Source organism: Flavobacterium sp. NKUCC04_CG (assembly GCF_019345525.1).
Lineage (GTDB): Bacteria > Bacteroidota > Bacteroidia > Flavobacteriales > Flavobacteriaceae > Flavobacterium.
In genome coordinates this window covers 1-57,671 of the sequence record NZ_JAHKRA010000002.1, presented here as the reverse complement: position 1 = coordinate 57,671, position 57,671 = coordinate 1, and the positions used below count along the sequence as shown (strand labels likewise).

Annotated in this window: 48 protein-coding genes, 1 tRNA gene and 2 pseudogenes (1 of these 51 running past the window's edge); 30 read left to right on the top strand and 21 right to left on the bottom strand. The window is 32.8% G+C overall.

The window, feature by feature from the left end:
• Together ggt and KO524_RS01915 are read right to left on the bottom strand one after the other, a co-directional pair.
• Positions 1-303 carry the start of a gamma-glutamyltransferase gene (ggt, locus tag KO524_RS01920; RefSeq protein ID WP_219288906.1) on the bottom strand. It extends 1,380 nt beyond the left edge of the window, so 303 of the gene's 1,683 nt are visible here — the first part of the coding sequence; the start codon lies at positions 301-303; the stop codon falls past the left edge of the window.
• Complete coding sequence (locus tag KO524_RS01915) at positions 300-884, bottom strand: ACP phosphodiesterase (protein WP_219288903.1); 585 nt, start codon at positions 882-884, stop codon at positions 300-302. Before KO524_RS01915 ends, ggt begins: the two co-directional genes overlap by 4 nt.
• 103 nt (positions 885-987) lie before the next feature.
• Between KO524_RS01915 and glmM the strand changes: the two genes are divergently transcribed.
• Entirely contained in the window at positions 988-2,376 is a 1,389-nt protein-coding gene (glmM, locus tag KO524_RS01910; RefSeq protein ID WP_219288900.1) for a phosphoglucosamine mutase, read from the top strand.
• A gap of 48 nt (positions 2,377-2,424) precedes the next feature.
• Here the strand turns inward: glmM and KO524_RS01905 are convergent, their stop codons facing one another.
• The gene (locus KO524_RS01905) at positions 2,425-3,330 is read right to left on the bottom strand and encodes a lysophospholipid acyltransferase family protein (protein WP_219288881.1); all 906 of its coding nucleotides are present in this window, start codon (positions 3,328-3,330) and stop codon (positions 2,425-2,427) included.
• A 184-nt stretch (positions 3,331-3,514) separates the two neighbouring features.
• Here KO524_RS01905 and KO524_RS01900 point away from each other — a divergent pair, with 184 nt between their 5' ends.
• Positions 3,515-4,156 (top strand): rhomboid family intramembrane serine protease, encoded by a 642-nt coding sequence (locus KO524_RS01900; protein ID WP_219288878.1) that lies wholly within the window; start codon positions 3,515-3,517, stop codon positions 4,154-4,156.
• A gap of 132 nt (positions 4,157-4,288) precedes the next feature.
• Positions 4,289-4,987, top strand: coding sequence for an SIMPL domain-containing protein (locus KO524_RS01895; RefSeq protein WP_219288875.1), 699 nt, complete (start codon positions 4,289-4,291; stop codon positions 4,985-4,987).
• Between the two features lie 212 nt (positions 4,988-5,199).
• On the opposite strand, the gene KO524_RS01890 is transcribed toward KO524_RS01895, so the two are convergent.
• The 3 genes from KO524_RS01890 to KO524_RS01880 form a co-directional block, all read right to left on the bottom strand.
• Positions 5,200-5,544 (bottom strand): DUF2853 family protein, encoded by a 345-nt coding sequence (locus KO524_RS01890; protein ID WP_219288859.1) that lies wholly within the window; start codon positions 5,542-5,544, stop codon positions 5,200-5,202.
• A 67-nt stretch (positions 5,545-5,611) separates the two neighbouring features.
• Entirely contained in the window at positions 5,612-7,276 is a 1,665-nt protein-coding gene (menD, locus tag KO524_RS01885; RefSeq protein ID WP_219288856.1) for a 2-succinyl-5-enolpyruvyl-6-hydroxy-3-cyclohexene-1-carboxylic-acid synthase, read from the bottom strand.
• 73 nt (positions 7,277-7,349) lie between these two features.
• Positions 7,350-7,937: a glutathione peroxidase gene (locus KO524_RS01880; RefSeq protein ID WP_219288853.1), complete on the bottom strand. Its 588-nt coding sequence runs from the start codon at positions 7,935-7,937 to the stop codon at positions 7,350-7,352.
• A gap of 745 nt (positions 7,938-8,682) precedes the next feature.
• Here KO524_RS01880 and KO524_RS01875 point away from each other — a divergent pair.
• The 7 genes from KO524_RS01875 (at position 8,683) to KO524_RS01845 (ending at position 15,991) form a co-directional block, all read left to right on the top strand.
• Positions 8,683-9,777, top strand: a complete 1,095-nt coding sequence (locus tag KO524_RS01875; RefSeq protein WP_219288851.1) for an alpha/beta fold hydrolase — start codon at positions 8,683-8,685, stop codon at positions 9,775-9,777.
• A gap of 238 nt (positions 9,778-10,015) precedes the next feature.
• Entirely contained in the window at positions 10,016-10,432 is a 417-nt protein-coding gene (locus tag KO524_RS01870) for a DUF695 domain-containing protein (protein WP_255555099.1), read from the top strand.
• A 91-nt stretch (positions 10,433-10,523) separates the two neighbouring features.
• Positions 10,524-10,967 carry a hypothetical protein gene (locus tag KO524_RS01865; RefSeq protein ID WP_219288846.1) on the top strand — a complete coding sequence of 148 codons (444 nt, stop codon included), beginning with the start codon at positions 10,524-10,526 and terminating at the stop codon, positions 10,965-10,967.
• A gap of 292 nt (positions 10,968-11,259) precedes the next feature.
• The gene (locus KO524_RS01860; protein WP_219288843.1) at positions 11,260-11,814 is read left to right on the top strand and encodes a hypothetical protein; all 555 of its coding nucleotides are present in this window, start codon (positions 11,260-11,262) and stop codon (positions 11,812-11,814) included.
• Between the two features lie 131 nt (positions 11,815-11,945).
• Entirely contained in the window at positions 11,946-13,175 is a 1,230-nt protein-coding gene (locus KO524_RS01855) for a hypothetical protein (protein ID WP_219288838.1), read from the top strand.
• A 163-nt stretch (positions 13,176-13,338) separates the two neighbouring features.
• Positions 13,339-14,682 (top strand): WG repeat-containing protein, encoded by a 1,344-nt coding sequence (locus tag KO524_RS01850; RefSeq protein ID WP_219288836.1) that lies wholly within the window; start codon positions 13,339-13,341, stop codon positions 14,680-14,682.
• A 1-nt stretch (position 14,683) separates the two neighbouring features.
• Positions 14,684-15,991, top strand: coding sequence for a WG repeat-containing protein (locus KO524_RS01845; protein WP_219288832.1), 1,308 nt, complete (start codon positions 14,684-14,686; stop codon positions 15,989-15,991).
• Positions 15,992-17,456: 1,465 nt separating this feature from the next.
• Here KO524_RS01845 and KO524_RS01840 read toward each other — a convergent pair.
• On the bottom strand, positions 17,457-18,413 hold the full coding sequence (locus KO524_RS01840; RefSeq protein WP_219288828.1) for an alpha/beta fold hydrolase: 957 nt from the start codon (positions 18,411-18,413) through the stop codon (positions 17,457-17,459).
• Between the two features lie 57 nt (positions 18,414-18,470).
• On the opposite strand from KO524_RS01840, the gene KO524_RS01835 reads away from it, so the two are divergent.
• Positions 18,471-18,635, top strand: coding sequence for an alpha/beta fold hydrolase (locus tag KO524_RS01835; RefSeq protein ID WP_219288825.1), 165 nt, complete (start codon positions 18,471-18,473; stop codon positions 18,633-18,635).
• 62 nt (positions 18,636-18,697) lie between these two features.
• Entirely contained in the window at positions 18,698-19,207 is a 510-nt protein-coding gene (locus KO524_RS01830) for a YdeI family protein (RefSeq protein ID WP_370629711.1), read from the top strand.
• Positions 19,208-19,907: 700 nt separating this feature from the next.
• On the opposite strand, the gene KO524_RS01825 is transcribed toward KO524_RS01830, so the two are convergent.
• From KO524_RS01825 to KO524_RS01815, 3 genes are all read right to left on the bottom strand, one after another.
• Positions 19,908-20,633, bottom strand: a complete 726-nt coding sequence (locus KO524_RS01825) for a hypothetical protein (RefSeq protein ID WP_219288807.1) — start codon at positions 20,631-20,633, stop codon at positions 19,908-19,910.
• A complete protein-coding gene (locus KO524_RS01820; RefSeq protein WP_219288805.1) occupies positions 20,623-21,738 on the bottom strand; it encodes an ATP/GTP-binding protein in 1,116 nt (371 codons plus the stop codon). The genes KO524_RS01825 and KO524_RS01820 overlap by 11 nt, the downstream gene beginning before the upstream one ends.
• Positions 21,739-22,246: 508 nt before the next feature.
• Positions 22,247-25,000 (bottom strand): type IV pilus biogenesis/stability protein PilW, encoded by a 2,754-nt coding sequence (locus KO524_RS01815; protein WP_219288801.1) that lies wholly within the window; start codon positions 24,998-25,000, stop codon positions 22,247-22,249.
• Positions 25,001-25,711: 711 nt separating this feature from the next.
• Here KO524_RS01815 and KO524_RS01810 point away from each other — a divergent pair.
• The 3 genes from KO524_RS01810 (at position 25,712) to KO524_RS01800 (ending at position 26,822) form a co-directional block, all read left to right on the top strand.
• Positions 25,712-25,978, top strand: coding sequence for a transposase (locus KO524_RS01810; protein WP_219288799.1), 267 nt, complete (start codon positions 25,712-25,714; stop codon positions 25,976-25,978).
• A 95-nt stretch (positions 25,979-26,073) separates the two neighbouring features.
• Positions 26,074-26,235 carry a hypothetical protein gene (locus tag KO524_RS01805; RefSeq protein ID WP_219288779.1) on the top strand — a complete coding sequence of 54 codons (162 nt, stop codon included), beginning with the start codon at positions 26,074-26,076 and terminating at the stop codon, positions 26,233-26,235.
• A gap of 86 nt (positions 26,236-26,321) precedes the next feature.
• Positions 26,322-26,822: an integrase core domain-containing protein gene (locus KO524_RS01800; protein ID WP_219288776.1), complete on the top strand. Its 501-nt coding sequence runs from the start codon at positions 26,322-26,324 to the stop codon at positions 26,820-26,822.
• Here KO524_RS01800 and KO524_RS01795 read toward each other — a convergent pair.
• The 4 genes from KO524_RS01795 to KO524_RS01780 form a co-directional block, all read right to left on the bottom strand.
• Positions 26,725-28,431, bottom strand: coding sequence for a hypothetical protein (locus tag KO524_RS01795; RefSeq protein WP_219288774.1), 1,707 nt, complete (start codon positions 28,429-28,431; stop codon positions 26,725-26,727). The two genes, KO524_RS01800 and KO524_RS01795, sit on opposite strands and share 98 nt — an antisense overlap.
• Before the next feature lie 21 nt (positions 28,432-28,452).
• The gene (locus KO524_RS01790) at positions 28,453-29,367 is read right to left on the bottom strand and encodes a restriction endonuclease (RefSeq protein ID WP_219288770.1); all 915 of its coding nucleotides are present in this window, start codon (positions 29,365-29,367) and stop codon (positions 28,453-28,455) included.
• A gap of 241 nt (positions 29,368-29,608) precedes the next feature.
• Positions 29,609-30,670 carry a hypothetical protein gene (locus KO524_RS01785; protein WP_219288767.1) on the bottom strand — a complete coding sequence of 354 codons (1,062 nt, stop codon included), beginning with the start codon at positions 30,668-30,670 and terminating at the stop codon, positions 29,609-29,611.
• Positions 30,671-31,606: 936 nt separating this feature from the next.
• A complete protein-coding gene (locus KO524_RS01780) occupies positions 31,607-31,837 on the bottom strand; it encodes a hypothetical protein (RefSeq protein WP_370629710.1) in 231 nt (76 codons plus the stop codon).
• A 144-nt stretch (positions 31,838-31,981) separates the two neighbouring features.
• Here KO524_RS01780 and KO524_RS01775 point away from each other — a divergent pair.
• Positions 31,982-33,155 (top strand): annotated as a pseudogene (locus tag KO524_RS01775) (IS3 family transposase).
• A 1-nt stretch (position 33,156) separates the two neighbouring features.
• Here the strand turns inward: KO524_RS01775 and KO524_RS01770 are convergent.
• From KO524_RS01770 to KO524_RS01760, 3 genes are all read right to left on the bottom strand, one after another.
• Positions 33,157-33,696 (bottom strand): Arm DNA-binding domain-containing protein, encoded by a 540-nt coding sequence (locus KO524_RS01770; RefSeq protein WP_219288763.1) that lies wholly within the window; start codon positions 33,694-33,696, stop codon positions 33,157-33,159.
• Between the two features lie 272 nt (positions 33,697-33,968).
• Positions 33,969-34,042 (bottom strand) — tRNA-Ala (locus KO524_RS01765).
• Positions 34,043-34,223: 181 nt separating this feature from the next.
• Positions 34,224-34,763: an NADPH-dependent FMN reductase gene (locus KO524_RS01760; protein ID WP_219288761.1), complete on the bottom strand. Its 540-nt coding sequence runs from the start codon at positions 34,761-34,763 to the stop codon at positions 34,224-34,226.
• Between the two features lie 719 nt (positions 34,764-35,482).
• Here KO524_RS01760 and KO524_RS01755 point away from each other — a divergent pair.
• Both KO524_RS01755 and KO524_RS01750 read left to right on the top strand, forming a co-directional pair.
• On the top strand, positions 35,483-35,899 hold the full coding sequence (locus tag KO524_RS01755; RefSeq protein ID WP_219288758.1) for a hypothetical protein: 417 nt from the start codon (positions 35,483-35,485) through the stop codon (positions 35,897-35,899).
• A gap of 80 nt (positions 35,900-35,979) precedes the next feature.
• The gene (locus tag KO524_RS01750; protein WP_219288741.1) at positions 35,980-37,761 is read left to right on the top strand and encodes an ABC transporter ATP-binding protein; all 1,782 of its coding nucleotides are present in this window, start codon (positions 35,980-35,982) and stop codon (positions 37,759-37,761) included.
• A 36-nt stretch (positions 37,762-37,797) separates the two neighbouring features.
• Here KO524_RS01750 and KO524_RS01745 read toward each other — a convergent pair whose 3' ends face one another.
• Positions 37,798-39,603: a mechanosensitive ion channel family protein gene (locus KO524_RS01745; RefSeq protein ID WP_219288738.1), complete on the bottom strand. Its 1,806-nt coding sequence runs from the start codon at positions 39,601-39,603 to the stop codon at positions 37,798-37,800.
• Positions 39,604-40,223: 620 nt separating this feature from the next.
• A complete protein-coding gene (locus KO524_RS01740) occupies positions 40,224-41,390 on the bottom strand; it encodes a proline dehydrogenase family protein (protein ID WP_219288735.1) in 1,167 nt (388 codons plus the stop codon).
• A gap of 92 nt (positions 41,391-41,482) precedes the next feature.
• On the opposite strand from KO524_RS01740, the gene aroB reads away from it, so the two are divergent.
• From aroB to KO524_RS01690, 10 genes and pseudogenes are all read left to right on the top strand, one after another.
• The gene (gene aroB / locus KO524_RS01735; RefSeq protein WP_219288733.1) at positions 41,483-42,550 is read left to right on the top strand and encodes a 3-dehydroquinate synthase; all 1,068 of its coding nucleotides are present in this window, start codon (positions 41,483-41,485) and stop codon (positions 42,548-42,550) included.
• Between the two features lie 301 nt (positions 42,551-42,851).
• Positions 42,852-44,273: an arginine decarboxylase gene (locus KO524_RS01730; protein ID WP_219288730.1), complete on the top strand. Its 1,422-nt coding sequence runs from the start codon at positions 42,852-42,854 to the stop codon at positions 44,271-44,273.
• 27 nt (positions 44,274-44,300) lie between these two features.
• Positions 44,301-45,272, top strand: coding sequence for a deoxyhypusine synthase family protein (locus KO524_RS01725; protein WP_219288727.1), 972 nt, complete (start codon positions 44,301-44,303; stop codon positions 45,270-45,272).
• Between the two features lie 93 nt (positions 45,273-45,365).
• Positions 45,366-45,665 (top strand): annotated as a pseudogene (locus KO524_RS01720) (DNA primase); the annotation flags it as partial.
• A 262-nt stretch (positions 45,666-45,927) separates the two neighbouring features.
• Entirely contained in the window at positions 45,928-47,022 is a 1,095-nt protein-coding gene (gene ychF / locus KO524_RS01715) for a redox-regulated ATPase YchF (RefSeq protein ID WP_219288720.1), read from the top strand.
• Positions 47,023-47,195: 173 nt separating this feature from the next.
• Complete coding sequence (locus KO524_RS01710; protein ID WP_370629709.1) at positions 47,196-47,903, top strand: TIGR02117 family protein; 708 nt, start codon at positions 47,196-47,198, stop codon at positions 47,901-47,903.
• Positions 47,904-48,026: 123 nt separating this feature from the next.
• Positions 48,027-48,932, top strand: a complete 906-nt coding sequence (locus tag KO524_RS01705; protein ID WP_219288687.1) for a YihY/virulence factor BrkB family protein — start codon at positions 48,027-48,029, stop codon at positions 48,930-48,932.
• Between the two features lie 93 nt (positions 48,933-49,025).
• Positions 49,026-50,888, top strand: a complete 1,863-nt coding sequence (locus tag KO524_RS01700) for a DNA topoisomerase IV subunit B (protein ID WP_219288683.1) — start codon at positions 49,026-49,028, stop codon at positions 50,886-50,888.
• A 163-nt stretch (positions 50,889-51,051) separates the two neighbouring features.
• Entirely contained in the window at positions 51,052-53,694 is a 2,643-nt protein-coding gene (locus KO524_RS01695) for a DNA gyrase/topoisomerase IV subunit A (protein WP_219288680.1), read from the top strand.
• The gene (locus KO524_RS01690) at positions 53,695-54,627 is read left to right on the top strand and encodes a phospholipase A (RefSeq protein ID WP_255555097.1); all 933 of its coding nucleotides are present in this window, start codon (positions 53,695-53,697) and stop codon (positions 54,625-54,627) included. It begins immediately after the preceding gene.
• Between the two features lie 31 nt (positions 54,628-54,658).
• Here the strand turns inward: KO524_RS01690 and KO524_RS01685 are convergent, their stop codons facing one another.
• The gene (locus KO524_RS01685) at positions 54,659-54,844 is read right to left on the bottom strand and encodes a hypothetical protein (RefSeq protein ID WP_255555096.1); all 186 of its coding nucleotides are present in this window, start codon (positions 54,842-54,844) and stop codon (positions 54,659-54,661) included.
• 3 nt (positions 54,845-54,847) lie between these two features.
• Positions 54,848-56,212, bottom strand: a complete 1,365-nt coding sequence (hemN, locus tag KO524_RS01680) for an oxygen-independent coproporphyrinogen III oxidase (RefSeq protein WP_219289618.1) — start codon at positions 56,210-56,212, stop codon at positions 54,848-54,850.
• Between the two features lie 338 nt (positions 56,213-56,550).
• Between hemN and KO524_RS01675 the strand changes: the two genes are divergently transcribed.
• Together KO524_RS01675 and KO524_RS01670 are read left to right on the top strand one after the other, a co-directional pair.
• Positions 56,551-56,943, top strand: coding sequence for a rhodanese-like domain-containing protein (locus KO524_RS01675; RefSeq protein WP_219288677.1), 393 nt, complete (start codon positions 56,551-56,553; stop codon positions 56,941-56,943).
• Between the two features lie 76 nt (positions 56,944-57,019).
• The gene (locus KO524_RS01670; RefSeq protein ID WP_219288674.1) at positions 57,020-57,295 is read left to right on the top strand and encodes a DUF4834 family protein; all 276 of its coding nucleotides are present in this window, start codon (positions 57,020-57,022) and stop codon (positions 57,293-57,295) included.
• Positions 57,296-57,671 lie beyond the last annotated feature (376 nt).

Genomic DNA, 57,671 nt, shown 5'->3' with positions numbered 1-57,671 from the left:
TGATGGTGCTTTTTCTCTATAGTCCAAAGATCCTTTTTTTCCATCTGCCAAACGATAAACCATAAAACCACCACCGCCGATATTACCGGCACTTGGATAACATACTGCCAAGGCCAATTCGGTGGCAACCATAGCATCAAAGGCATTTCCTCCTTCTTTTATAATTTGCAAGCCGATGGCGGAAGCCTCAGATTTTGCAGAGACTACCATAGCGGATTTTGCTATAGTACCCAATACTGGCTTGGTAGTTTGAGCGTAATTCCCGTAGGTATATAAAAAGAATACTAAAAGGACCTTTTTCATAGTGTAGCTATTTTTTGGGTAATAAAAAGTCTGATTTCTTCAAAGAATAAGGTGAATTCTTCTTCAAAGTCAATATAGGCTGTTTTTAAATCGCTTGCCGCAAACTGCATTTTGGATTGGTTCTCGGTTCGTCGATCCATCTGTGTTAAAATATATTGGATACCTTCAATCGTACTGTATTTAACAAGCCAATTTTCGGCAGCCATAATGGGTATCATATTTTGAATGCGCAACGGCAGTATTTCAAAATGGTTTTCTAATAATTTATAAAAAGACTGCGCATAGGTTTCTAAAGGTATATCACAATACAAATTCCAGTTTTTTGCTAGAAAATGATCGTAAAAAATATCGACTATAACACCCGAGTAATGATTGTAGTTAGGAACCAATCGGTGCTTACTCTTCCTAAAAATAGGATGGAAATCGGTATACGAATCAATAGCTCTATGCAATAGGATACCCTTTTGAATTTCCAAAGGGAAACTCAAATATTGTTTACCTCGAATGCTATCGGCAATAAAATTACCAATTTTCAAAGAATCCGAGTTTCCAGAGAGGTAAATGTGTGCTAAAAAATTCATAGTACAAAATAAGGAATTTTATGTTGTGTATTTTTATTTTTTTAAAAAAATTGTGAAATTTCTATTTACTATATTTGTTCTAATTAATGAAAAGACAAATAATATGACGCTTATAAAATCTATTTCTGGAATCAGAGGTACTATAGGAGGTAATGTAGGTGATAATTTAACCCCATTAGATGCTGTAAAATACGCCGCTGCTTATGGGGCATTTTTAAAACTAAACAGCATTAATGATAAACTAAAAGTAGTTGTTGGACGCGATGCTCGTATTTCGGGACCGATGATTCACAACTTAGTAACCAATACGTTAATCGGACTGGGTATTGATGTGATTGACTTAGGGCTTTCAACAACACCTACTGTAGAGGTAGCAGTGCCTTTGGAAAAAGCAGACGGGGGAATTATATTAACTGCTTCACACAATCCAAAACAATGGAATGCTTTAAAGTTACTAAATAGCAAAGGGGAATTCTTAAGCGGTGCTGATGGTGCTGCTATTTTAGATATTGCAGAAGCGGAGTCATTTATATTCTCAGAAGTTGATCATTTAGGTCAGATTACTTTTATAGAAAACTATATGGATCGACATATTGACCAAGTTTTAAATTTAAAACTTGTAGATGCCGATTCAGTTAAAAAAGCTGGATTTAAAGTAGTGGTTGATGGAGTGAATTCATCAGGAGGTATCGTTATTCCAAACTTATTAAAAAAAATGGGAGTGGAAGTGGTAGAGTTGTATTGCGAACCTACGGGACACTTTCCGCATAATCCAGAGCCTCTCAAAGAACACTTAACAGATATTTCCGAATTGGTAGTGCGTGAAAAAGCTGATTTTGGAATTGTTGTTGATCCGGATGTGGATCGTTTAGCTTTTATTTCAGAAGATGGAGAAATGTTTGGGGAGGAATATACTTTAGTGGCTTGTGCAGACTATGTATTAAGTCAAACGCCGGGTAATACGGTTTCCAATTTATCATCGTCTAGAGCCTTAAAAGATATTACCAATAAATACCACGGTGGTTATCAAGCCGCAGCAGTAGGTGAGGTCAATGTGGTGGAATTGATGAAAGAAAACAATGCAGTCATCGGCGGAGAAGGCAATGGCGGGATTATTTATCCAGAATTGCATTACGGTAGAGATTCTTTGGTGGGAGTAGCTTTGTTTTTAACCTATTTGTCTAAACAAGATTTGACGGTGTCCGAGCTTCGTGCAACCTATCCTCAATATTTTATGAGTAAAAATAAAATTGAGCTTACTCCTGAAATAGATGTTGATCAGATACTTTTGGCTATGGCCGACATTCACCAACAAGAGGAGATATCGACTATTGATGGGGTTAAGATTGATTTTGAAAAAGAGTGGGTTCATTTGCGAAAATCAAATACAGAGCCTATTATTCGAATCTACACCGAAGCGCCTACACAGGCAGAGGCAGATGCCTTGGCTGAAAAAACCATATTGGAAATTAAATCTATTGCGAAACTATAATAAAACAAAAAAATGGAGCTACGGCTCCATTTTTTTGTTTTATAGCTATTATAATTCCTCCGTTTTCAGTAGTTTCTTAGGATTTTTATCGCGGTGCTTCCATCGTTTATGTGTCCAAAAATAGTATTCCGGAGCCTCGTATATCTGTTTTTCCACTTCGCGTATAAAACGTTCGGTAATTTCGTAATTGGGTACCGACTTCACTTCATCGGCCAGTGAAACGAAAGTAGCTTCATATTGACCTCTTGCTTTGCGTTCTACTTTGAGGTACAAGGCATGCATATCGAGTTTTTTAGCCAGGGCTTCGCCACCGGTATGTACCGGAACTTCCATGTTCATAAAATCGGTCCAGAAATTGGCATCCTCCACCATTGGCGATTGGTCGCTTACAAAGGCATAAACTCCTTTAATTCCTTTAGATTCATTGCTTAAAACCGTTTTTATAGTATGGCTGGTGTCAATTAATTCGGCATTAAATCGCGAACGTATATCGTGAATGAGTTTGTCAAAATACGGATTTTGAATTTTTTTGTAAATACCAAACCCTTTATAATCTATATATTTCCCCAAAATGATAATCCATTCCCAACTAGCATAATGTGCACAAAATAAAATAATACTCTTATTGGTTTTTTCCAGTTCATGAATCAATTCTATATTGGTAAACACATAGCGCTTGCTCATTTCCTCTTCTGAAATTGTAAGGGTTTTTACCATTTCTAAAAACATATCACACATATAGTGATAAAATTTTCGTTCTATATTTTTTCGTTCCAAATCGCTTAAATGCGGTAGTGTTAATCGCAAATTGTCTTGTACGGTTTTTCGTCTGTATCGAATCAAATGGAACACGAGCACAAATAGACAATCTGATACAAAGTAAAAGATGGGAAAAGGGAGTATGGACAGCAGCCATAGTAGGGGATAAGCTACTATATATATAATAAAATTCATAGGTTGAAATTACTTGTTTTTTGAATGTATCGCCTGTTTTAAAATCTGTTTATATTATTGTAAAGACGGTCACTTGACGATATGATCAGGTATTATTTTACAAAGATACTTTATTATACGTTTTTTTACACAATATATTCCTTTCTAAAAAAGTATGACTATTTTTACCCTCTAAATAAATATTATGATTCCCATTTTACTCGTAGTGATTTTGGTCACTGTACTTGTTAGTTTTAAAGGTTTTAATGACCCTAGTTTTTTTTCCAAATACGAGTTTCATATTGGGCGTATTCAAAACGGTGAAAAATACAGAATGATCAGTTCGGGTTTTTTACATGCAGACATTGGACATTTGTTTTTTAATATGTTTACCTTGTATATGTTTGCCCCTATAGTAATCTCTTATTATTCGAGTTTTTACTTTATACTTATTTATGCAGGCAGTTTGCTCGTTGGTAATGTATTGACTTTATCATTTTATAAAAATAATCCATATTATAGAGCTATCGGTGCATCGGGCGCTGTAATGGGCGTATTGTATGCGTCTATTTTGCTAAATCCCGGTATGAATCTATACCTGTTTTTTATACCCATTCCCATACCAGCTTATATTTTCGGTATTGGGTATTTGTCGTATTCGATTTACGGGATGAAGAAAAACAACGACAATATTGGACATGCCGCCCATTTTGGTGGTGCAATTGGTGGTTTTGTATTGACGTTGATCAAATCTCCCGAAATAATTTCAAACGAACCAATACTTGTAGGACTGTTACTTATACCGATTATAGTGCTATTTGTACTCATAAAAACCAACAAGTTGTAATTTGTGGCATCGTTTTTGGAATTATGCTTATAAACGGTTTATAATTATCAATCGCAATGGTTTGTGATTTGGTATTTAGAAGGACGATAAAGAAAAAAGATATTTAAAAACTTAATTTAAAAACACCCCCCAATGAAAAAACTATCTGTATTATTTGCAACCTTACTAATGGCTATTACTATGAATGCACAAAACCCTTCAGGGATACAAAGTCCACAAATCGCGGTTAGCGGTTCTGGAAAAGTATCGATAAAACCCGATCAAGCTAATATCACAATTGGTACTGAAAATCGCGGTAGTGATGCAGTGATTGTAAAAAAAGAAAATGATGCAGTCATTGCGAACATCATCAAGTATATTAAAAAAATGAAAATCTCGGAAAATGATTACCAAACGCAACGCGTAAATCTTTACAAAAACAGAGATTATGAAACTAAATTAGATTATTTTCAAGCAAACCAAACCATTACTATTCAATTAAAAGATTTATCTAAATATGAAGAATTGATGTTGGGATTGATTCAAGCAGGAGCTAATCAGATTCAAGGAGTAGAGTTTAAGTCATCTAAAGCGGCAGATTATCAAACAGAAGCTAGAACGAAAGCAGTGGCTGATGCTAAGAAAAAAGCAACGGATTACGCTAATGCTTTAGGACAAAAAGTGGGTAAAGCGGTATTCGTATCAGACGAATCGGTTGCATACTCGCCTAGACCAATGATGATGTATGCTGCCAAGGCTGGTGCCTCTGAGGATATGGCTTTAGATCAAACTTTAGCAATTGGAGAAATTGAAGTTAGTTCAAATGTTTCTATCAATTTTAGTTTGGAATAATTTACTTAATCATACTTTAAAAAATCAGCCGTCTTTTAGATGGCTTTTTTTTTAGGAAATTAATTTAGAGGTAGGGTTTTTTGTTTTTAAGTTGATACTTATGCAAGATAGTTGCGTTAAAACGATGATAGAATGGATACTGCTATATATCAAACAAAAAAGCCCGAGGAGAAATCCTCGGGCTTTTGACTTTTAAAGAAACTTCTTTAAAATTATTTTTTGTAAACGCTTTCTTTTTTGAAATGAACCGTCAAAAGATAATAGACAACAGCTCTATATTTGTTTCTGTTAGAATCCCCGTATTGATGCATTACTTTCGCAATGGCCTCATCTAATTTAGGAGAATCTTCTAGGCCTAATTTTTTGATTAAAAAATTTTGTCTTACCGTCAAGAGTTCCTCTTTAGACGTTCCAGCTACCGTTGAGGAATCCTTGTTGTAAATGGAAGGACCACATCCGATAGTTACTTTTTCTAATAACTCCATATTTGGAGTAACGCCGCATTTATCTTTTAAGTCTGCCGCGTATTTCTCAATTAATTCAGCTCTTTTACTCATTTTATTTTATAATTGGTTATATTCAAATATAATAAAATTTTAGAAGTATACACTTACTTATAGGTTATTATTTAACTAAGTTATTAAAATAATCTTTTAAAATTGCATTATTGATTTGAGTTGGAGTATTGATTTCCAATAGGGCGGGTTTCTCTACTTTACTCCAAAAATCGGTTAAAACGCTTTTTAATCCAGCTTCATCTTCAGCTTGATAGTAATCGAAGCCATGCATTTTTGCCAAATGAGAGAGGTCGTAGTGATGATTGGTTTCAAAATAGGTATGAAAAATGTCGTTTTCCACATGACCAGGGAGTATGCGGAAAATACCTCCACCGCGATTATTGATTACAATAATTTTATAATTTTTGGGAATATAGTTATTCCAAAGCGCATTGCTGTCGTATAAAAAACCGATATCTCCTGTTATCAAAATATTGGGTTTTAAACTGCCTACCGCAGCTCCAATTGATGTTGAAGTGCTTCCGTCTATACCGCTGGTTCCGCGATTGCAAAAGACTTCTATACTCGGTGCAATGGGAAATAATTGTGCATATCGAATGGCGGCGCTATTACTGATTTGTAATTGTGAATTTGGAGGCAATTGGGGAATCAATATTTCAAACGCTTTCATATCTGAAAAAGCAATGTTTTTCAAAAAGTGACTGTGTTGAATTTGCCGTTCTTTTAGAAGGGTATTAACCCACAATTGATATCCGATTTCGGGTTTGTAGTGATTTAATTGTTGTTGAAGTTGGGTAAAAAAGAGTTCTGGCGTCGCTTCGATAGAATCGCTAAGACAATCATAGGTGTCGTAAAAACGCAACAAATCAACGTGCCAATGGGTTTTTGGACTGTATTTTCTTAAAAAGGATTTAATTCTTTTAGACACCACCATACCACCTAAGGTAACGAGTAATTCGGGTTGAAATTCAAGAAAGTCTTCGTGAGTAAAGGGCGTGATTAACGTATCTATATTATATACAAAATTGGGGTGATGTACATTCGAAGTAGTTTCGGTTAGTACAACCACAGTGGGGTCATTAGCAAAGAAATCTAAGGTGTTTTGTGAAAGGGATTTCGGAGCATTAACGCCAATGAGAATTAATTTTTTTGAAGCGGCTTTCCATTGAAGCGCATACCGATCTATTGCCGTTTCGGTCGGTTCTACTGTTTTGTAATCAATCAGTAAGGGGTTAATACTCAATGAAGTCACCGTATTGTAAAGCGGTTCTTCAAAAGGAGCATTAATGTGAACCGGTCCCCGTTTTGTTATGGCGTGATGAATGGCATTTTGAATCGCTTCGTCGTTCTGCGTGGATGCCTTTTCGTTTAAATTGGCATTGTAAATTATGTGATTGGCATAAACGTTTTGTTGGCGAATCGTTTGACCGTCTCCAATGTCTATTTTATCAGTTGGCCGATCTGCAGATATAACCACTAAGGGTATTTGACTGTAAAAAGCTTCAGCTACTGCCGGATAATAATTAAGTAGAGCCGAACCCGAAGTACAAACTACTGCGGTAGGATAATTGATTTGTTGCGCAATTCCCATAGCAAAAAAAGCGGCACAGCGCTCATCTGCGATACTATAACACTTGAAAAAAGGATCACTGGCAAAACCTATTGTCAAAGGGGCATTTCGAGATCCCGGAGAAATAACAATATGTTGAATGTTTTTAGATTTACAGATTTCGATAATGCTTTGTGCAAGTTCTATTTCGGGGTATATCATAGCTGAAAGTAAAACTCAAAGATACAAACAAAGCAATAGAAATCTATAAATCCAAAAAGATATATTAGGGCTTTTAACCCTTAATCCATTTTTTTACATCAGGATCATTTGGAAGAATTCTTGGTCCAACTACTTGAACAAGTTTTCCGTTTTCATCAATCAAATATTTTTGGAAATTCCATTCAACTTGACTGTCTTGTAGACCGTTTAATTCTTTTTTCGTCAAGAATTGATAAATCGCAGCCATATCATCTCCTTTTACCGAAATTTTCTCCATCATAGGAAAGGTAACGCCGTAGTTTTTAGTACAGAAAGCTGAAATCTCTTTATTGGAACCAGGTTCTTGAGAACCAAAATTATTGGCTGGAAATCCTACTATAATAAAGTTTTTATCTTTAAATTCTTGATAGATACTCTGCAATTGTTCGTATTGAGGTGTTAAACCACATTCCGAAGCGGTATTGACTATCATAAGCTTTTTTCCCTTTAAGGACGCAAAATCAAATTCATTGCCTTCAATGTCTTTAACTTTAAACTGATAGATCGTATTTTCTTGATTTTTTTCTGTCATGGTTGTGTTCTTGTCTGTGTTTTTGTTTTGCGCGATGTTGTTACAACTAAAAAGAAATAACAATCCGCATGCTAGGGCCAATCTTTTCATCTGAATTTTTTTATAAAGTTAATTAAAATATACCACAACATCTTTTGGTTGACGTTAATTATGTTTTATATAACGCATTAAAAACTAAAATAATATATAGTTTAATCATCAAATAATGGATTTAACATTTTTGGCTATTATTAATGCTATAATGCTCTTTTAAAATCATTTATACGCCCTTCTTTTTGATTGAAGTAATCAGCATATTAAAGCGTAATTATAGGAATTATAAGCATTCCTATAATTGATTTATCAATAAAAAACGTTTTTGAATTTATTTATATTTTAAAAAAAAGGATAAATAAAACTGTGTTTTATAAGATAATGTAGATTATGAATTTTAAATTTTTGCAAAAATACTGTATTATGAGTGTTTTGGTTGCAGCTGGTCCTCGGTGGATTGTAGAAGCGTGTATTTCTATTTTAGATAATCCAAATTATTTAAAAGCATCAAACCGTAATAATAATACTTATAAGCCTGTTTCGAATGATTACGAACTCGATTTAGCTATTTTATTAGCTTTTATTTACAGAAAGCATGTTCGATTTACATTGAAAATAAACAAGAATATTTGCGATGTTAAACTGATAATATCCTCTTTTTTTATGTATTTTCGTGTCGATTTAATAGAAAATTCGAATTAGTCAACTTTGTTCTGTTGCTATTGATATATATTGCCAATGATGCCTGAATCGAGCTAATTTGCTAGCTTGAGGGTTTGTAAAATAAAAAACTTATATTTTAATGAATCGATTACTAATAGTATCAATTATATACTCTTTTTTAATTTCCCATAGCTGTATAGCACAAAAAAGAGATCAAATCCTAAAGAATCAAATCGATACGGAGTTTTTTATACCTATTGAAAGAACTAATCTTTACGCCAGAATTGTTGGTAATCCTGAAAAACCAATTATTATTACACTTCACGGAGGTCCAGGAGCGTTCAATGTTGACCATGAATTTTTTAGAGATGTGTTTGAAAATGATTATTTGATGGTTTATTTTGATCAACGGGGTTGTGGTAAATCTGATGATTTTCGTGATAAAACGATGTTTACTACCGATCAATTTGTGAAAGATTTGGACAAAGTGGTGGAATATATCAAAGACAAGTATCCGAACAAGAAAATCAATCTTTTAGGTTCTTCTTGGGGCGGTATGTATGGTTTTTTGTACTTATTAAAACATCAAGAAAAAATCAATTCTTTTATTTGTAATTCGGGTACCGCAAACATTCAACATAATACTCTGGCGTTAATCAAACACGAAAAACAATTAGCGAATAGCCTCCTTAAAAAAACCGTTGATCCCTCTAAAATTGAAAGATACAATCATATTCTTAAAAAATTAGATACGATAGAGAAAAGTGGTTTTAACAAAACTTTCTTCGTTGATATGAATACTATAAGATATGAGTTTCCAAAAGATCTGGGATTTGATGTTTATTGGGCTCAACCTGAAAAGAAAGCAAAAATAGAAGCACTGTTGAAGGATCCAGATTTCTATATTAGAAATAAATATACACCCGAACTGTTAGAGAAAGTAATGGAGAGATTTGAATATATCAACGAAGTTTTTCATGGGCAAGGATCTTACAACAATCTCAATATCTTAAGTGAAATTTCTAAAATTAAAACACCAACCTTAATTATACAAGGTGAATTCGACTATGCTATTGGAGTGGAATCTGGAAAAATGATATATAAAGCCTTAACAAATGTTCCTAAAAAAGATAAAGAATTAATTTACATCAAAAATGCGTCTCATAATCTCCCAAGTGAAGAACCGGAGAAGTTGTATGATTCGTTTAAAAGTTTTTTCAAGAAAAATAATTAAAATATAGCGACTGTCACGAATTGAGTTTACTTCCAGTTTGAGTTACCTAAAGGGGTTTTAAGTGGAGTAAGTGGAATCAATTGAAGTATTTCGCATTTTAAAAAATTTAATAACAACGAATTAGTTTTTATTATTTGATGTTATACTGCTTTTTATAAGTAAGTTTTAAGCAGTTAGTAAACATAAATTACAACTAGATTATATAGATATGAATTGGAAGGAAACAAGCTTAGATAAGATGCAAATTTATCCAGTTAATAGCATTACCGTTTTTATGATGGACACGCAAAACGGTAAAACGGAGACTCATTGGGTAGATAAAGCATACAAAAATTATAAATTTAAAAAGGAATGTAAATTCAACTGCTATATAACGGTTGACTTCACAGATGATTTTAATGCTCAACAAGACCAGCTTGATATCACGGATATCGAAAAGTATTTGACAACTAATTTGAGAGAAGTCTGTGTTTGTCATCTGGTAGCCAGAATTACGACCGATGTAGGAATTAATTTAGAATTTTATGTGGACGAGGTTGAGGAAGCAATAAAGAGGTTAAATGAACTTGAGGAAGATACTGACAGGTTGATTAATTTTGATTGCGAAATTACCGAGGACGAAGAATGGGAAAACGTCTTTGAAATTTTAAACTAAATCATAGCATTTTATATGCAAATTCCGAAACTGCGAATGTTGCTTGAGCGTAACGTAAAAGTATTCAGTTAAAATATAGATAACTATAGCCATGGAGAAATACTTGCAACCCATTGTCGATTTTTTGGATAGTCATCATTGGAGTGATGATGAGGCTGAGTTTGCCCTTATTCAATATGATATTGTGGATTTAATGGAGCAAAATCAAATAGGGGTGGAGTCCGTTCAACCTATACTGGAATTGATGGAAAAGCAGCCTTTAGTAGAGTTCGGAAGTCCCGGAGCGTTAACACATTTTATTGAGAAATTTTATCAAGAAAACAGTCGATTCTATGAAGACGTGTTGTTGCAATCCGTTTTAAAACAACCTACAGTACATACGGTTTGGTTGCTTAATCGGATAATAAATGGTGAGAAAACTGAAAATTCCCTGGAATTAATCCAAGTGCTAAAATCTATTAGCGTCAACACTGCAATACATCAAGAGATATGTTTGGTTGCGGCAAATTTTTTAGCCTACCAAAGCAATACTTAACACATCAAAAGAAGAGAAGTGATATAAACCTTTTTTAATTTTAGATATGACATGGCGAAATGCAAGAGGATTTCAACAATCATATTATGGAAGGAGTGCATAAAAATGGATTAATATGTTTTCTTTATTTAAAAATCACTTGGCTTAATAAGCGATTTAGTAAAAAATGGTTAATAATTCAGTTGGGTTAGGATGCTAAATCTGACTGCTGTTGTTTAAATGAATTTCCGAAATAGAATCTGCTTTTGTGGAGGGCTTTAAAATACGCGTGCTTAGTTTCACGATAAGAGATATGAAGACTAGATTTTTACTTTTGCTGTTATTGTTTTTTAGTTGTCAACCTAAAAAAGAGCGCATTGATAAGATTGTTCACCCAAAAATTGAAGTAGAATACAGTCGGTTTTTTGTCGGTGATATCAATAATGATCAAGAAAAGGATACGGCCTTTGTAATTTTAAAACGTGAAATAGAAACCGGTGAACTAGTATCTGAAGGGAATAATTACACTATAAATATTGAATTCTCAAACGGTATTCCCAAAATAAGCATCGATCACAGTTTAGGGGTTTTTGTTGCAAAAACGGAAGATTTGAATGGAGATGAGGCTAATGAGATAATTCTTTTTTCTCGGACTAATGAGGGCTATTGGAACGATATTTCCGTATGGTCTTTTATGGGAGGAAAGTGGAATCAAATCGGACATACAAAAGCATTTGTTTCAGAGAATAAAGACTTTGAAAATAGAATAATTAACGAGCATGGTGAATATTTTTTGATTGGAGAAGATCCGTGGGAACTGGATGCTCTTGGAAAATTTAAAAGAATAAGAGTTAAAATAGTAAAGTAAAAAATGCACGGAGATTTTGAAATTGAATGGTTTGATCGTGATAGATTTAAAAGTAAGTCAGTGCGAATAGTCCAACCATAAATGCTTTATGATTGATAAGTTTTTTATAAATCATCAAAATAAAAATTAAAATGAGTGAAAAAAAACAATTCTCTAGGCATCTTCTAAAATCAGTTTTAATTGCTTTTTGCTTAACGGCAGTTTATCTGATGATTGCACCTGCTTTAATTAAGGGAATGTATGCCGAACTTTTTCATTTTTTCGTTGCCATTGGTCTTTTCTGCATCAGTATCGTTTTCTATTTTGTTTATACATTTTTCAAATCGATACACAAACTGCGATGGCTTTTTGGCGGTTTAGCTCTTTTTGCTGCAGTGATAGCCGTTGCGAATGCCAATTTGGATATAATGCTATTAAATGGGATCAACAACAGTAAGTTACCTGAGAAATATCTAGCATATCAAGACCTTAACCAACCGCTATTAGCTTTTAAAAACAAGGAAATGCTACTGTTAATTGATGGTAATACCGATTTGCAACACTACTTAACGAAAAAAAATCAATTAATAGTAGTTCAAGACACCTATGAGCCAAGAGCTGCGGAATCGGTCAAATACAAAGAATATTCCAAATTTGACAGTTTGGGAAACTTTATCACCAAATACAAAACAGCAATTACTGATGAAATTTTGTTTGAGGGCTATCTGATTAATAGAGATAAAAACTATTATAGAACTTGGCCTTTAGATGGGGATACTACAAAAATTAAATTTGAAGTATATAATATAGATTTTAGTTTTAGTGAAAATAAACAAGCTGATTTTTTAGCAAAAATCGAACAAAGCGCTACCATGTTCTTTTCAAAAGAATGTTGGATAACCGATTCACCGTCCAAGCTGTTTCTAAAGACGATCTTTATGGAAAACGATAAATGGATGGCGTTTTATAGTGATAGAACGATTCAAAGAACGATTCAAAGTCGGGGTAAGGTCTATAATGATTTGTTTAGATATTACTCTAGAGAGGATTATAAATTAGTACCCTATTACAATAAGAACATCCAATACCAATACTTTCAAAAGATAAGCTTGAATCGAAGTAATAGTGGTTCAGAAAACTGGGATGGCATTTTGTTCGCCAACATTATTGTTAATAAAGACACTTTGAAAATCAAGGAAACTATGACATTGGGAAGAGAATGGGAAGCGAGGCATTCCAAATATTGGGGGAAAAATCAGGAAGGTTACGCGGCAAATAGGGAGGGAACATTTTCGCCTTACTTTTTTTATAGCAATCCCAAAATACCCTATCAGCTATTTTCAAACCATTTGGGTAGGTTGTATATTATCAAAAGTAAATAAAAACTTAAACTATGTAGAAACATCATTTAAGTCGCTGTTATTAGCTGTAAATTAGTGGAGTAGCTTTTGCGCTAGAAACAGTTTTTGGAATCAAATATTTTGGCAATTGATTTCCTTAGTTTTTTATCATTGGTTTGAGTATATCTATAAAATTAAATTAATTATGAGAATGGCCTTTTTATTAATTTATCTATTTATCGTTGCAACTTCTTTTAGTCAAAATTTGAAAGCTACTTTGGTATTTGAAAGATTAGATCAGAATAATGAACGCAAGCAAGGACTTATAGATAGTGTTGGGAATATAATCTTACCAGCTGAATATGGTTCTATTAAAGTTACCAACGACGGTAAATATATTGTTGCGAGTAAACAAAAAGGCTATCGTTCTGATTCTTATAAAGGATTTGTAACAGATAGAATATTTCCCGATTATAAATACGGGGTTTTAGATAAGAATTTGAAAACTGTTTTACCTTTTATCTATGACCATATCGATACATACAAAAAGCCTTATTACTATGTGAGTCATGAAGAAAAGGGTGTGGCTGTTTTTAATAAAAAATTTAAGGAAATTTTCCCGTTCAAATATGAAATTGTGCAATGCATTACAGAACCATATAAAGGCTTTTTTTACATTACAAAAGATGGCTTTACCGGTGTGGTTAAAAAAAATGGAAGGCAAATTATAGAAGAAAAACCCTTATGGATAGAGCCAATTTCTAAGAAACTATTTGCTGTTAAAGTCAAAGGAAAAAATCATGAAAGTTATGCTGCTGCACCTTATTATTTGATGGATAAAGATTTGAATAAAGTAGGTGATTTCTCTTTTAATTTTTTCCGTTTTCTTACTCCAAAAGTAATTTTGTTTAGTAGCGGAACAAGAAAATTAGGATTGATGGGGACCGAAGGAACTATTTTACTTCCTGCGGAATACGATCAAATATTTTATGATGAGAGAAGCAAGGTTTATATCGTAAAAACAGCTAAATTCGGAATGTTAAATGAGAATTTAAATATCATATTACCAACAGAATATGATGAAATTAAGCCTAGTAAGGACAATAAACTTTTTTTGATTGGCAAAGATAAGAAATACGGTTTTGTTAATGCTAGAGGCAAAATGGTAATTGATATAAAGTATGAAGCAGCTGATGTTTTTTCAGAAGGATTAGCACCAGTATTGAAAGATGGTAAATGGGGTTTTATTAACGAAAAAGACGAAGTAATGATTCCTTTTCAGTTTGTAGGAAAGATGAAAAGCTTTGAAAATGGTTACGCCACTTTTTATCAAGACAAGGTTTCAACTAACCAAAAAACACCTTTAATAAACTCTAAATCGGTTTTTATCAACAAAAAAGGCAGGATGATTGGTAAATTGCAAGAAGGTGATATAAGATATTTTTTAAAAGATAAAGCCATCAGATATAATAGGTATGGTCAAAAGCCATTTGAGCATCTAATAGATTTAAAAACGGGAGAAATTATTTTTGATTTAAAACCATTATAAAATGAAGATTAGAATACTGTTTTTGTTAGTTTATCTATTTACGATTAATATAGCTTTCAGCCAGGATTTTGGCGGTGTTTTAGAATTTTATCAGAAAGGAAGCTGTGGACTTGTAGATAGTTTGGGAACGATTATAGTACCTGCCGAATATAAGTCGATTCAGATTTCTGAAAACAAAAAATTCATTGTTCTTCAAAAAGAATTTAATGAGATGGAAGGAAAGATTTATAGCTATCAAAGTTGTAGTGATTGCGGTAAAATGAACCAAGGAGATCCTTACATTTATTATAAATCTGGTATTTTAAATGCAAAACTCGACACTGTTTTTCCATTTGAGAAAAATAATATTGAGGCCTATAAAAACTATTTTTTTATTGGAGAACGAAGAGATTTTAGCGTTTTAGACGAGAACTTCAACAGAATTAATTCTGTAAATTATGAAGAAGCTGTATATATTTCACAACCCTATTCTGGTTTGTGGTATCGTACAACAACAGGTTTTTATGGCGTGATTGACAATAAGGGTAATCAGATTATGAAAGAAATGCCACTTTGGATTCAACCACTTGCCGATAATTTGTTTGTTACTCAAATTAAAGCACAATATTTTTTTGTAGATAAAAAACTAAAAAAGGTGCACGATTTCTCATTTAGTTCTTTTGAGTTCCTAAGTCCAAAAATAATCTTATTCGATGTTGGAGAACAGTATAATAAAAGTCAAGGTTTAATGGATACAAAAGGAAATATTTTACTTCCTGCAGTATACTACCAAATAGTATATGATGAACAAAACAAAGTTTATATCGTAAAAACAAAAGATTATAAAACTGGAATATTAGACAATGATTTAAAGGAAATTGTTCCATTTGAATACAATCAAATTGTAGCAGGAAAAGGAACGGAACTCTTTCTTGTTTATAAAGATAAGAAATTTGGTTTTATGAATGGAAAAGGCAAAATGATTATTCCTATGATTTATGATGGTGCTGATATTTTTTCAGAAGGATTGGCACCCGTTCTTAAAAACGGTAAATGGGGGTTTATCGATGAAAAAGGCGAAACGGTTATTGACTTTAAATTTGATGGGAGGATGAAATCTTTTGAAAACGGATACGCCACATTCTACCAAGGCAATCAATCGGTCTTTATCAATAAGAAGGGGGAAAAGGTTGGCGAACTGGGCGACCATGACTATGATATTAAGTACTACTCAAAAGACAAAGGAATTAGAGTTAAATTCCAACGATACTATGGAGGTAGGTTGTTGATAGATCTAAAAACAGGAGAAGTTATTTTTTATCTTGGATAACTAAAATATGATTGCAGAGTAAAACAACATGAAACAGCTTATTTGTGCATGTCTTCTAATTTAAAAGGAGCAAAAACACTCAAATCAAAAGCAAGTGTTATTATTTTAAACTTACCAACGGTAGGTTTAATCCCCCGCTGGTGCACGAATATTAAAAATATCCGGATACGCTACCGCGCGAGTCCTCTCGCGTGGTCTGCATTATATACAAGAACTCTCAATCATGTTGAGAGTTTTGTGTTTATAAAGACAGTTTATCGATAAAAGTTGGCCTTCTGATTGTGTCAAAATAAAATTGGGTTTATTAGTATATTACTTGCGGTTTAGGAGAGGGAATATGTGTATATTGAATTTTGCCACACGAAAGGATTGACTCTGTCGAATTTCAGTTGGTGATGTGATTAAATTTTTAATTACCACACGAAAGGATTCGTGCGGTAGCGGGGAATATCGTACAACAAAATCTATTGCTGTGTCGGATTTACTATTTCGTAGAAATCTAGGTATAGATAATCAGATAATATGGAAACCTTGTTCTGAATTTGTTAGCCTCAAATGAAATCAGTTGAAAACAAGTATTTATGTAAAAAGAAAGTATTTTATCGAGGTACTTTCTTTTTCATATAAATAATTTTGGTATTGCATTGGGTTTTTAATAAATTTATCTAAGAAGAGTACCACATTCGTTTACCTGGCCCAGTGGAAGTTAATATACTTGTTAATGCCCGCTTGATTACACCAGCGTATTATCTCATTGTAATAGATGACGGAGTACTTAAGATTGATAAACGCCCGCTGATATAAAGATTTTAACTTTTTGAGCATAGTTAATATCTATGCTATTTGAAGTGCTTCTTTATTTACTTTTCGCTCTTGTGGATTAGCAGGAGAGTTGGTAATCTAATTCGTGGCAAAATTTTTAAAGAAGTGATTTTGCCATGAATAATATGAGTTCTTTTGAAAGATTTGTTCAGTGTATAAAAAATAAAAAACAGCGAAACGGATGCTGGTATATTTCAAAAAGAAACGAAAAACTTACACTTCATCTATTAGCTCTGAATTGTTGCAAACTTCCATTGCCCTAAATAGCATACCTAAATAAGTTTGGCCGAAATGCAAAAGCCATCAACTCTTTATCCATGATAAGATAGTAAATTGTCCCGATGAAGTTTGTAAGTAGATACAGTTCCACAATTTGTATGGCCTACAGATCGGGATAGCCAATATTGAAAGGCTTTTGAAAAGTGGTCTGATTTAACATACTTCTAAGTATGCGGATTTTTATTTTACTTCCTTAAAATTACCGAGATTTACAAATACAGAATTATCCTATAAACTTTTCTTTTAGTCATGAAGAGAAGAAAAGCAAATCTTCATCAGGTATGGTGACAAGTTTTCCTAGTTGTTTTCTAATAAAACCAGTAACATATATTCTTATAACAAATAGCAGTTATATTTTGCTCAATCATTTTGCTAAAAATGACTCAAGCTCTGCTACAATTCGTTTCGATTGAGTATGATGTAGATAATGAGAGCCTGGCAATAAAATTAGTTTTCCCTTATCCACGCTGTTGGCTTGCTCTTGGTGCAGTTCCGTCCAGCCTTTGACAGCTGAGTTTTGGTCGGCAAATAATAATACCGGCAAATCCTGCGGGAAAGCTAGTTTTTGAGCTTCTTTAAAACTATTACTCAATGATGTTGCTTCTCTGCTCAAAGTATTGTTTCCAGTTACTTTCATCGTAATTAGGTGTTTTTGTTCAAAAAGGTGTACTTCTGATTCGTCTTTAGGTTTTTCGTCTCCAAAAAACTTTAAAAATGCACGCATTACACCTGTTTTGGCTAAAAAATCTAAAGGTGCCGAATTATAACCCGGCCAAGGTTGTTTTGGCACACTGGTATCAATACCTACAAAAGCGGTTGCTTTACCTGGATATTTGTTGATGTATGCTAAGCTGTAAAGCCCAGCAATGGAATGCCCCATTACTATAAAACGTTTTAGATTTAATTGCTTCACCACTTCGTGGATTTCTTCCGCCATATTATTCAAACTGCGTTCGCGATTTGTTTCACTGCTCAATCCATAACCAAAAGGTTCAATCGTGATCACTGTATATTTTTTGTCTAATTCCTTGATTAATGGTTCAAAATCCAATCTTGGACTTGCCGTTCCAAATCCGGTAAGTAATACAATCGTGTCTGCACCGTGTCCATCTATTGTCGTGTTTATTGTACCATCAAAAACTTTTATTTTTTGACCATAATCTTCAATTTTATCGGCTTCGCTACTTAAATTGATTTGATGAATCACGAATGTTGCGAAGATTAGGATAGCGATTATCACTACAATTCCGATGATTGTTTTCAAGAATATTTTTGATATTCTCTTTCTGAACGAAGGACGGCTTTTTTTCATTTTTTTCATTTGGTAGGTATACTATAAAACAGGTTAATTTCATTAAATCATTAAATCCTTAATCTTATGATATATGGTGTGCAAGATACGATTCCAATCAATGAAAATCTGAAAAATATTGTTCCTAATTTGGATATTGTAAGATTGGATTGTGGTCACTGGATACAACAAGAAAGACCAGAAGAAACTACGCTAGCAATTTTAAGATGGTTAGCACAACAGAATGATTAAGGGAGTAGAAACATATTGTCCTAAAAGTCGAGAAGATTGGAGACAATGGTTGGAAGAAAACCATGGGTCCAAATCATCAGTTTGGCTTGTTTATTATTCAAAAAAGTCAAACGTTCCTTCAATTAGTTGGCGAGAAGCAGTGGATGAAGCGCTTTGCTTTGGTTGGATTGATAGTACAACAAAAAAAGTTAATGATTCTTCGTTTATACAATATTTTAGTAAACGTAAGCCTAAAAGTATTTGGTCTAAAATCAACAAAGAGGTCGTTCGATTCCTCATTAGATAATGAAAGAATGACAAAAGCAGGTTTTAAAAGTATTGAGATTGTTAAGCAAAACGGTTCTTGGACAATTTTGGACGAGGTAGAAGAGCTGATAATACCAGCTGATCTAGAAATAGCTTTTAATAAACACAAAGACTCAAAAGACTATTTTTTAAGCTTGAGTAAGTCGAAAAGAAAAATGATATTAAGTTGGATTGTTCTTGCCAAACGACAAGAAACGAAACAAAAACGTATTGACGAAGTTGTTGAAAGTATGCTAAAAAAGCAACTTCCCAAACAGTTGACCTAATGTATAATTATGTATATAAATAAAAAGGGACACAATCTTTAGACTGTGTCCTTATGTAGTAGCCGACGTAGAATATATATCGAAATATTTCATGAAGGATTTGGATAGATTTCAATAATTTATATATGAACAATTTTTTAATTTTTTGTCTCTGAGATATGTGCCTCGAATTGAGCACTAATATTTTAAGCACTTTTAAATATTTTGAAGATATAATTAAAATATAGAAGCCTGCAAAACTAATCTTATTGCAAGCTTTTGCTATATTTTGAAACCTTTATAAGGTAATAGTTAATTTTATGTTGCGGATAAAGAGGGATTTACACCTACCTCCGTATGCTTTAAAAATAGGTTCTTTCAACGTTTTTAATTGTTGTGCGCACCTAATTGACCGAGTCTTAAATCTATGATTTAATCGTTTTAATTCTACGTAACAAAGTTAAAAAATATTTTATTATAAATCATATACTATAAACGAATGCTGATTATCAATTCAAGTGTTTAATGTTTACTAGATCACTAGAAAATATAAAATAATTGAGTTTTTGGCGAATGTCTTAAAATTAATACTATCAAAACAAATAGTATTAAATTATTTGCTCAACTATAGAAATAGTTAATGAATTAGATTATTACGACCAAATAAGTAGAAACTTTATACACTTCCTATAGTTCTCCATTTTGTTGGTATTATATGGCATTATGAGATTTTTACAAGTGTATTTTTGTTACCATAATAATCATGAATGAAAACTGGATATGAACTTAATATAGAAACTGTATTAGATGGCTCAATATAGCTTTTAAATTGATTTGAAAATATGTCTAATTGGTTGAATAATTTTTCAGGGAGTGAATAATCATTTAAACATATGTAATTCATTTTTTTTAAATGTGTAGAAATTAATGTTTTCCAAATTTCTTCATCATAATTTGTGAAATCTATTAAGTACTTAAGAGCTTCAACAGAAACAATATTTTTATAACCTACCTTTTCCTTGCATTTAATACAAGAGCTTTTAAAATCATCGAAATTTGCAATATGTTTTAAGGATTCAACCATAGGATAACTAATGTACAGTTTTCCTTTATGGGTTTCTTCATTAAAATAATCTAGCAATTCTACTAATTTACTATCATCTGCAATTATAGAATGACCATCATAATCAAAAAACAGATAAATTTCCGCAAAATCATCTCTAGTAAAATTTTTTAATATTTCTTTATTTTCAGAATTTCTTTCTTTTAACAGGTTGAATGTGTCTAAATCTTCATCTGCTTTAATTTGTTTAAAGATTTGATATATCTCACCTCCATAGATGCTGTGAACACATAAATTTTCGTGAACATAAAATTTTTTTAAATTTTCTATAATTTGAACTTCTGCAGTAGCTCCTTCAAATACAAATAAAATATTATTCGACATAAAAAGAACCTGCTTTATACATTTTTTCGATATTGTGAGCTTCTCGTAATTCTTTTGATGTACTTTTTGATAGAGATAGAATATTATGTTTACTCATTAAAAAATAACAATCTGGTCTTAATAAATCATTTGTTATAACAGCTGTATTATGAGTTGTAAGAATAAATTGGACCCCAGTTTCTTTTAATTTATTTATAATTAAAGCAGAAAGAGAATGGTGATAAAATGCATCAAATTCATCGATAAACACAAAAGACACTTTTGAAGTTTCTATTATATTTTGATACCAAAAATAAAATAGTGCTAATGCATTTGTACCAGTTGAAGCAACATCTCTGAAAGGTATTTTTTTTCCATTAAAATCGAAAGCAATTGTCTTTTTATCAATGTCTTCTACTATTGAAAGTTTACATTCAATACCCGCGCTATTTAAGAAATGTTCAAAATCCTCGACATTTTTCTTCTTTACGATATCCTCGAAAATAGGTTTACTACCGACATCTAAACCAATGTAAGTTCTATCTAAAAGCGATCTGAAGTAAAGCATTTTTTCAACAAAAGAAAACATACTCAAAAATGCGTCATTTATAGGATTTGATTCTAAATCCGAATTGTTTTTTACAAACTTTAAGATGGATAACTCGCTATTATCTATATCATTTTTAAGTGTTTCTGTACCCTTCAAAGTAAATTTTGCAGCTTTGTCTACAGATCTATCGAAAGAGATTACTTCAATATCATTAATCGTTAATTTTTCAAATAGAATTGTTTTATAATCAGATTTTTTATATTCATAAGTGACAATTTTATCATTGATATAAAACTCATAGTAGAAAGTTGCAAATTCAAGTGTGCAATTTGCATTTAAATAATTTATATATGAAGCTTCATTACGTTGCTTATCAGTGAGATGCTCAATAATGTCAAAAATAGCTAATGCTAAATTAGATTTTCCTACACCATTATGACCATAAACTAAAGCATTATTAACGATTCCGTTCTTAATAGAATCTTTATTGAATTCGTATCCGTTTACTTCTGTTAAATCAAGTTCAAAATCTTTCTCAAAACTTTTGAAATTTGATACTCTAAATTTTCTAAGCATTATTTCTAAGAATATAATTATATGTAAAAGTAGCAAAAAAAACGTTCCGTAAAAAAATTACGGCAAATAAACACTAATTTAACTTGATTTTTTCTTGTTGTAGTATTATGCGAGTAATAGGAATTATTATCTGTTCTCAGTTTTAAAGTGTTGTAGCTTCGAATTTACTGATTTTAAGTAAAATTGAAAGACAATGAAAAAATGTAATTTTTATGAATAGTTTATAGGATAGGTTCAGTAGATGAAAGTTGATAAGAGGAAAGTGTTGATTAAAGAGTTATTCATTGGTATAAAAAATATTTTAGCATAAATTATTGATTTTAACGAACTCTGTAAGAAAATAATTAAGGCAGAATAGTATGTTTCGAAGGTGTTTATATATTATACTTAATAAACGTTTGTTTGTAATATTCAAGATGAAACAACAATGGATTAGATTTAGGTTAAAAAACTAATCCTTAAGTTGTTTTTTGTAGAAGTGAACTTAATATAAGAACATATGAGTCGATTATATAAGATATTTGTCAATTTCTACAATTTCTTTAACGTTGGTAGGTTTTCCATTTTCGGATATTCGATCATATTTTACTCCTAATTTAGAACCGATTTCCATATACCCCCATCTACTCCATCCAGTCTCAAAATTGCTAACATGCAAATAGAATTGCTGTTCTTTGTCATCTTTTGCGAAAATGAAATTTGAGAACCCTTCAAATTTGTCAGGTATATTATAAACTTCAACGATAACATATCCGTCTTCAATCAACTCATCAATGTGATCTATATCATATGTAGTTTCTGTTTTGATTGAGTACCAATCGGCACTGTGTAAAGGATTATTATCTAATTCATAATTGTAAGCTTTCCGCAATAAATCTTTTGATTCTTTCGATTCAATGCTTTCATCTCTCAACCTCGAAACAATACTAAAGTAATGACGAGAAATAAATGTAATATACTTTGATGCCAATTTAGTTGAGTATGCATTATTCGTTAGAATAAATTCAAATTCCTTTACTATTTTATTAGACTCAATACATGCTATTATTGGGTAATCACTCTCGTTGAATATTTGATTAAATACATTTAATGATTCGGTAATTAATTTTTCGCGCTCTGGAATATTGTTTTTTAATAATTCGGATTGGCGTTTGAAAGTTGATGCTCGATAACTTCCATATAGTGCTGCCCAATTTTCATCCTTCTCCCAATTTTCAGTTATTTTGAGAATTACATCGTACTTACATAAATATAATAAACATAGTAATCTCAGTTTTGTTAATGAAAAACTAAAATTCTTAGAAGAAAAATGTGGATTATTAAGCTCGTTTGCAACCAAAATATCAAAAACCACTAAGGCATTGTCGTAATCAACGTTATAGAAATGATATTTTCCTATTGCTAAATTTGTTCGATAGGAAATAGGATTTAATTCAATTGATTTTTCCAAACTTTTTAATTGACCAGTTTTATCTTTCAATTCAGCTAAAACTCTTGAGAAATTATAGTAGATTTGATAATCCTTAGGATTGTACATTAAAATATCTGAAAACTTTCTTTTCAAATTAACTAACTCCGAGTGTTTTCTATTTATAAATGGGTTAGATAAGAATCTATTTAAATCAACAATCAACGAGTGTACAGTTCTATCTGTATTTGGTTCAACAAAGTTTTCATCGAATTGAGTTAGACCTAATTGTTCATTTCTTGTCTTTTGAACTAATATTTTTTCTTTCATAGCCTTTAGACTATCTGAAATCTTTGAGCGTACTTCTATGTTTTTAGGATTTAACAAAAGCATGTCTCGAATTGAATCACTTAATTTGAAATTGTCATTTCCTTCTTGATTTGTGTTTCGAATTATCAAACTAGTTTTCGATAATTCATTAATTGACTCAGCGATTTCTTCATTTGATAATTCAAGGAAATCAATTAGTTCTGTTTTAATTGATTCTCCGAGAACATAAATTGCTTCAAGAATAGCTATTGAATTTTCAGAAATTGATTCAATTAAGTTTTTATATGAAAATGAGGCAATATCTTTTTGTGATTGTTGCATTGATTGTGAAATATCGACTCCCTTTATATACAAATCTATTGTTAGTCGAATCGCTAACGGATTATAATTTGCTCGATCAGCGATATTTTCTAAAATATTTTGATCTATGTATTGAACACCTCTTTTCTTTAAATAATTTCGACTTAAATTGATTGCATATCTTTTACCTAAGGGGTCAAGAGGGACTGTTGTCGCTGAATCAATAGAAATTCTTGATGTCACTATTACTCGCCATAGTAGTGGTAATGAATGATTAAATGTGATAAACTCTTTTTGCGAATGCATTAATAGAGTTTCTAAGTTATCAATACAAATTAAGATTTTTTCATTTTCTAAATTCTCACATGCAGTTTCAAAATTTTCAAATGAAGTATTATATAATAAATTTATATCAGAAAGTATAGAGTCTTTTATTTGATCGATTCCGTTTATAGCTTCAATGATTTGGATTCCATCTGCCGTTAGTATTTCATTTTTTAATGTGCAAAAAATAATAGAACTTACTTTAGTACTAAAACTGGGAGTTAAGCTCAAATCTTTAAGAAACTGTAATATTAAAGCTGTTTTACCAATTCCGCCTGGTGCAACGACGGCAACTAAATTAATTCTAGAATTTGAAAGTGTTTTATTTAAGTCTGCAAAATCTTTATCTCTTCCTAATAGACCGGTAATTTCATGATCAAACGAATTTGGAAGCGTATTCGGAATGGCCCACTTAACATTGCTAATCCATTCGTCAGGTGGTAGGCTTAAACTTTCTTCAATGGCAGAATTTAATGCTTGTCTTACACTACCAAGTCCTAATTTCTCGATTAGTGGGTCGCTTGCTATAGTTGCGGATTTAAACCAGAATGTATCGGGAAAGGGTCTGTTAGGGTGACTTATTGCATTTCTAATGTCAAAAATACCAAGATAAGTACATAATTCTTTAAGTTCCCTCATATAACCATTTAGAATTGTACCCTCTGTTGTATCTATTGCCAAATTGAAAATTTCATCTAAATAACTTGATTCGACTATGAAAGAAACTTGCCCTCTAATAATTTCATTTCCTTTTGTTTTTTCCCTATCGAAAATTATAGTTTTACTTTTTTCGCTTAAATTATCCAAAATCTCATTTTCTATTACATAATTCCCTAGGGATGTTTCCAATTCATAAACAATCATTGCACTTTTGATCCTGTTTTTTTGCATGTTATCCATTTGTTTTTTGTTTAGGTTTTTTTTTTAAAATATTTATTAATTATTACTCAGGGGTATTTATTTGTTAATGTGGTACGTAAAGAAATTTTAATTTATAAATGGATTTAACTTCTCAGTGTTGTTGTTTTTGATATATTTTAAAGGTGTTTATATACCTCTTAATGAATTTTTTAATTTATGTTTGTTTATAATTATTTTTTCGTCAAAAACTATCAAAAAGATGAATTTCATATTTTTCAAATGATTGTCCAATATATCTGTTAATTCAGTTTAGTACCCATCTAAAGTTAGCAACTTTTGGTACATCTGATTTTGTTGGAATGAAATTTATATTTTGTATTAAAATTATTATTACTAATTCAATTTTCCACTGATTTAGTTTTTTTAAACTTAGAAGTGTGAGAAAATATTTTTGACTCTGTTATTGCAAAATAGTTTATTTGTGTTTGAAATTAATATTATTTTTTACGAATATATTTATTTATTATAACGAAATGGAATCGTATATATACGTTTTTCGTAATTTTGTATCCAAACATAAGAAATTAATCTTTTACCTTAATGAGAAATTCCGTAATTCAATTGATATTTTAAGTTAATATTTTTTTATGTGTGACAAAATAACGAGTTTGTTATTTGCTCCTGTAGGCTTCCCTAAAAATAGGATAGTTTTCAATTCAAATTTATTAGCTTAAGATTAAACTGTCAAAAATGAAAACAAGCAATTTTAGTGAAAGTCAAATTATTAAAGCACTTAAAGAAAACGAACAAGGTAGATCCGTAAGCGAACTCTCCAGAGAGTTAGGTATTGATACTAGTACTTTTTACTATTGGCGTAAGAAGTATGGTGGAATGGAACAACAAGAGCTAAAGCGTTTAAAAGAGCTCGAACAAGAGAATAATAAGCTAAAACAGATGTATGCAGATGTTAGTTTGGACAATAAAATGCTTAAAGATTTACTAACAAAAAAGTTTTAAGCCCTGCAGACAAAATTGATAGGGCAAAATATCTTCTTCAGCATCACTGTGTTTCCATAGTCCGTGTTTGCACATTAGTTGGACTTTGTAGGTCTATGTGGTATTATCAAAGTAAGAAAGACGATACAGAGGTAATTGCAAAATTAAGTCAATTAGCAGAACAATATCCAACTCGTGGTTTTGATGAATATTATTTTAAGATCCGTCGAGAGGGACTTATCTGGAATAGAAAACGAGTATTGCGCGTTTATCGTTAAATGAAATTAAGTCTAAGACGAAAGCACAAGAAACGATTGGTTACACGTGTTAAACAGCCTTTAGAGAGCCCTTTAATACTCAATGAATGCTGAAGATGGATTTTATGAGTGACGCTTTAACTGATGGAAGAAAAGTACGTGTATTTAATGTTATAGCTGATTGTAATCGTGAAGCAGTCGCTATTAACGTAAGACATAGCTATCCCGCATGTGCTGTAATAGAAACGTTAGAAAATTTAAAAGAAGAAATAGGAGTGCCAAAGTTTATAAGATGTGATAATGGCCCAGAGTTTATATCAAAAACTTTTATGGAATGGTGTGGGAAAAATTCTATAGAGATCAAGTATACACAGCCTGGTAAGCCAATGCAAAATGGATACATAGAACGATTTAACCGATTTTTTAGGGAAGATATATTGGGTGCTTTTTACTTTAATGACATCTATCAACTACAAAAATTGGCGGACAAATGGAGAGACGATTGCAATTTTAATCATCCTCACCAGTCACTAGGGGATCAATCTCCGAAAGAATTTCGAGGTGTCCTTTTTTTCCTAGTTGCCTTTTATAATTTTCAATTGTTTTGATAATTTTAGAAAGGTTATATCCTGCTCTTACATACATTAAATAACAATTATTAGCTTCACATAGTTCTTTTTTTAATTTATCTCTTTGAACAGTCTTTTCATATCCTGCGAGACCTCCAAAAAAATCTATTGGCCTGTAATGTTGAACTCCTTGATACTCAATTGCAATATTGAGGGAAGGGATATAAATATCGAGATGCTGTCTTCCAAGCCAACTTGGCGAAGCATGATGTAGAACTTTGATGTCTATGAAATAGTTTGAAATATTATAAAAAAGTTCTGTTTCGCTAATCCATCCTTCACCAACTTTTGGTAGGCCTAGTGCACTTCTGTAACTGTCTTCTGATTTTTTTAAAATTAATCGCAATTGATTGTAGATAGCTTTTTCAACAACATGTGGTATTTTTCGTACACAATTTGATTTTATTTGTTGTTCATCAATTTTTTTGTAATGAAAGTATTCTGATATTGATAAAAAATAATCTTTATAATCTTCTAATATGTAAGTATTTGATTTGTAATCTCTTATGTTATTGGTTTGTTTTATGAAAATTTGAAAAAAATTATTTCCATTTTCAATTTCATATTTTTCATATTCCAATTTTGCAAATTTAGCAATTTCATTAATATTTTTTTGTCCAAATTCAGTCAAATGTGTAAAGCCAGCTAATTGCACTATAAGTTGCCCATCTATAAGTTTTTTCTGTAGCTTCTCTTCGAACTTCATAACAGTTTCAATACTTATATAATTATTTTGTTTTAGCATGCCCCATGCTTCATCGTATTTCCCAATATCTTCGAGTTTCTGAATGATTACCGGATTAATATACGAATTAGTTATTGGATAATGTTTTGCTAGGATTGATAAATAATTATGTAAAATTTCTATATTATCACTGTAGTTTTCGAGTAAATCATATAGTAATAAGAAGACATAATTATTATTCCCTTCTAAATCTAGATATTTTTGTTCAAAAAAGTTTTTCTTATACTCATAATAAAATTTTTGTTGTATTGAATTCCCAATTTTAAGTTCACTATAAGAATAAATATAGAACATTTCCCATTTTGGTACGGAAATTTCGTGTTTACAAAGTCCTAATTCATTTTTATCTAGAATATCCTTTTTTATTTTACTGTCATTCCAAAAGCGAATTTTACCTTTTACTTCAATTCTTGAAGTGTCAATTATATTTTCTAACTTTTTTGGTAAGTATAAGTCTCCACCTACATATTCTAATATTCCTAGACATTCTATTTGTGTGTCTCTGAGACTTAGTTTTCCTTGTACATTTTTTAAATTTCCTAATTTTTTAATATTAGTGTATCTTAAAGAAAGATCCCCACCGACATATTCCAAATTATTTAATGAGGTAAGTTTAGAAAGTACTGTATGAGAACTAATCCAAAAATCTTTTTGAATACTTACAAGATTACCAAGGTCTTCAATATTAGAATCACTAATACCTAAAAATCCATTTATTTGTTCTATATCACCTAATGATTTGATCTGTTCGCCACGTATAATAATATCACAATTAATTTTATTAGACTTTACGATATTTTTAAGTTGTTCTATTGAAATTATATTTGTAGGATTATATGTCATAATGAGTATTGTAGGCAGTTTTTATGTTTTAAATTTATAAAATATTTCTCCTGTTTGAGAAGCGTGTTGTCTTTTTAATAAAATCATTTCATTAAGTTGAATTCTGCCGTCAAAGATTAGCATTAAATCTTCCCCGTCCATAAGTATCATCTGTTTTGTAATTGGATTATTCGTTTCTATTCCGTCTTTTGAAAAACCATCCATAGAAATGAATAAACCAAGTGTATTCTTTAGTTTGTTAGTTATTTTACCACCAAATGCATAAAGTTCACTTGCTGGAATTGGATCTTTTTGCCATTTCGCTTCAAGTAAAAAATCTGTCCCATCAAAAGTAAATGCTCCATCAATTTGTTCTCCATCAATTTTAAATGATGACTTTGCTGAAAGTTCAAAAAGAATGAAAAGTTCATTTAGTAGCTTTTCTAATTGAAACCCTCTTTGTTGTTTGTTTGTGTTTATGGCAATTTCGAAAAACTTTGTTTTAAGTTCTTCTAGCTTTTGGCTAAAGTGAATCGTCGTCTTTACTTTTTCTAAATTTGCATTTCTTCTTTCTTCCGCTTTTTTAAGTTCTTCGATTGCGTCAAAATATCCTTTTGTTTGATTTCGTAGCTTAGCTACACATTCTTTTGCTCTTTTGGTTAAGTTGCCGTCTTTATCAAAATATGATAAATGCGAAAAATCTGAAAAATTACCAACTTCCTGTATTAAACGTAGTAAATCGTTTTGAAATAAATCTTGTCTAGTAACCATTCTGTCAATTAGTATAGATACGCTTTCTTGTTTTAGTGGCTCTTGCCAATCTATTGTTGCAACAATAGCAGAATGTTCAATTGTTAGTTCAATAAATTGTCTAAGATCTTTTTTTCTCCAATAAATATTTGTCAAAGCATCTTTTAAAGCTATAATTGCTTGAGTTGAAATTTTCTGTATTGCCATTATTGATTTTTGTTCTTGAGTTCAGGTTTGTAAAATTGCCCACAACGGGTCGCGTATTGGTGATAGTGGCGAATTAGAAAGCCAAAACTTTCAATCTTGCACAAACCTAAGCAACGGCCTTTTATTATTTTCTAAATTTATGAAAAAAGGAAATAAAAAAGGCTGTTGTGGCAAAAAACACACAAACTTTCTATATTTCCCTTAACCCGCCATTTCGCAAAACCGATGTTAGCGGTAGTTGTTATATATTTCTAAATAATTCGTCAATTAATTTATTTGATATATTATTAATAAAGTCTTTAGGTTTATTATTTTTTTTCCTTAACTCGTCAATTTCATTTCTGTTAGTTCTAATGAAATAGTTTCTTGTTTTAGTATCATTCTTGATTTTAATAAAGTATGATAATACGAAGCTATTTGTATCTATATGGATATTAGATATTTCAATTAAAAACTCATAACTATAGTTTTCAATTTCTTTAATTATTTCATAGATATTTTTATCTGAAATTTCTATATTAATAACAAAAAATGCCTCTTTTTTATTATTCGGCATATTTATAAATAAGCTGTCAAAATTTTCAGTTTCAATTTGTTCTAATAGTTCATTTCTGCCATTTTTGACTAAAACATCCTTTAGTATTTCATTTTCTTTTGATAAATCAACCTCAATATTGTCAATAACCTCATTTTTTGTTTTTGATTTGTATTCTTGTTCAGAAAACGTGAAAAATTGAGGGATAATTCTAATTACAACTAATGTACTAAAAGCCAAACAACTTACAGTAGTCATAAAAACTTGATGTTCATTAAGTTTGAATGCATAATTGAAATGTAAAGGATAGAAAAATATTATATATAACGTTGCGTAAATTATAATGTTTTGAATATATCCCAGATTTTCTATGTACCTAAAGTATTTTAAAATTCCATTTTTATAAGGATTATATTTTGTTGAGTGTATAGTTTCTATGTAACCTTTGTGTGAATAAAAGTCCAAGAAATATTTTGAAAATATAAGAGCAAAAATTATATGAAAACTAAAAAGAGTAGTGGAGCTTATTGACAAATAAAGTACAATTAGTGAAAATAAGATATTATACGCTAAGCTTAAAAATATGAATTTACTTTGATGAACATAATATTTGATAAACATACTACGACTATATTGAAAAGAAGCAAATCCACTTTGCAAAATAAAGGTACTTGTAGCAATTATTAAACCTAGTATTGTTCCTGATAAGGCAAGTTGACTTTCAAAATATTTATTATAGTCAGAAAGTTCTTTAAATATGTCAATCATTTACTTAGATTTCTTTGGGTGTGCGATTTACAATTACCGCTAGCATTGTTATTTCACGAAACAAAACACAGCATAGTTTCGTAAAACCACAACTATATGCGTATTTCGTATAATGCATTATCATAATAATTAAACTTTTGTAAATTAAATATTTAGCAAACTAATTTTTTGAGGATAGCGAAAACTTTCCAAACTAAAATGATCTTTTTAAAATATGGATAGCGATACGATTGAATTATATTATTTTTTTTCAAACATACTAAAACTTTCTTTAGTTTTAGTACGGAAATCCGTAAACTCCTCACTATTTTGAGTCTTTCTAAGATTTAAACAAAAAACTAACGACTTCGGAGTAGTTTTCATACCATCTGTATGAGCAGGTCATTTTGAAAGCTCGATTCTAATTTCTAGAGTCACAAAACATAAGTTGTTTTTACCATAATGGTAACTTTTATTAGTATACTTCAAAATATACCATGATCGCATATTTAACAAGGCTGAAAGTCCTTGAGTATACCGCTAGTATACTCAAACCCTTTGTAACGCCAGTAAAAAGGCAAGCGACTAGGGCTCTGCCCAAGTCCCGCTTGCTTTTTTCAAAACCATCTATCATCCTTAAAAATGGTAGGAGGTAAGCTGTTTTTTAAATATTTGTTGATGTTTTTAAATGTATACTTACAGTCATACAACTTTGAAACTTTAACGTTTTGCATACGGTAGCTTTTATTTCTAAACATAGAAATATAAATTTTTAAAAATGTAAAAGCATTTTTATTCTTTTAAAAATTTAGAGAAGGAAACATTTAGGTAAATCTATTCTGGAATGCTTATTGAAACTGCATACAAAATAAATTTTGTATGCTATTCCAGACTGCACCGAAGGGTGTACAATTCAAAAATACTTTGGGAAGGACTTGACTTAAAGTATTACCGGATTCAAAGCAACCTCTTTCTTTTTCGTTTAAAGATTTGGTTGTTATTCTCGTCGTATCGGTCTTGTTTTGATGATAAAAGTCCATTTAAAATCCCTAAACTTTCAAAACTAAAAAGCTCCACAATATCCTCGAATTGAGGAATATTCTCTAGAAAGGCATTATCTAGAATTTTAAAATATTTTTCAGACTCAGAATCTTTTAAATTTTCTCCAATGGGATTCAATAATTCCAAGGATTTTTTATCATCTACTTTATCATTTTTTATTGTTAGAGAATACAGGATTGTGTCTTTTAATTCTCTTTGATATTCAAACATTTGATCAAACTGGACATGCTAACTTAGCCATCATAGTAAGTTAAGAAATAATCTTAATCTATGAAACAATTCCGCAAAATTTATGACAGAGCTTTTAAAAAAAAGCCGTTCAATTGAGTTATGAGAGAACAAATGTATCAGAACTGGCCAGAGAGTTGGGAGTAACAGCACCACAGTTGTATAAATGGCGCAAAGAGTACGAGAAATTTGGAGAAGGAAGTTTTCCTGGGAAAGGAAATTTAAAACTCACTCCCGAGCAAGAAAAAATCTACGAACTAGAGAAAAGACTCAAGGATGCCGAGTTAGAACGTGATATATTAAAAAAAGCAATCGGCATTTTTTCCAAGAGCGGTCGATGTTTTATAGTTTCATTAAAAACAATGAACAACTATTCCCGATTGAAAAAATGTGCAAAGTTCTTTTGGTTAGCAGTGGAAGTTATTACCGATGGATAAAACAAAGAATTAGCGCTAGGTTGCGACGAAAAATTGCCATAAAAGAACAGATAAAATCAATTTATTTTGAATCCAAGCAACGTTATGGAAGTCCTAGAATAACATTTGAACTTCAGAGTTTAGGTTATAAAATTTGTATAATTACAGTAGCAAAATATATGAAAGAGCTAGGCTTTCGAAGTAAATTAAGCAAGAAATTCAAAGTAACGACCAACTCGAAACATAATTATTTAGTCGTCGAAAATATATTAAATAGGGAGTTTTTCATAAAAACACCTTCAAAAGTATGGGTTTCGGATATTACTTATATCCAAACCAATGAAGGATTTATATACCTGACAACTATTATGGATTTGTACGACAGAAAAATTATAGGCTGGAGTTTGAGCGACGGAATGAGTACGGATAAAACTACGCTTGGAGCTTGGAAAATGGCGGTTAAAAACCGAAATATTGAAGAAGGTTTGATTTTTCATTCTGATAGAGGTGTCCAATATGCGAGCAAAAAGTTTGTAAATGTTCTTGATTCTTATAAAAAAATAACCCGCAGTATGAGTCGCAAAGGAAATTGCTGGGACAATGCAGTAGCGGAAAGCTTTTTTAAATCCCTGAAAACTGAATTGATTTATGGAAACAAACTGATTTCTAAAGAACAAATGAAACTGGAAATCTTTGAATACATTGAAATTTGGTACAACAGAAAAAGGAGACATTCCGCTTTGAATTATGCAACTATTGAAGAATTTAATAATCAAATTAATTACAAAAATGTAGCTTAACTTAATGTGCAGTTTTTATTTGCATATCCAGCTCGTAGCTTACTATGAATTCGTAATTTAGTTCTCTTAACTCAAAATCATCTCTTTTGTATTTTCGCTGAATAAACTCAGCAACGTGCGACCTCGCTGTTACGTAGCGTTTATGGGTCGCAGGAGCAAATTCTCTTGGCACGAGTTTTAGCATTTCATCATTATGCTTTTGAAATTCGACTAAAACCCTAGGTTTTTCTTCAGAATTGCCTTTAATAAAGTTCATCAATGGTTCTATTGATAAGGTTTTGTCTGTATTCAACAGTACAAGTTTGTATTGATGAATTTTAGATACTATAGAATCTAAATGAAGATTTAAAATTTTCGCGTCTTCTTTATTCCCAATTGCTCTTTCTGATTTTTGGTTCCATCGAGTTAAATCCCATTTGTAACTTATAGAGGTTTCTTTACAAATACCGTCTATTGTAATTCTTAGATACACGTACCTTGAATTAGAATCTTTCTTGCTTCCTTTTAAGAAGAAATTAAGCGATAAATTTTTCTCTAACATAATTCAATTTTTAATGATTAATAAATATTGAATTAAAATGCTTTAAAATCTGATTTGAATCCTCGTTCGTCCCTTTATGGCGTTGAGTTTGTGCTCTAATTCGTGGCAAAGTTTTTCAAGAAGTGATTTTGCCACGAATTTGCCATGAATATAATGAGTTCTTTTAAAAAATCTGTTTAGTCTATAAAAAACAAAAACCTATAATTCATAAAGAATCATAGGTTTTGATTGGTTTTGCAGACTTTTTGAAAAGTTCTGTATTTCTTAAATAGTGGAGGAGATGGGGCTCGAACCCACGACCTCTTGGCTGCCAGCCAAACGCTCTAGCCAACTGAGCTACACCCCCATTAATCGAATGGCAAATGTAAACAAAAAAATGTAAAATCAAATCGTTTTAACAACATAATTGCGTTTTTAACCACAAGTTGTTTACCGCTGCACAAGTGGAAAAGCTAGGGGTTTAGTATCTAGTGATATACCGTTTAATTAAACAACGTTTTCGCCATGGATAGCAGCAAGCGATGCCTTTACTTGGCTTGACTTTCAACCAATAAATCGACCATCATTTTCATTTTGCTTTTGTAAAAATCAGCTAAATCATTGTCTTGATACAAATCCATGTTACTTATAGGAATTTGATATGGCAAAGACCAACCTCGTAAGGCTTTTACAACATTGTCCATAGCTTGTATGCCTTGCATAGCTTGATTTCCTGCCGACCAACATGCCAGTCCAATAACTTTGTTGGTTAAATAGGCAGGTTTATTAGTGGCGGTAATTTCCAACCAATCTAGGGCGTTTTTCATCACACCGGCCATACCACCGTGATACAATGGACTTAACCATATTTGAATATCAGAATCCACAAAGGTATCGGCAAATTTTTGCACGCTTTCCGGAATGGTTTTATCGCGGGGATGATATATCGGAATTTGATAGTCAGATAAGTGAATTTGTTGCACTTCAATGCCTAAAGCAGCAAATTGATCAGCAAAAAATTGGGTTAACCTTCTAGAGGTTCTAAAGGACTCTTCATCTAGAGAACCGTTAAATAGTATTGCTTTCATAGGAGCTTGTAATTGCTATAAAATCTAAAGTTCAAAAATAAGCTTTAATAATTAGTTTAAGCCAAATTATTTAGATTCATTGCCGTGTTTTTGTGTTTTTAAAAGGAAAAAGAGGACTTAAATCCTGAGGAATTTAAGTCCTTATAAGAAATCGATTTATAGAGGTTCGTATAGAAACTGATGTCAGACGGTTTATCTCTATTCGCCACTACGGTCTGTAATTTCTTTAAATGGCATAACGTTCATTGCGGAATTGTTTCGGGGACGTTTCCTTTATTTCAAAGTTATACGACAAAATTAAATAAACGCCCTTAATAAAACAAGTTTAAAGTTGTTTTATTAAGGGCGTTTTATTTTTGATTTAAAATAAAATCATATCGTTTTCTGTTTAGTACTAAAGTTGTTGAAATAAGAATTTTAGAGGTAATAAATCTGATTATGTTAAAAAAAAGCTATTAAAATACAATTATATTATTTATTTAATGATTTATAGGACTAAAATATAAATTTTGTAGAGTATTTTTAGATATATATTCTTTTTTTTAAAGGTAATGCTGTTTTTTTTGTAAAAAAAGTAGGATAGGAATACAATAAATAATAACTTTATGTGTTAATAATTTAACAGCTTATAAGAACGTTTAATGTTTAAAGAAGTTAGGGATAAGAGGGAATAAAAATAGGGGAAGCTGGTTAAATCAAGCTTTAAAAGTAATAAGAATATGAAAAGAATGTTATTTTTATGGATAGTTATAGTTTTCATAGGATGCTCGAGAGAAGACCATGAAAAGGAATCGGATATTGTGGGAAGTTGGAACCTGACACGTGAAATTGTTGTAAATTCAAATAAAATGGATGCTGCTGTCGAGCTAAAGGAAGTTTTATATACTAACGATGAAATCGTTTATGAATTTAAAGAAGACAATCAATTGTTGATCAAGCGTCAAGGAAAACAAGATTTATTAATGCGTTATAGTTGTTACAGTGATTTGGATTTGGATTCCGGTAGTTCATTACAGGGCATTCAAGAATTTTTAGACATCAACAAAATAACTTTTAAACTGAGTTATTCCGAGGGAAAGTTAATTTTGGATGCCTCGTCACAAAACGGATCTATCTTGTATTTTGAGCGCAGTTGATTTTTTGCATTCATCACTGCGGTTACGCTTTCTTACTTATTCACAAACAAGTTTTTTAATAAACGTAAAATTTTAAGTGTATGACCTTATTGGAGCTATTAAAAAAAATTCGACCGTTTGTTAAGCCGTATCGGAAATTGGTTGTAGCTACTTTGGTCTTGACTGCTATTGGTTCCTTTGCAGTTCAGATAAATGCCCTTATTTTAAGATATACGGTGAATACCATTAGCGAGTTAATGGTGACTAACCAACCGCTTCAAAGCGGGTTTCATTTATTAACTACCATCAGCATTATTTTATTGGCAAAAGAGGTTATTTACACACTAATTCAATTTGGACAAAAGTTTTATGGTGAAAAACTTCGAATTTATATATCTCGTGATTTTTCGCAGGCGATTGTTGATCGTATTTTAAGTTATCGAATGGCTTTTTATACCTCTACAGACAACGAAAGCGGAAAATTACAGACTAGAATTGATATGGGAATTAGTAGTTTGACCCGTTTGGTCCAGAATTTTTTTATAGATATTATGCCTTTGTTTGCCAATGCGATTGTAGCATTGATTTTTATCTTTTTAGCCAATGTTTATGTAGGATTGGTAAGTTTGGCTATAGTGCCTATTTATTTCTATGTAAGCCAATTGCAAGCGAATAAATTAAGCGGATTTCGTAGAAAAATGAGAACTTTTAGAGAAACCAAGAACAACGGCATCATTTCATTAATTGATTCTATTACGGTAATAAAGTCTTTTGTACGAGAGCCTCTTGAAGCTAAAAAACATTTGGAGATTCAGTTTGATATGACGGAGAATCAACTGCAAACGCGGCGTACCAGTTTTTTATTTGAAGGTATAAAGAGCTTTTTGGAACAGTTTGGGTTGGTTTTAATCATTATCCTAACAGCATATTTTGTGCTAAATGGGCAAATGACTATAGGTGCAATTATGTTTCACGTATTGTTGTTTAATAATGTTACTGCTCCTATGAGACAATTGCATAGAATTTATGACGAGATCAATGACGCCATGATTTATTCGGAAAGTTTTTTTGATATTTTAGAATCGGAGCACGAGATTGAGGTGTCGGGAACTTATATTCCTGAAAAAATTATCGGTCGATTAGAAATGCGCGGGGTATGGTTTTCATATCCCAACGGTACTGAGGCTTTAAGGGATGTATCGATGATTATAGAGCCCAATGACACTACTGCTTTAGTAGGATTAAGTGGTGCGGGTAAAAGTACAATCATTAATTTATTGGATAAGTTTTATGCTCCAACTCGTGGCCAAATATTTCTAGATGGCATTGATTTGGCAGACTATAATACAACAGAACTACGTAAGAATATAGGTTTGGTTTTACAGAAAAACCACATTTTTAAAGGAACTATAGGTGAGAATATACAGTATGGAAATCCATTGGCATCGCAAGCAGAAATTGAAAAGGCTGCAAAACAAGCCTATATTCATGATCAAATTGTAGAGTTGCCGATGGGTTATGATTCTGAAGCGCGTTTGCTTTCAGGTGGGCAACAGCAGCGTATTGCTATTGCGCGCTTATTCTTAAAGGATCCCGCTATTATATTTTTAGATGAACCTACGGCAAGTTTAGATGCGATTGCCACAGAGCAGATCAAGCAGAGCTTGGACGCGATAAAAAAAGATCGAACTGTAATTATAGTTTCACACAGTATCTCACAAATTATCGATTCATCACATATAGTGGTAATGGAAAAAGGAAGGGTGGTGGAAAGGGGAACTCATGATTCCTTATACGATGAGAAAGGTACTTATTACGATATATTTACAGCAATGGCCAACAGTTTGAATATTGAGAAAATTACACAATCGATGAACAGCTAGTGGAAATTAACCTACTAGCTGTTTGAAATGGTGGATTTATTTTTGCTGATATTCCTGTGGTACTATCGGAGTATTTCCATCTCGTTGGGCCACGAAATGTGGTGATAGTAGCTCAATGCCTTTTTCGTTAAATACTTCTTGTATGTTCTTGTGAAGTGTAGATAGTATTCCCGCCTTTTTGGTAACCTCCTTAACGTAAACGTTGATTTCATACGTGATGTAAAAATCGTCATGTGAAGTCTGAAATACAAAGGGTTGGGGCTCCGCTAGTACTAAAGGAGTTCTTAAAGCGGCTTCAATCAGGGTCTGTTGTGCTTCTGACCAGCTGAGTTCATAACCAATACCGACCTTAGTAGAAATAATCAATCCTTCTTCTTGAGCTTGAGCATAAACAGAGTAGTTCGTAGTGTTTCCAGATAAAACAGTAGAATTTGGAATGGTTATTTCTTCATTCTTTGTGGTTTTTAAACGGGTTACTAACATGTTTTTTTCAATCACTACACCGGTCATGTCACCAATTTTTATTTGATCTCCGATTTTAAATGGACGCATATAGGTAATGACTAAACCGGCGACCATATTGGAAATCGCAGAAGAGGAGCCCAATGAGAATAGTATCCCCATAAATACGGAAACGCCTTTAAAAATGGGAGAATCAGATCCCGGTAAATGAGGAAACATCAAGATAAACATAAAGGCATAGAGTAGAATTTTAACTAAACTAAAAGTAGGCATTGCCCAATCCTTATGAAAACCTGAAAGTTCCAATTTGCCCAATTCGATTTCGCTAAAAATATATTTGACTAATCGGATAAAATATTTCATCACAAAATAGATTACCAATATGCTAAATAGGTTGGGTAAATAATTAAAAATAGCGCTAAAAATAGATTTAAAAGGCAACCAGATATATCCAAAAAGTTGCTCACCCCAGGTTTGTGTAAAGGGAAAAATACTAAATACTAACGGAATTGCTAAGTAGAATAAAAGTAAGATAAAAAAGGTCTTTATTCCCTTTAGTACCACTAATGCAACATTTAACTTTTGTGCAGAAGTAAGGAAAACATAGTTTTTATAAGTGAGATTCTCTAACCAGTGTTTTTTTTGTGCAATCAAAAGATTGCGTACTCGCGTGTATAATTTATTAATTCCAACAAGCAATAAGGAAAAGACTACTACTACTAAAAATACCAGACCTATTCTTACGAGTAATTTCTCGATGCTATTTTCTGCTTTTTGTTTAAGTATAGTATCTTTAAGTATTTTGACATAGATTTCGGCTAATTCTTGCTTGGTTTGATCAAACCATAGGGCATCCAAATCAGATACACTCATGATAACAAGGTCGCCGTAAGTGATATCTATAGAGTTTTCCCAGGGTTGGGCGATTATTTTTTCCGGTTCAAAAAAATCGTCTTCGTAAAGGTCGGTGATTTTTTGAGAAATGTTTTTGGCGCGTTCTTTTGGAATTAAAGCTCCTACCTTGGTATAAACTGAAAATAAGGTGTCTCTCAATAAAATAACTGGAGTGCCTTTTTCAGTTTGCTTTAGACGCTCAATTTTAGCTCGAGATTGTGCTTTGGAAGCAGTTTCTGCAATTTCTATTTTCTCTAATTCTTGCAGTAGTTTGTCTCTTTTGAGTTTTTCGGATTCTTTTACATGACTAATCTGGTCGAGTAGCTCCATCTTTCGCAAGGAGTCCACATATTGATTTTGCTGTGTTTTCTGCAACAATTGTTGTAGTTGTTCGACTTTTTTTAATTGTTCATTTTGCTCCAATGAATCCGCTTCTTGACTGTGGCTTATAAAAGAGATAGCAGAAAGTAGCAGCAGTAGCAGCATTTTAAAATTCGTTTGGCAAAGGTGCTTTTGTTGGTTATGCATAATCATTGACTAGTGGTAAGGTGTTTACAGGTTTAGTAGTGTTGTTTTTTTAAGTAAAACAATATTAGACTACAATTTATAATTTTTAAGTGATTATAGGTACTTTATTTTTAATATTTAAGTAATGAATGTAAATATTGAAATTTTAACATTTTTTGATATGTTAATTTTGTAATGAAACGCCAAAACAGCAGTCTATATTATATAGGCTTTTTCAGACTTTAGTGTCCAGCATTTTAATAGGTACTTGCAAATTAGAGTGTAGTGAATAATTATTAGTTAGTTTATAATATTCATCTTTTTAAGGGTGTTTTACTTTGGGCAAGTACCTGTTTTTTAAGTGTGGAATAAGCTTATTTATGTAATTGGGTTAAATAAATAGGCTTTCAAATTGGAAAATATACACGCAAAAGTAATGTTTTGCGATAAAGCATAAATTGATACAAATGATTTTAGAAGTGGTTTTTTGTTCAATTTATAACTATTTTTTCTTAGAGTTATTAATACGTAGAGGCAACCTTTTGGGTTGCCTCTTTTTTTATTATATCATGTATTTATCTAGTTTGACAAATAGTTATTTAACCTTTTCTTCTTTTAATTTCAGTTTCAATTAAAGAAAGTTCTCTATTGGTTTGTCCGGCAACAGAAGTGTTTTCTTCTGCACGACGAATTAAATAGGGCATAACCTCATTTACAGGGCCAAAAGGCAAATATTTAGCTACATTATAGTCGTGATCAGCTAAATTGTAACTGATGTTATCACTCATGCCATACAATTGACCAAACCACATTCTACTGTCGTTATGATGAATGTTGTGCTTGCTCATTAATTCCATTAGCATATAGGAGCTACTTTCATTATGTGTACCAGCAAATAAAGCCATGGAATCTAGGTTTTCCATCATATAGGTTACGGCCGCATCAAAGTTGTCGTCGGTCGCATTTTTGTCTATACAAATAGGAGAGGTGTATCCGTTTTCTGCAGCACGACTTCTCTCGATTTCCATATAAGCGCCTCGAACCACTTTTAGGCCTACGTGAAAACCTTCTGTTTTGGCTGTTTGGTGTAGTTTCTTAGTGAAGTCCAAACGATCCCAACGATACATTTGTACCGTATTAAAAATAATCGCTTTTTCCTTGTTGTATTTTCGCATCATTTCCAACACTATATCGTCAGCAGCATCCTGCATCCAGCTGTGTTCTGCATCGATTAATAGAAAAACATCCTTGTCAAAGGCAGCTTTACATGCGATTTCAAAGCGTTCTAAAATGCGATCCCATTCTTGTTGCTCGCTTTGGGTAAATGGAAGTTTTTCACCTTTCTTTTCAAATAGAAAAAAACGACCAAAACCGGTAGGTTTGAATACGGCAAACGGAATGGCTTGACGCTCTTTTGCAAAGGCAATCGTTTTTAATGTCATATTCAGGGCTGCGTCAAACTGATCTTCCGTTTCTTTTCCTTCAACAGAATAGTCTAATACGGACGAAACGCCTTTGGTATACATTCGATCCACTACTTTTAAGCAATCAGTCTCGCTAATTCCACCACAGAAATGATCGAATACAGTAGCGCGAATAATTCCTTGTACCGGTAAGTGTGATTTGATAGCGAAATTTGCTAAGCTCGAGCCGATTTTAACCAATGCTCTGTTGCTGATCATTTTAAAGAGAAAGTGTGCTCTTTTAAGTTCCTTATTGTTTTTTAATACAAAGGCTACTTCAGTATTATTGAATATTTTTTCCATTCTAAAAATAAAATATTCTAGCAAAGATAAACAGTCAGGGCCATATAATTGACAAAAAATGATTTATTTTGCATATCAAATTCAATGATTTAATGAAAAAGATTCATTCAGACCAATACGACATCACTTTTGGATTCGCTGCTTATGATTTTTTAGGAAATTTACTCAATAATAGAGCATATTCCAAGATTTTTGTACTAACCGATAGTGTTTGTAATTCACTCTGTGTACCACATTTTTTGTCTAATTTGCCTACAGTAATTGCTTTTGAGATTATTGAGGTTGAAACTGGTGAAGAATTCAAAACAATAGATACGGCTTATGCTGTGTGGCAAGCTTTAGCGGAGTTAAATGCAGATCGGAATAGTGTTATTATTACTGTTGGTGGTGGGGTGATTACGGATTTAGGCGGGTTTGTAGCCGCGCTTTTCAAAAGGGGAATTGACTGCATTAATGTACCCACATCACTGTTGGCAATGGTCGATGCTTCTGTAGGTGGTAAAACCGGTATCGATGTAGATGGAATAAAAAACCAAATAGGCACTTTTACCAACCCTCAAAATGTTTTGATAGATGTCAGTTTTCTAGAAACTTTAGGAGCTGATCAAATGCGTTCTGGACTGGCTGAAATGTTTAAACACGGATTGATATACGACGCGGAATATTGGCAAGTTTTACAGAATTTGTCCGCTTTGACTACGGAAGATATGGAGGATTTAATCTACCATTCTATACAGATTAAAAATGAAATTGTTCTGCAGGATCCAAAGGAAAAAGGACTGAGAAAAATATTGAATTTTGGACATACACTTGGACATGCAGTAGAGAGTTATTTTTTAAATTCGAAAACACGTTCAAACATATTACACGGTGAAGCCGTTGCTATGGGAATGATTTTAGAAAGTTATTTGTCATGGCAAATGGGAAAACTCGCAGCTGATGATTATTATTCGATTAAGACCGTTTTATTTGATACCTTTGCAGCGGTTGATTTGACTACTTTGGAAATAGAAGCTTGTTTAGATTGGCTTCAACATGATAAAAAAAATGCTTTAGGAATACCGCAATTTGTACTACTTAATGCTATTGGTGTAGCAATAAGAGATCAAGTGGTAGATAGGAGTTTGATTATTAAGGCTTTCGAAGATTATCAATCCTAATGGTTTTTTAATAATTTCTTTAGAAATTGCAGGTTTAATTTTTTTACATTTGCTCTCGTAAACGCTATGGGAAATAAGTTTTTTTTTAGTGCGAAAGGCACGCGCAAAAAGCGGATGTTTGTAAAAGAACATCAGGCTAATTTTGTATTCCACCTTCTCAGATTGTATAGGATGTTTTTAAACTCCTTTTTGTATAATGATAAACTGTCAATTGTATTTGCAAACATTAGAGTTTGAAAACAGTAGTATTCTTGACTTTTTATTTAATTTATTAATCATTCAATATTGATATTAAACAAAAATGAACACAAAATATTCAGATTTAATCAATCAAACTTTTTACTTTCCGCAAGAGGAATTTAAACTAAACAACGACAACTTAACTTTTCATAACATCGATTTGATGAAATTAGTAGAACAATATGGCTCGCCATTGAAGTTTACTTATTTGCCTAAAATTACGGCAAACATCAATAGAGCAAAGGGCTGGTTTAGGAATGCGATGGAGAAAAATAATTATAATGCGAATTATTACTACTGTTATTGTACTAAAAGTTCGCACTTTCAATTTATTTTAAACGAAGCTTTTAAAAACAATATTCACGTAGAAACCTCTTCTGCTTTTGATGTCAATATCGTAGACAGCATGTTGGCTACGGGTAAAATCACAAACGATACTTTTGTGCTTTGCAACGGATTTAAAAGAGAACAATACATTCAAAATATCGCCAATTTAATCAATAGCGGTCATAAAAATACCATTCCTATACTTGATAATTACGAAGAATTAGATTTGCTTCAAGATGTTATTGAAGGCAAGTTTAAAATTGGAATTAGAATTGCTTCGGAAGAAGAACCTAAATTTGAGTTTTACACCTCTCGTTTGGGAATTGGATATAAAAATATAGTTCCGTTTTACAGAAAACAAATTCAGGATAACGATCGAGTGGAATTGAAAATGCTTCACTTCTTTATCAATACTGGTATTCGCGATACGTCATATTACTGGAACGAATTGGTTAAATGTTTAAAGGTATATATTTCATTGAAAAAGGAATGTCCTTCTTTAGACAGTTTAAACATTGGTGGAGGATTTCCGATTAAAAATTCATTGGCTTTTGAATACGACTATCAGTATATGGTTGATGAAATTATCAATCAAATCAAAATTGCTTGTGATGACGCTGGAGTTGCTGTACCTAATATTTTTACTGAATTCGGTTCGTTTACTGTAGGAGAAAGTGGTGGAGCGATTTATCAAATCTTATATCAAAAACAACAAAACGACAGAGAAAAGTGGAACATGATCGATTCGTCTTTCATCACAACACTACCGGATACTTGGGCTATTAACAAGCGATTTATCATGTTGCCAATCAACCGATGGAACGACTCTTATGAAAGAATACTATTGGGTGGTTTAACTTGTGATAGTGATGATTATTACAATTCGGAGCAGAATTTAAATGCTATTTATTTACCTAAATATAATAAGGAGAAACCTTTATATATAGGTTTCTTTAATACCGGAGCTTACCAGGAGTCTATTAGCGGGCATGGAGGAATTCATCACTGCTTAATTCCACAACCCAAACACATCTTAATCGATCGTGATGAGAATGGAATTTTGGCAACCGAGGTTTTTTCAGAACAACAAACCGCGGAGCAGGTATTGAGTATATTGGGGTATGATGTGTCTTTGACATTTAAGAATAAAGAATAACTAATTAATTATAAAAATACAAATACGATGAGTAAAGGACCGATAAGTCAGTTTATTGAGAAGTATTATTTACATTTCAATGCAGCTACGATTGTAGATGCTGCAAAATCATATGAAGAGCAATTGCAAAAGGGTTCTAAAATGATGGTAAGTATGGCAGGTGCTATGAGTACTGCTGAATTGGGAAAGATTTTTGCTGAAATTATCCGTAAAGATAAAGTGCATATCATTTCTTGTACTGGAGCTAACTTGGAGGAGGATATCATGAATTTGGTTGCGCATTCTCATTATAAAAGAGTTCCAAACTACCGCGATTTAACACCGCAGGATGAGTGGGATTTGATGGAAAAAGGTTTGAACCGTGTAACGGATACTTGTATTCCTGAGGAGGAAGCATTTAGACGTCTTCAAAAGCATATTTTCAAAATTTGGAAAGATGCAGAGGATAAGGGAGAACGTTATTTTCCACATGAATTTATGTATAAAATGTTGCTTTCAGGCTGTTTAGAAGAGCATTATGAAATTGACTTAAAAGATAGCTGGATGTATGCAGCTGCAGAAAAAAACCTACCGATTGTTGTTCCAGGATGGGAAGACAGTACTATGGGGAATATTTTTGCTTCATATGTAATTAAAGGAGAATTAAAAGCATCTACTATGAAGTCGGGTATTGAATACATGACTTTCTTGGCGGACTGGTACCCTAAAAATTCAGATAAGGGAATTGGTTTCTTCCAAATTGGTGGGGGTATTGCAGGAGATTTTCCTATTTGTGTGGTACCGATGCTTTATCAAGATTTGGAACAAACAGAAACGCCGTTTTGGAGTTATTTCTGCCAGATTTCTGACTCTACAACCAGTTATGGTTCGTATTCAGGAGCTATTCCAAATGAAAAAATCACTTGGGGTAAATTGGATATCAATACGCCAAAGTTTGTAATTGAGTCCGATGCTACTATAGTTGCACCTTTGGTTTTTGCTTATTTGCTTGATATGTAATTAGTAATAAATTTATCTAAATTTAGTTATTATTTTATTTGATAATTTAATTTTGGGTATTACATTTGACGAGAAATAAAGTAAGAAAAAAGAATGAAAAGAATAATTGTTGATTACGCAAAATTAACAAATGAGATTTTGTCTCTTCTAGTTGAGAAGTTCCCTGACGGCTATGATGATGCGGATATTGTCCGTTTCAAAAACGTTAAAAACGAAACTATAGAAGCTGTGGAAGTTCGTACAGAAGACACAATTTATCTCGTAAAGGTTAGTACAAAATTGGCTGATAGAATAGAGAATTTTGACGAAGATGAAGAAGAAGATATAGTAGATACTGTAGAAGTTTCATTAGACTCGTTAAAAGACCTTGAATTAGCTGAAGAAGAAGAAGACTAGTTTTTGATATTCTTAAATTTTATAAGCCCGTTTCCTCTGGAGGCGGGTTTTTTTTTTGAAAATGCGCGTGTTGCAAATTCATTTTATACCATACCTGGTTTTTTTCTTTAATTTGGTATAGCCCTGAGACAAATAGCTGAATCAGCGAATAAAAAGGACAAATTTTAATAAAAGCTGTTTTTGTGATAGGGAAATTGAGTTAGATTACTTTAATTATCAATATATTTGCAGCCATAAATAAAAACTTTAATAACAGAACATGAAAGCAGGAATTGTAGGATTACCGAACGTTGGAAAATCAACTTTGTTTAATTGCTTGTCAAATGCCAAAGCACAAAGTGCTAACTTTCCTTTTTGTACAATTGAGCCCAATATTGGAGTGGTGAATGTACCAGATCCGAGATTGTTAAAATTAGAGGAATTGGTTAATCCAGAACGTGTTTTACCTGCAACGGTTGATATAGTGGATATTGCTGGATTGGTTAAAGGAGCAAGTAAAGGTGAAGGATTGGGGAACCAATTTTTAGGAAATATAAGAGAGTGTAACGCTATTATTCACGTATTGCGTTGTTTTGATAATGATAATATTATCCATGTTGACGGCAATGTGAACCCAATTAGAGATAAAGAGACCATCGATATTGAGTTGCAATTAAAGGATTTGGAAACGGTTGAAAAACGTTTGGAAAAAGTCAAGAGAGCCGCTAAAACTGGAAATAAGGAAGCTCAAGTTGAGGAGGCTTTATTAGAAAGAGTAAGAGGCGCTTTGTTGCAAGCGAAATCGGTAAGAACTGTGGAACTTCTAAATAACGATGAAATCGTTTTGATGGAAGATTTCCAATTGATCACAGCTAAACCGGTTTTATATGTTTGTAATGTAGATGAAGATGCTGCGGCAACTGGTAACGCTTATGTAGAACAAGTAAGAGAATTGGTAAAGGATGAAAATGCTGAAGTCATTGTTTTAGCTGTTGGTACAGAAGCGGATATTACAGAATTAGAAACTTTTGAAGAACGTAAGATGTTCCTTGAAGATTTGGGATTAGATGAGCCGGGATCATCGGTATTGATTCGTTCTGCATATAAATTGTTGAACTTGCAAACGTATTTTACTGCAGGGGTGAAAGAAGTCCGCGCTTGGACTGTACCAGTAGGTGCAACAGCTCCTCAGGCTGCGGGTGTTATTCATACAGACTTCGAAAAAGGATTTATTCGTGCCGAAGTAATTGCATATAACGATTTCGTGACTTTCGGATCAGAAGCTAAAGTAAAAGAAGCTGGAAAACTAAGAGTGGAAGGAAAGGAATACATTGTTAAAGATGGTGATGTTATGCATTTTAGATTTAACGTGTAATTTGTTTAAATTATAAAATTAGTCAAGTGGAATTAGTAATAATTCCACTTTTTTGCTTTAATACGGTTTTTAATCTACTTTATTTAAAGTTTTTTTAGTATTTTAGTTGATGACGTGCGGCTAAATAGTAGTGCCTAAATCAAACAAGACAATAATTTATAACATAGAACATAGTGGGTAATATCTGGTATAGATTAGTGATTTTATTGGGGAAAATTTTAGTGGGAATAATACTTTTTGGACTATTGTATTTCTTGATAGATTTTATCTTATCGCGTATTACCATAGCTGAAAAAGCTGCTGCGAAAGCAGAGAAAAACATTGATGTTTATCTGTATTCCAACGGTGTTCATACCGATATTGTTATGCCGATACGTTCGGCTGAAATAGATTGGGCAACTCAAATTGACCCACTTCATACTACTGCGCAACGTACGGATATGGAATTCTTAGCGGTAGGATGGGGTGATAAAGGTTTTTATTTAGAAACGCCTGAGTGGAGTGATTTAAAGCCTAGTGTGGCGTTTAAAGCGGCTTTTTACTTGGGGTCATCTGCGATGCATACTACTTTTTATAAAAAAATGTACGAAAGCACTCACTGTATAAAAGTGAAGATTACTCCAACACAGTATCGTGCACTGATATCGTATATACAAGCTAGTTTTGATCGCGATTCCAACGGTAACTTTGTTTTAATAACAGCACCAACTTATGGCGAAAACGATACATTTTACGAAGCTAACCGTACCTATGGCCTGTTTTATACCTGCAATACCTGGGCTAATAATGCTTTAAAAGCTGCCGGTATGAAAGCGTGTTTTTGGACCGCTTTTGATCGCGGAATTTTGTATCAATACAGCAAAGAGGTTGTGGTACAGTGAGAAAGAAAATTGCGAATAGAAATTATAAATAGGTTGTTTTTTTACGATTTGCTCTTTTTTTAAAAGAATATTTTTCAGCAAAAAAACAGTATTTTTGAATCTTATAATAAGTCCCCCTTAATCATGAATTTTAAAAAAATTATTACACTTCTTAAAAATACGGTTAATGAGTTTTTGGATGATAATGCTATGAAATTTAGTGCTTCATTGTCTTATTATACTGTCTTTGCTTTACCTCCTTTGTCGATTTTAATCATTTCAATCAGTGGGTTTTTCTTTGGCGAAGAAGCGGTTACTGGAGAGTTTTATGGTCAAATCAAAGAATTGGTAGGTGATAGCGCCGCTTTGCAAATTCAAGAGGCGATAAAGAATGTACGTTTGTCGGATTCCGGTACATTGGCAACCATATTTGGTGTGGTTATGTTGTTTTTTGGTGCTTCAGCCGTATTTGCTGAAATTCAAAGTTCCATAAATTATATTTGGGGATTTAAAGCAAAACCCAATAAGGGATTGGTGCGTTTTATCAAAAATAGATTGTTATCTTTTTCGATGATCGCTTCCGTCGGTTTTTTACTATTGGTAAGTTTAGTTGTCAATTCTGTGGTAGATCTTTTGTATGAGCAATTGACCAAATTGTTTCATGAGGAAACGGTTTATTTGGTTGGTATCGTAAATAATATAGTTGTTTTTGTTATTATCACATTGCTTTTCTCTATTATTTTTAAAACCTTACCCGATGGCAAAATTGGATGGAGGGAGACGATTGTGGGATCGGGTTTTACGTCTTTGTTTTTTATGATTGGAAAATTTGGTATAGGAATGTACTTAGGGAATTCCTCATCATCTAGTTTATACGGTGCTGCGGGTTCTATCATTGTTATCTTGATTTGGGTATATTATTCTGCGATAATCCTTTATTTTGGTGCTGAATTCACCAAGGTTTATGCGGAAATGTATGGAAAGAAAATTGAGCCAAATAGCTATTCTGTTCTCATTAGAAAGTCAATTACAGAGGTGGATGAGAAATAAGTTTATTATTTGATGTTTTTCACTCAAACTGAGCATTCCACATTTTTATTTTTTAGTAATAAGTCTTAAATTAGCGAAAATTCCTACACCTCTATGCAAAATCAAGATCAATATACCGAAGACAATATTCGTTCATTAGATTGGAAAGAACATATCCGTATGCGTCCTGGAATGTATATCGGAAAATTGGGTGATGGTTCTTCTCCAGATGATGGTATTTACATACTGATTAAAGAAGTTTTAGACAACAGTATCGATGAGTTCGTGATGGGCTCTGGAAAAACGATTGAAGTTACTTTAAAAGATAAGGTCGTTAGCGTACGCGATTTTGGTCGAGGAATACCCTTAGGAAAGGTAATCGATGTGGTTTCCAAGATGAATACTGGGGGTAAATACGATTCCAAAGCATTTAAAAAATCAGTAGGTTTAAATGGGGTAGGTACCAAGGCCGTTAATGCGTTATCTTCTTATTTTAGAGTAGAGTCGGTTCGTGATAACCAACAAAAGGCAGCGGAATTTGAAGCTGGAAATTTAAAAGTTGAAGAGGAATTGGTAGAAACTACCAAACGCAAGGGAACTAAAGTTTCTTTTATTGCAGATGATGCCATTTTTAAAAACTATAAATACCGCAATGAGTACATCATCAAGATGTTAAAAAATTATTGCTACTTAAATACGGGTTTAACCATACTTTTTAACGGCGAGAAGTTTTATTCTGACAATGGACTAAAAGATTTATTGGAAGAGAACATCGACCAAGAAGATATGATCTATCCAATAATTCACTTGAAAGGTGATGATATTGAGGTCGCCATTACGCACAGCAAAACACAATATTCAGAAGAGTACTACTCTTTCGTTAATGGGCAAAACACCACACAAGGAGGGACACATTTAGTAGCTTTTAGAGAAGCCTTAGTTCGAACGATAAAGGAGTATTACAACAAAAACTTCGAAGCTTCCGATATTCGGAAATCTATAGTAGCAGGTATTTCTATCAAAGTAGAAGAACCGGTGTTTGAGTCTCAAACCAAAACCAAATTAGGATCGACAGATATGGGGCCGGACGCTCCAACGGTGCGTACGTATATCAGTGATTTCTTAAAAACGCAATTAGATAACTATTTGCATAAAAACCCAACGGTTTCCGATGCCTTACTACGTAAAATATTACAAGCAGAACGCGAACGTAAGGAATTGTCTGGAATACGAAAAATAGCCAAGGAACGCGCTAAAAAAGCGGGCCTACACAATAAAAAACTACGTGATTGTCGGGTGCATCTAACCGATATGAAACACCCTCGATACTTGGAAAGTACCCTGTTTATTACTGAGGGAGATTCGGCCTCGGGGTCCATAACAAAATCCAGAGATGTCAATACACAGGCCGTTTTTAGTTTACGTGGAAAACCGCTGAACTCTTACGGTATGACCAAGAAAATTGTCTATGAAAATGAAGAGTTCAACCTGTTGCAGGCAGCTCTAAATATAGAAGAAGATTTGGGTGATTTACGATACAATAATATTGTAATTGCAACGGATGCCGATGTGGATGGTATGCATATTCGCTTGTTATTAATTACCTTTTTCTTACAGTTTTTTCCCGAGTTGATTAAAGAAGGACATTTGTATATATTACAAACACCATTGTTTAGGGTTCGAAATAAAAAAGAAACCATTTATTGCTATAGTGAGGAAGAACGCGTAGCGGCTATTGAAAAATTAAAGCCCAAACCGGAGATTACTCGATTTAAGGGATTGGGAGAGATTTCCCCTGATGAGTTTAAATACTTTATTGGTGAGGATATTCGAATCGACCCCGTTATGTTGGATAAAGCGACTTCAATTGAAAAACTATTAGAGTTTTATATGGGAAAAAATACGCCAGACAGACAAGAGTTTATCATCAATAATCTCAAAGTGGAGTTAGATGTGGTGGTAAAAGATACCCTATAGCGTATTAGTTTAAGTAGCGCAATAGTAAAGGGGTATTTTAATCCTTGCCTAATACAAAAAAGTCATTAGTATGTAAAGAGTTAGTCGTTAGTTATTTTAAAAAAGAGCAAGTAAAACTTTTGATTAAAAAAGGTAAAAGATTAATTTTATTCAAAGAAATTAAATGAGCACAGAAGAAGAAAATTTAGATCCAATAGAAGGGGAACAACCCAAAAAAGCACTGCATTTTTACGAAAATGTAGATAGCCCAGAAACCATTACGAAAGTAACGGGAATGTATAAAGATTGGTTTTTGGATTACGCTTCCTATGTAATTCTCGAAAGAGCAGTTCCGGCTATTGAAGATGGATTTAAACCCGTTCAGCGTCGAATTATGCATTCGATGAAGGAATTGGATGATGGACGTTATAATAAAGTAGCCAATGTTGTTGGTCATACCATGCAATACCACCCTCACGGAGACGCGAGTATTGGAGATGCTATGGTGCAAATGGGGCAAAAAGAATTGCTGATTGATACCCAGGGTAACTGGGGTAATATTCTTACAGGTGATGGTGCTGCAGCTTCGCGTTATATAGAGGCGCGATTGAGTAAATTTGCTTTAGAAGTACTGTATTCGCCAAAAATTACGGCTTGGCAATCTTCTTATGACGGCAGGAGAAATGAACCGATTAATTTACCGGTAAAATTCCCATTGTTGTTAGCACAAGGAGGTGAGGGTATTGCTGTGGGTTTATCTACCAAAGTATTGCCTCATAACTTTATTGAACTGATCGATGCGTCGATAAAAATATTAAAGGGAAAACCATTTGAGATTTATCCCGATTTTCCGACACAGGGAATTGCTGATGTATCAGCCTATAACGACGGACTTCGTGGCGGTCGTATTCGCGTACGTGCTAGAATTTCTCAATTGGACAAAAACACTTTGGTCATTACCCAAATACCGTTTTCGACCAATACTTCAAGTCTTATTGAAAGTATCTTAAAGGCCAATGAAAAAGGTAAAATAAAGGTTAAAAAAATTGAGGACAATACGGCGGCAGATGTAGAAATTTTAGTACATCTACCACCCGGTGTTTCTCCGGATAAAACCATCGATGCACTTTATGCTTTTACCGGTTGCGAAACTTCGATTGCACCTTTGGGCTGTGTTATTCAAGACAACAAACCTTTGTTTGTGGGAGTGAGTACGATGTTGGTAACTTCAACCAACAGAACGGTGGCACTCTTAAAAAGTGAATTGGAAATCGAACTTGAAGAGTTAAACGAACAATGGCATTTTCTGTCGTTGGAACGGATTTTTATCGAAAAACGCGTTTACTATTTGATTGAAGAAGAAAAAACATGGGAAGGAATCTTAAGAGCGATTGATGAAGGACTAAAGCCTCATGTCAAAAATTTAAAAAGAGATATTACCGAAGAAGATTTGGCGCGATTAACCGAAATTCGAATTAAAAGAATCTCGCGTTTTGACATTGATAAAGCCAATCAAAAATTAGAATCTTTAGAGGATGATATTGAACAGGTAAAACACCATTTAAACCACTTGATTGAATTCGCAATCAATTACTTTATTCGATTAAAGGAAAAATATGGTAAGGGAAGGGAGCGTTTAACGGAAATCCGTAGTTTTGATACGATTGAAGCTACAAAAGTGGTGCTTCGAAACACCAAGTTATATGTGAATATGGAGGAGGGATTTATCGGTACCGCTCTTAAAAAGGAGGAATATGTGGCTGATTGTTCCGATATTGATGATGTTATCGTCTTTTTGCGCAACGGTAGCCTGATCATCACAAAAGTTGATGAAAAGAAATTTGTTGGTAAAGATATCATTCACGTAGCTGTATTTGATCGAAATGATAAGCGAACCATTTACAATGTTATATATAGAGACGGAAAATCAGGAGCTTCATTTGTTAAGCGATTTAATGTGTCTGGGGTTACTCGTGATAAGGTTTACGATTTAACACAGGGCAAACCAGGATCTCAAGTTTTGTATTTTTCTCAAAACCCAAATGGAGAAGCCGAAGTAGTAAGTATTTTATTGCGACAAATTAGCAGCGTTAAAAAACTTAAATTCGATTTGGATTTTGCCGACTTGTTGATTAAGGGACGCGGTTCAAAAGGAAATTTGGTTACTAAATATGCGATTAAAAAAATCGAACTAAAAGAAAAGGGAATTTCTACATTAAGACCTCGCAAAATTTGGTTTGACGAGACAGTTCATCGCCTTAATGTAGATGGTAGAGGGAAATTGTTGGGAGAGTTCAAACCCAATGATCGTTTGTTGGTTATTAATCAATCCGGAAAAGCCAGAACCATAATTCCAGAATTGACTAGTCATTTTGAAGAAGACATGATTGTTTTGGAGAAATGGGTACCAAATAAACCGATTTCAGCCGTTTATTTCGATGGTGAAAAGTCGCGTTACTACGTCAAACGTTTCTTAATTGAAAATGAGTCTCGAGAGGAAATGTTTATTTCGGAAGCCGAGAATTCGAGGCTCGAAATCGTGTCTACGGACTATCGTCCAGTAGCGGAAGTATCTTTTTATAAGGTTAAAGGGGTTCAAAAAGAAAATTTAATTGTAGATTTAGAACAGTTTATAGTTGTTAAAGGGATAAAAGCGCAGGGAAATCAATTAACTGCCGATAAAATTAAAATAGCTCTTTTAGAACCACTTCCATATGAATTACCTGAAGAGGAAAAAATAGTGGAAGTTACATCTACTGAAAATGGAGATGAACCAACGAATTTATTATTAGACGACGACGGACAAATTACGATCCCCCTTGAGTAAATGTTAAAAAAAGTAAACAAAACCATCCAACATTCGCTGTTGGTTTTATCGACCGTATTCCTTTCACAAACCGTATTTTCTCAAGATGGGAAAGGCGGTTTGTTTGACGGAGAAACACAAGCCAGAACGCTGACAGAGCGTTGGGAACTGAGCTCTGAAACCAAAAAAGGGACTTTTGTTATTACGCCTTACAAACCAATTTACGTTAGTCCTCTGCGTTGGTCTAGTGATCCCAACAAATTACCAACTAGTGATAGTCCCGACAACAATGCCTTGATTCCTCAAGATTACAACAGTGTGGAGTCTCGCTTTCAATTGAGTTTTAAGACTAAGGTGATGCAAGGGATATTCTGGGGAGCCGGTGATATTTGGTTGGCCTTTACGCAAACAGCCAATTGGCAGGTTTATAACTCCGACTTATCAAGGCCCTTCCGAGAGTTAAATTATGAGCCCGAAGTTATTTTAAATTTCGCTACTAATTTTGAGGTTTTTGGAGTAACCAATCGCATGATGGGGATTTCTCTAAATCACCAGTCCAACGGAAAGAGTTTACCGGGATCGAGAAGTTGGAATCGGGTAATTTTTCAAACCGCTTTTGATTATAAGGACCTTAGTGTGATTATCAGACCGTGGATTCGTATGCATGAAAAGCTTGAAGAAGACGATAATCCTAGAATAGAAGAGTATGTAGGTCGTGGTGATATTACGCTGATTTATAAATACAAAGAACAGGAGTTTAGCTTGTTGGCACGCAATAATATGCGATTCAACAAAAAGAACAAAGGCTATATTGAAATGAACTGGACCTATCCGATATCGGGTAATTTAAAAGCACATTTACAAGTAGCTAACGGCTATGGCGATACCATGATTGATTTTAATCATAAGCAGACCATTATAGGTTTAGGTGTTTCTTTAATAGAATGGTTGTAACTAGAGTATAAAAAAGAAATCCCGATTATATTTAATCGGGATTTCTTTTTTGGTCTCTACTTGCTTTTTTAAGTGAATAAATAAGATAAACTATAAAAACGGCTAAACCGAGATAAGAAATAATATTGGTCTTAGAATAGGGTTGGGCGCTGTCAAAGTTAAAAATACCATAGACAAACCACAGCAGTACGATAAAAGTGATTATTTTGTTTAGCATAATTTAAATAGTCATGGAAAATAATTGTCTAGTAGGTTTGTTTCGTTGTAGCCTTAAATCAAAGGCCATACATATATTCCTAACATAGGGGCGCCCCTTTCGAGTTACGAATAATTGTTGATTTTCAATTTTTATCAATTGATCTTTTTCCATTTCACTCAAATCATTTAAAATCCCATCCATATCAATAAAACCTTTAGATGACTGACTATAATCGGTCTTAAATGTACACATTAATTCTAGAATGTGTCTGCGGATTATCAAATCCTCGTCATCGAGTAAATGGCCCTTAACAACGGGTAATTGGTTTTGTTCCAAAAGTTGGTAGTAGGTCTCTATGGACTTTTCATTTTGTGCAAAGGAATACCAACTATCGCTTATGGACGATACGCCTAAGCCAATCATCAATTGTGTACTTGAAGAGCTATAGCCCATAAAATTACGGTGCAACTGCCCACTGTCTAAAGATTGGAATAAACTGTCGTTGCGTAAAGCAAAGTGATCCATACCGATTTCAAAATAGCCATTTTCTAAAAGCAGCTCTTTGCCCTTTTCGTATAACAGTCGCTTTTCACTGTCTTTCGGGATATCTTCGTCTCTATAGCCGCGTTGACCGTTACCTTTTAGCCAAGGCACATGGGCATAACTGTAAAAGGCTAAGCGATCCGGAGAAAGGGATTTGGTTTTCTCTATGGTATCGATGACGTGTTCTAGTTTTTGGAAGGGCAGTCCAAATATCAAATCGTGGGAAATAGAGGTGTACCCAATTTCCTTAGCCCATAAAGTTACTTTAGCTACGGTATGAAAAGCTTGTTCGCGATGAATTGCTTTTTGTATTACTGGATTGTAATCCTGTACACCAAAACTAACTCTTCTAAAACCAAGGTCGTAAAGTGTTTGTAAATGTATTCTTGTGGTATTATTGGGGTGGCCTTCAAAGCTAAATTCAAAGTTTTCTGCCAAATCTGCCGTATCGAGTATGCTTTTAATTAGATGTTCGAGATGCTCAGGTGAAAAGAAGGTTGGTGTACCGCCGCCTAAATGCAATTCTTTTATAATCGGTTTTTCTGGAAATAGATTACAATACAAACTCCATTCTTTTAAAACCGCTTCAATATAAGGGCTCTCCACCTCGTGTCGTTTTGTAATTCGCTTGTGGCAGCCACAAAAAGTACATAGACTCTCGCAAAAAGGCAGGTGGATATAGAGGCAAATACCTTCTTTGGAATTGGATTCAACAAATGAATTCAAACAAGTCTGAATCCAATTTTGTGTATTAAAAGTTGCTTGGTCCCAGTATGGAACTGTGGGATAGCTCGTATATCTAGGACCAGCAACATTATATTTTTGCACTAGTGAAGTACCCATAAATGTCTTTTTCTTCAAAAATACTGTTATTGTATGTTGTGTAGCATGATAAATATCATAATCAAGATGTTTTTAGATCAAATATTTAGAGAGTAACAAATAATTTAGTGAAATAGGAAAACAGTATAAAGCCCGGATTTATTAGAGGATATTTGCTTTTTTTTTCGTAATTTTAGATTAAGTGCTGGGGTGTTGCTTTGTTTGCAATTGATCAAACACTTTTACTTATATTTGTTTTCTTTAAAACCGTCCCTGTTGTAAGAAAGTGGAGTCAATTGATCTAACAGCTTGATATATACTCCAAGGTTCGAGTTCCAAAATAACTAAAATGAATTACTATGAAAATGAATTTTTTTGCGCTTTTATTGATGTCGTTTCTAGTATTTTCTTGTCAAGGTCAAACGGCTTCTAAGGAATATTTGCTAAAGGCTGCTGATTTTGAAAACCAGTGGAAGACTGAAAAAGGGCTTATGTTGGACGTACGTACCGCTGCTGAGTTTAAAGAAGGGCATATTGAGGGTGCTAAAAATATAGATTTCTTACAAGATGATTTTGAAGCCAATACAGCTCAATTGGATAAAAATCAACCGATATATGTCTATTGTAAATCAGGTGGACGTAGTGCAAAAGCCATAGAAAAGCTTCGTAAACAAGGATTTACAAACCTATATGAACTCGAGGGTGGTTATGGTGCATGGAAAGCAAATACAGTTACTCAAAACAAGAAATAGTTAGTTTTATCAATATTTTAAGATTTTAGAATTATCCTATTCAAATAGATTTGCTATTTTTGATAAAAAATAAGATATGGATACAGCATCTTTCGGAGGTTTTTTAAGAACATTGCTGATTATTGTATTGGCCTACTATGCTTTTAGGTTTGTAATGCGATATTTGTTTCCTGTGTTAATATACAGAGTGGCAAAAAAAGCCAATGAAAACTTCCAACAAAAACAACAGAATCATTATAATCAACAGTCAGAACCGACACATACAGAACCCACTTCAGAATTTATTAATCCCGATAAACCAAGGGAGAAGAAAAAAGTAGGAGAGTATATCGAATTTGAAGAATTGGATTAAAAACTTGTGAAAAAGGGCTATCTCATTAAGAGATAGCCTTTTTTGGTTTTGTATATAATTTACTTATTTACCCATCTGCCAATCCGCGTATGCGCCTTCATTATATAGGTGTGGTTTTTATGAGCCTATTCGTTGATTCGTCCATTCGCTTATTAGCGAGTGCCTTTAATTTATATACCTCAATTTTAAACCCACAGCATTTTATGGCGAATTCGCCCATCTGCCCATCCGCGTATGCGCCTTCATTATATAGGTGTGGTTTTTGTGAGCCTATTCGTTGATTCGTCCATTCGCTTATTAGCGAGTGCCTTTAATTTATATACCTCAATTTTAAACCCACAGCATTTTATGGCGAATTCGCCCATCTGCCCATCCG

Coding starts and splice junctions, on each gene's coding strand:
- KO524_RS01915 (WP_219288903.1), bottom strand. CDS start 884: ATGAATTTTTTAGCACACATTTACCTCTCTGGAAACTCGGATTCTTTG.
- glmM (WP_219288900.1), top strand. CDS start 988: ATGACGCTTATAAAATCTATTTCTGGAATCAGAGGTACTATAGGAGGT.
- KO524_RS01905 (WP_219288881.1), bottom strand. CDS start 3,330: ATGAATTTTATTATATATATAGTAGCTTATCCCCTACTATGGCTGCTG.
- KO524_RS01900 (WP_219288878.1), top strand. CDS start 3,515: ATGATTCCCATTTTACTCGTAGTGATTTTGGTCACTGTACTTGTTAGT.
- KO524_RS01895 (WP_219288875.1), top strand. CDS start 4,289: ATGAAAAAACTATCTGTATTATTTGCAACCTTACTAATGGCTATTACT.
- KO524_RS01890 (WP_219288859.1), bottom strand. CDS start 5,544: ATGAGTAAAAGAGCTGAATTAATTGAGAAATACGCGGCAGACTTAAAA.
- menD (WP_219288856.1), bottom strand. CDS start 7,276: ATGATATACCCCGAAATAGAACTTGCACAAAGCATTATCGAAATCTGT.
- KO524_RS01880 (WP_219288853.1), bottom strand. CDS start 7,937: ATGAAAAGATTGGCCCTAGCATGCGGATTGTTATTTCTTTTTAGTTGT.
- KO524_RS01875 (WP_219288851.1), top strand. CDS start 8,683: ATGAATCGATTACTAATAGTATCAATTATATACTCTTTTTTAATTTCC.
- KO524_RS01870 (WP_255555099.1), top strand. CDS start 10,016: ATGCAAATTTATCCAGTTAATAGCATTACCGTTTTTATGATGGACACG.
- KO524_RS01865 (WP_219288846.1), top strand. CDS start 10,524: ATGGAGAAATACTTGCAACCCATTGTCGATTTTTTGGATAGTCATCAT.
- KO524_RS01860 (WP_219288843.1), top strand. CDS start 11,260: ATGAAGACTAGATTTTTACTTTTGCTGTTATTGTTTTTTAGTTGTCAA.
- KO524_RS01855 (WP_219288838.1), top strand. CDS start 11,946: ATGAGTGAAAAAAAACAATTCTCTAGGCATCTTCTAAAATCAGTTTTA.
- KO524_RS01850 (WP_219288836.1), top strand. CDS start 13,339: ATGAGAATGGCCTTTTTATTAATTTATCTATTTATCGTTGCAACTTCT.
- KO524_RS01845 (WP_219288832.1), top strand. CDS start 14,684: ATGAAGATTAGAATACTGTTTTTGTTAGTTTATCTATTTACGATTAAT.
- KO524_RS01840 (WP_219288828.1), bottom strand. CDS start 18,413: ATGAAAAAAATGAAAAAAAGCCGTCCTTCGTTCAGAAAGAGAATATCA.
- KO524_RS01835 (WP_219288825.1), top strand. CDS start 18,471: ATGATATATGGTGTGCAAGATACGATTCCAATCAATGAAAATCTGAAA.
- KO524_RS01830 (WP_370629711.1), top strand. CDS start 18,698: ATGGGTCCAAATCATCAGTTTGGCTTGTTTATTATTCAAAAAAGTCAA.
- KO524_RS01825 (WP_219288807.1), bottom strand. CDS start 20,633: ATGTCGAATAATATTTTATTTGTATTTGAAGGAGCTACTGCAGAAGTT.
- KO524_RS01820 (WP_219288805.1), bottom strand. CDS start 21,738: ATGCTTAGAAAATTTAGAGTATCAAATTTCAAAAGTTTTGAGAAAGAT.
- KO524_RS01815 (WP_219288801.1), bottom strand. CDS start 25,000: ATGGATAACATGCAAAAAAACAGGATCAAAAGTGCAATGATTGTTTAT.
- KO524_RS01810 (WP_219288799.1), top strand. CDS start 25,712: ATGAAAACAAGCAATTTTAGTGAAAGTCAAATTATTAAAGCACTTAAA.
- KO524_RS01805 (WP_219288779.1), top strand. CDS start 26,074: ATGTGGTATTATCAAAGTAAGAAAGACGATACAGAGGTAATTGCAAAA.
- KO524_RS01800 (WP_219288776.1), top strand. CDS start 26,322: ATGCTGAAGATGGATTTTATGAGTGACGCTTTAACTGATGGAAGAAAA.
- KO524_RS01795 (WP_219288774.1), bottom strand. CDS start 28,431: ATGACATATAATCCTACAAATATAATTTCAATAGAACAACTTAAAAAT.
- KO524_RS01790 (WP_219288770.1), bottom strand. CDS start 29,367: ATGGCAATACAGAAAATTTCAACTCAAGCAATTATAGCTTTAAAAGAT.
- KO524_RS01785 (WP_219288767.1), bottom strand. CDS start 30,670: ATGATTGACATATTTAAAGAACTTTCTGACTATAATAAATATTTTGAA.
- KO524_RS01770 (WP_219288763.1), bottom strand. CDS start 33,696: ATGTTAGAGAAAAATTTATCGCTTAATTTCTTCTTAAAAGGAAGCAAG.
- KO524_RS01760 (WP_219288761.1), bottom strand. CDS start 34,763: ATGAAAGCAATACTATTTAACGGTTCTCTAGATGAAGAGTCCTTTAGA.
- KO524_RS01755 (WP_219288758.1), top strand. CDS start 35,483: ATGAAAAGAATGTTATTTTTATGGATAGTTATAGTTTTCATAGGATGC.
- KO524_RS01750 (WP_219288741.1), top strand. CDS start 35,980: ATGACCTTATTGGAGCTATTAAAAAAAATTCGACCGTTTGTTAAGCCG.
- KO524_RS01745 (WP_219288738.1), bottom strand. CDS start 39,603: ATGCTGCTACTGCTGCTACTTTCTGCTATCTCTTTTATAAGCCACAGT.
- KO524_RS01740 (WP_219288735.1), bottom strand. CDS start 41,390: ATGGAAAAAATATTCAATAATACTGAAGTAGCCTTTGTATTAAAAAAC.
- aroB (WP_219288733.1), top strand. CDS start 41,483: ATGAAAAAGATTCATTCAGACCAATACGACATCACTTTTGGATTCGCT.
- KO524_RS01730 (WP_219288730.1), top strand. CDS start 42,852: ATGAACACAAAATATTCAGATTTAATCAATCAAACTTTTTACTTTCCG.
- KO524_RS01725 (WP_219288727.1), top strand. CDS start 44,301: ATGAGTAAAGGACCGATAAGTCAGTTTATTGAGAAGTATTATTTACAT.
- ychF (WP_219288720.1), top strand. CDS start 45,928: ATGAAAGCAGGAATTGTAGGATTACCGAACGTTGGAAAATCAACTTTG.
- KO524_RS01705 (WP_219288687.1), top strand. CDS start 48,027: ATGAATTTTAAAAAAATTATTACACTTCTTAAAAATACGGTTAATGAG.
- KO524_RS01700 (WP_219288683.1), top strand. CDS start 49,026: ATGCAAAATCAAGATCAATATACCGAAGACAATATTCGTTCATTAGAT.
- KO524_RS01695 (WP_219288680.1), top strand. CDS start 51,052: ATGAGCACAGAAGAAGAAAATTTAGATCCAATAGAAGGGGAACAACCC.
- KO524_RS01690 (WP_255555097.1), top strand. CDS start 53,695: ATGTTAAAAAAAGTAAACAAAACCATCCAACATTCGCTGTTGGTTTTA.
- KO524_RS01685 (WP_255555096.1), bottom strand. CDS start 54,844: ATGCTAAACAAAATAATCACTTTTATCGTACTGCTGTGGTTTGTCTAT.
- hemN (WP_219289618.1), bottom strand. CDS start 56,212: ATGGGTACTTCACTAGTGCAAAAATATAATGTTGCTGGTCCTAGATAT.
- KO524_RS01675 (WP_219288677.1), top strand. CDS start 56,551: ATGAAAATGAATTTTTTTGCGCTTTTATTGATGTCGTTTCTAGTATTT.
- KO524_RS01670 (WP_219288674.1), top strand. CDS start 57,020: ATGGATACAGCATCTTTCGGAGGTTTTTTAAGAACATTGCTGATTATT.